Source organism: Acinetobacter sp. HA, from assembly GCF_000264725.1.
Taxonomy (GTDB): Bacteria; Pseudomonadota; Gammaproteobacteria; order Pseudomonadales; family Moraxellaceae; genus Acinetobacter; species Acinetobacter schindleri.
This window is the reverse complement of sequence record NZ_AJXD01000049.1, coordinates 1-57671: the sequence shown is the minus strand read 5'-3', so window position 1 is coordinate 57671 and position 57671 is coordinate 1. Positions and strand designations below refer to the sequence as shown.

The 57671-nt window shown below is 44.9% G+C and carries 48 protein-coding genes, 2 pseudogenes and 1 riboswitch; of the genes and pseudogenes, 30 read left to right on the top strand and 20 right to left on the bottom strand.

The genetic code is table 11. The features are described 5' to 3' along the window. Positions 1-17: 17 nt before the first annotated feature. On the bottom strand, positions 18-836 hold the full coding sequence (locus HADU_RS09845) for an exodeoxyribonuclease III (RefSeq protein WP_008305777.1): 819 nt from the start codon (positions 834-836) through the stop codon (positions 18-20). Positions 837-876: 40 nt separating this feature from the next. Here HADU_RS09845 and pyrE point away from each other — a divergent pair. After that, positions 877-1528 (top strand): annotated as a pseudogene (gene pyrE / locus HADU_RS09840) (orotate phosphoribosyltransferase). A gap of 464 nt (positions 1529-1992) precedes the next feature. Here pyrE and HADU_RS15320 read toward each other — a convergent pair. Then, entirely contained in the window at positions 1993-2202 is a 210-nt protein-coding gene (locus HADU_RS15320; protein ID WP_004281299.1) for a cold-shock protein, read from the bottom strand. A gap of 547 nt (positions 2203-2749) precedes the next feature. On the opposite strand from HADU_RS15320, the gene HADU_RS09835 reads away from it, so the two are divergent. Beyond that, positions 2750-3082, top strand: a complete 333-nt coding sequence (locus tag HADU_RS09835) for a hypothetical protein (RefSeq protein WP_008305775.1) — start codon at positions 2750-2752, stop codon at positions 3080-3082. Positions 3083-3253: 171 nt separating this feature from the next. Here HADU_RS09835 and HADU_RS09830 read toward each other — a convergent pair whose 3' ends face one another. The 4 genes from HADU_RS09830 to HADU_RS09815 all read right to left on the bottom strand — a co-directional run bounded on the left by HADU_RS09830 (position 3254) and on the right by HADU_RS09815 (position 6743). Then, on the bottom strand, positions 3254-4201 hold the full coding sequence (locus HADU_RS09830; RefSeq protein ID WP_008305774.1) for a copper resistance protein B: 948 nt from the start codon (positions 4199-4201) through the stop codon (positions 3254-3256). Further along, complete coding sequence (locus tag HADU_RS09825) at positions 4188-5954, bottom strand: copper resistance system multicopper oxidase (RefSeq protein WP_008305772.1); 1767 nt, start codon at positions 5952-5954, stop codon at positions 4188-4190. The genes HADU_RS09830 and HADU_RS09825 overlap by 14 nt, the downstream gene beginning before the upstream one ends. 41 nt (positions 5955-5995) lie before the next feature. Beyond that, positions 5996-6418 carry a hypothetical protein gene (locus tag HADU_RS09820; RefSeq protein ID WP_034592696.1) on the bottom strand — a complete coding sequence of 141 codons (423 nt, stop codon included), beginning with the start codon at positions 6416-6418 and terminating at the stop codon, positions 5996-5998. 124 nt (positions 6419-6542) lie between these two features. Then, on the bottom strand, positions 6543-6743 hold the full coding sequence (locus tag HADU_RS09815) for a DUF3565 domain-containing protein (RefSeq protein WP_004281307.1): 201 nt from the start codon (positions 6741-6743) through the stop codon (positions 6543-6545). A gap of 143 nt (positions 6744-6886) precedes the next feature. On the opposite strand from HADU_RS09815, the gene gshB reads away from it, so the two are divergent. Beyond that, positions 6887-7834, top strand: a complete 948-nt coding sequence (gene gshB / locus HADU_RS09810) for a glutathione synthase (RefSeq protein ID WP_008305766.1) — start codon at positions 6887-6889, stop codon at positions 7832-7834. Positions 7835-7877: 43 nt separating this feature from the next. On the opposite strand, the gene HADU_RS09805 is transcribed toward gshB, so the two are convergent. Together HADU_RS09805 and HADU_RS09800 are read right to left on the bottom strand one after the other, a co-directional pair. Further along, complete coding sequence (locus tag HADU_RS09805) at positions 7878-9077, bottom strand: CynX/NimT family MFS transporter (RefSeq protein WP_008305763.1); 1200 nt, start codon at positions 9075-9077, stop codon at positions 7878-7880. A 278-nt stretch (positions 9078-9355) separates the two neighbouring features. Beyond that, positions 9356-10225 (bottom strand): IS982 family transposase, encoded by an 870-nt coding sequence (locus HADU_RS09800; protein WP_008305761.1) that lies wholly within the window; start codon positions 10223-10225, stop codon positions 9356-9358. Between the two features lie 245 nt (positions 10226-10470). Between HADU_RS09800 and murG the strand changes: the two genes are divergently transcribed. The 7 genes from murG to lpxC all read left to right on the top strand — a co-directional run bounded on the left by murG (position 10471) and on the right by lpxC (position 18579). Continuing rightward, the gene (murG, locus tag HADU_RS09795; protein WP_008305759.1) at positions 10471-11568 is read left to right on the top strand and encodes an undecaprenyldiphospho-muramoylpentapeptide beta-N-acetylglucosaminyltransferase; all 1098 of its coding nucleotides are present in this window, start codon (positions 10471-10473) and stop codon (positions 11566-11568) included. 12 nt (positions 11569-11580) lie between these two features. Further along, a complete protein-coding gene (gene murC / locus HADU_RS09790) occupies positions 11581-13029 on the top strand; it encodes a UDP-N-acetylmuramate--L-alanine ligase (RefSeq protein ID WP_008305756.1) in 1449 nt (482 codons plus the stop codon). A gap of 56 nt (positions 13030-13085) precedes the next feature. Further along, complete coding sequence (locus tag HADU_RS09785; RefSeq protein ID WP_004813759.1) at positions 13086-14015, top strand: D-alanine--D-alanine ligase; 930 nt, start codon at positions 13086-13088, stop codon at positions 14013-14015. 3 nt (positions 14016-14018) lie between these two features. After that, positions 14019-14873 carry a cell division protein FtsQ/DivIB gene (locus HADU_RS09780; RefSeq protein WP_008305753.1) on the top strand — a complete coding sequence of 285 codons (855 nt, stop codon included), beginning with the start codon at positions 14019-14021 and terminating at the stop codon, positions 14871-14873. A 66-nt stretch (positions 14874-14939) separates the two neighbouring features. Beyond that, positions 14940-16202 carry a cell division protein FtsA gene (gene ftsA, locus HADU_RS09775; protein ID WP_008305751.1) on the top strand — a complete coding sequence of 421 codons (1263 nt, stop codon included), beginning with the start codon at positions 14940-14942 and terminating at the stop codon, positions 16200-16202. A 160-nt stretch (positions 16203-16362) separates the two neighbouring features. Further along, positions 16363-17550, top strand: a complete 1188-nt coding sequence (ftsZ, locus tag HADU_RS09770) for a cell division protein FtsZ (RefSeq protein WP_004813752.1) — start codon at positions 16363-16365, stop codon at positions 17548-17550. A 126-nt stretch (positions 17551-17676) separates the two neighbouring features. Beyond that, positions 17677-18579 carry a UDP-3-O-acyl-N-acetylglucosamine deacetylase gene (gene lpxC / locus HADU_RS09765; protein ID WP_004813751.1) on the top strand — a complete coding sequence of 301 codons (903 nt, stop codon included), beginning with the start codon at positions 17677-17679 and terminating at the stop codon, positions 18577-18579. 98 nt (positions 18580-18677) lie between these two features. On the opposite strand, the gene HADU_RS09760 is transcribed toward lpxC, so the two are convergent. Then, positions 18678-19118: a DciA family protein gene (locus HADU_RS09760; RefSeq protein ID WP_008305747.1), complete on the bottom strand. Its 441-nt coding sequence runs from the start codon at positions 19116-19118 to the stop codon at positions 18678-18680. Between the two features lie 108 nt (positions 19119-19226). Here HADU_RS09760 and HADU_RS09755 point away from each other — a divergent pair, with 108 nt between their 5' ends. From HADU_RS09755 to recJ, 10 genes are all read left to right on the top strand, one after another. Beyond that, positions 19227-19925 (top strand): M23 family metallopeptidase, encoded by a 699-nt coding sequence (locus HADU_RS09755; RefSeq protein ID WP_004813747.1) that lies wholly within the window; start codon positions 19227-19229, stop codon positions 19923-19925. 331 nt (positions 19926-20256) lie between these two features. Further along, positions 20257-22959: a pyruvate dehydrogenase (acetyl-transferring), homodimeric type gene (gene aceE, locus HADU_RS09750; RefSeq protein ID WP_004890761.1), complete on the top strand. Its 2703-nt coding sequence runs from the start codon at positions 20257-20259 to the stop codon at positions 22957-22959. Between the two features lie 2 nt (positions 22960-22961). Further along, entirely contained in the window at positions 22962-24992 is a 2031-nt protein-coding gene (locus HADU_RS09745; RefSeq protein ID WP_008305745.1) for a 2-oxo acid dehydrogenase subunit E2, read from the top strand. A gap of 88 nt (positions 24993-25080) precedes the next feature. Next, a riboswitch (yybP-ykoY riboswitch) is annotated at positions 25081-25223 on the top strand. A gap of 72 nt (positions 25224-25295) precedes the next feature. After that, positions 25296-25871 (top strand): TMEM165/GDT1 family protein, encoded by a 576-nt coding sequence (locus tag HADU_RS09735; RefSeq protein WP_008305743.1) that lies wholly within the window; start codon positions 25296-25298, stop codon positions 25869-25871. Positions 25872-26054: 183 nt separating this feature from the next. After that, positions 26055-26852: an MBL fold metallo-hydrolase gene (locus HADU_RS09730; protein ID WP_004813740.1), complete on the top strand. Its 798-nt coding sequence runs from the start codon at positions 26055-26057 to the stop codon at positions 26850-26852. A 94-nt stretch (positions 26853-26946) separates the two neighbouring features. Next, complete coding sequence (locus tag HADU_RS09725; RefSeq protein WP_008305741.1) at positions 26947-27312, top strand: YkgJ family cysteine cluster protein; 366 nt, start codon at positions 26947-26949, stop codon at positions 27310-27312. Positions 27313-27662: 350 nt separating this feature from the next. After that, on the top strand, positions 27663-29129 hold the full coding sequence (gene guaB, locus HADU_RS09720) for an IMP dehydrogenase (protein ID WP_004813737.1): 1467 nt from the start codon (positions 27663-27665) through the stop codon (positions 29127-29129). A 123-nt stretch (positions 29130-29252) separates the two neighbouring features. Continuing rightward, positions 29253-30584 carry a phosphoglucosamine mutase gene (gene glmM / locus HADU_RS09715; RefSeq protein WP_005220577.1) on the top strand — a complete coding sequence of 444 codons (1332 nt, stop codon included), beginning with the start codon at positions 29253-29255 and terminating at the stop codon, positions 30582-30584. A gap of 28 nt (positions 30585-30612) precedes the next feature. Continuing rightward, positions 30613-31269, top strand: coding sequence for a pyridoxamine 5'-phosphate oxidase (gene pdxH, locus HADU_RS09710; RefSeq protein WP_005220579.1), 657 nt, complete (start codon positions 30613-30615; stop codon positions 31267-31269). Then, positions 31270-32973 (top strand): single-stranded-DNA-specific exonuclease RecJ, encoded by a 1704-nt coding sequence (gene recJ / locus HADU_RS09705; protein WP_008305735.1) that lies wholly within the window; start codon positions 31270-31272, stop codon positions 32971-32973. A 48-nt stretch (positions 32974-33021) separates the two neighbouring features. On the opposite strand, the gene HADU_RS09700 is transcribed toward recJ, so the two are convergent. Both HADU_RS09700 and HADU_RS09695 read right to left on the bottom strand, forming a co-directional pair. Further along, positions 33022-33780, bottom strand: a complete 759-nt coding sequence (locus tag HADU_RS09700; RefSeq protein ID WP_034592709.1) for a putative porin — start codon at positions 33778-33780, stop codon at positions 33022-33024. A gap of 159 nt (positions 33781-33939) precedes the next feature. After that, positions 33940-34719, bottom strand: a complete 780-nt coding sequence (locus HADU_RS09695) for a putative porin (RefSeq protein ID WP_004813724.1) — start codon at positions 34717-34719, stop codon at positions 33940-33942. 488 nt (positions 34720-35207) lie between these two features. Here HADU_RS09695 and prfB point away from each other — a divergent pair. From prfB to HADU_RS09670, 5 genes are all read left to right on the top strand, one after another. After that, a protein-coding gene (gene prfB, locus HADU_RS09690; RefSeq protein ID WP_108675737.1) for a peptide chain release factor 2 occupies positions 35208-36303 on the top strand; the annotation gives its coding sequence in 2 pieces (ribosomal slippage) (positions 35208-35279 and positions 35281-36303; 1095 coding nt in all). A 146-nt stretch (positions 36304-36449) separates the two neighbouring features. After that, entirely contained in the window at positions 36450-36749 is a 300-nt protein-coding gene (locus HADU_RS09685) for an ArsR/SmtB family transcription factor (protein ID WP_005180779.1), read from the top strand. A 25-nt stretch (positions 36750-36774) separates the two neighbouring features. Continuing rightward, positions 36775-37860 (top strand): alkene reductase, encoded by a 1086-nt coding sequence (locus HADU_RS09680; protein WP_008305724.1) that lies wholly within the window; start codon positions 36775-36777, stop codon positions 37858-37860. 80 nt (positions 37861-37940) lie between these two features. Beyond that, the gene (locus tag HADU_RS09675; protein WP_008305722.1) at positions 37941-39221 is read left to right on the top strand and encodes a 3-deoxy-D-manno-octulosonic acid transferase; all 1281 of its coding nucleotides are present in this window, start codon (positions 37941-37943) and stop codon (positions 39219-39221) included. A gap of 280 nt (positions 39222-39501) precedes the next feature. Beyond that, positions 39502-40215, top strand: a complete 714-nt coding sequence (locus HADU_RS09670) for a 16S rRNA (uracil(1498)-N(3))-methyltransferase (RefSeq protein ID WP_005220593.1) — start codon at positions 39502-39504, stop codon at positions 40213-40215. On the opposite strand, the gene HADU_RS09665 is transcribed toward HADU_RS09670, so the two are convergent. The 3 genes from HADU_RS09665 to HADU_RS15910 all read right to left on the bottom strand — a co-directional run bounded on the left by HADU_RS09665 (position 40189) and on the right by HADU_RS15910 (position 41898). Beyond that, a complete protein-coding gene (locus HADU_RS09665; protein WP_005220594.1) occupies positions 40189-41169 on the bottom strand; it encodes a mechanosensitive ion channel family protein in 981 nt (326 codons plus the stop codon). The genes HADU_RS09670 and HADU_RS09665 overlap by 27 nt on opposite strands. 106 nt (positions 41170-41275) lie before the next feature. After that, positions 41276-41704 (bottom strand): DUF805 domain-containing protein, encoded by a 429-nt coding sequence (locus tag HADU_RS09660; RefSeq protein ID WP_413540695.1) that lies wholly within the window; start codon positions 41702-41704, stop codon positions 41276-41278. After that, complete coding sequence (locus HADU_RS15910; RefSeq protein ID WP_227499353.1) at positions 41680-41898, bottom strand: hypothetical protein; 219 nt, start codon at positions 41896-41898, stop codon at positions 41680-41682. Before HADU_RS15910 ends, HADU_RS09660 begins: the two co-directional genes overlap by 25 nt. A 252-nt stretch (positions 41899-42150) precedes the next feature. On the opposite strand from HADU_RS15910, the gene acs reads away from it, so the two are divergent. Together acs and HADU_RS09650 are read left to right on the top strand one after the other, a co-directional pair. Continuing rightward, positions 42151-44094 (top strand): acetate--CoA ligase, encoded by a 1944-nt coding sequence (gene acs / locus HADU_RS09655; protein WP_005220600.1) that lies wholly within the window; start codon positions 42151-42153, stop codon positions 44092-44094. Positions 44095-44240: 146 nt separating this feature from the next. Then, a pseudogene (locus tag HADU_RS09650) lies at positions 44241-45423 on the top strand (acyl-CoA dehydrogenase family protein). A 54-nt stretch (positions 45424-45477) separates the two neighbouring features. On the opposite strand, the gene phrB reads toward HADU_RS09650, so the two are convergent. The 4 genes from phrB to msuE form a co-directional block, all read right to left on the bottom strand. Then, positions 45478-46893 carry a deoxyribodipyrimidine photo-lyase gene (gene phrB, locus HADU_RS09645; RefSeq protein ID WP_008305715.1) on the bottom strand — a complete coding sequence of 472 codons (1416 nt, stop codon included), beginning with the start codon at positions 46891-46893 and terminating at the stop codon, positions 45478-45480. A gap of 117 nt (positions 46894-47010) precedes the next feature. Next, the gene (locus tag HADU_RS09640) at positions 47011-47631 is read right to left on the bottom strand and encodes a riboflavin synthase (RefSeq protein WP_008305713.1); all 621 of its coding nucleotides are present in this window, start codon (positions 47629-47631) and stop codon (positions 47011-47013) included. A gap of 160 nt (positions 47632-47791) precedes the next feature. Beyond that, the gene (sfnG, locus tag HADU_RS09635; protein WP_008305711.1) at positions 47792-48904 is read right to left on the bottom strand and encodes a dimethylsulfone monooxygenase SfnG; all 1113 of its coding nucleotides are present in this window, start codon (positions 48902-48904) and stop codon (positions 47792-47794) included. Between the two features lie 28 nt (positions 48905-48932). Beyond that, entirely contained in the window at positions 48933-49667 is a 735-nt protein-coding gene (msuE, locus tag HADU_RS09630; protein ID WP_004813699.1) for an FMN reductase, read from the bottom strand. Positions 49668-50041: 374 nt separating this feature from the next. On the opposite strand from msuE, the gene HADU_RS09625 reads away from it, so the two are divergent. After that, the gene (locus HADU_RS09625) at positions 50042-50692 is read left to right on the top strand and encodes a response regulator (RefSeq protein ID WP_004813697.1); all 651 of its coding nucleotides are present in this window, start codon (positions 50042-50044) and stop codon (positions 50690-50692) included. 64 nt (positions 50693-50756) lie between these two features. Here HADU_RS09625 and HADU_RS09620 read toward each other — a convergent pair whose 3' ends face one another. Further along, complete coding sequence (locus tag HADU_RS09620) at positions 50757-51518, bottom strand: hypothetical protein (protein WP_004813695.1); 762 nt, start codon at positions 51516-51518, stop codon at positions 50757-50759. A gap of 413 nt (positions 51519-51931) precedes the next feature. Then, entirely contained in the window at positions 51932-55423 is a 3492-nt protein-coding gene (locus HADU_RS09615; RefSeq protein ID WP_008305709.1) for a PAS domain-containing hybrid sensor histidine kinase/response regulator, read from the bottom strand. Positions 55424-55605: 182 nt separating this feature from the next. On the opposite strand from HADU_RS09615, the gene HADU_RS09610 reads away from it, so the two are divergent. Both HADU_RS09610 and HADU_RS09605 read left to right on the top strand, forming a co-directional pair. Then, positions 55606-55938, top strand: coding sequence for a DUF485 domain-containing protein (locus HADU_RS09610; RefSeq protein WP_008305708.1), 333 nt, complete (start codon positions 55606-55608; stop codon positions 55936-55938). 1 nt (position 55939) lies between these two features. After that, positions 55940-57646, top strand: coding sequence for a cation acetate symporter (locus tag HADU_RS09605; RefSeq protein WP_008305707.1), 1707 nt, complete (start codon positions 55940-55942; stop codon positions 57644-57646). Positions 57647-57671: the final 25 nt, after the last annotated feature.

Below are 57671 nucleotides of genomic sequence, written 5' to 3'. Positions count from 1 at the left end.
TGAATTTATCTATTGGATTAAAGTTTGTAGTCAATAATTACTGGAGCATGGTCACTAAACCATTCATCCTTATACACCCAGGCATTTACGGTACGCTCTTTCCAGTCGGGTGAACAGGCTTGATAATCAATTCGCCAGCCTACGTTTTTGGCACGGGCCTGGCCGCGATTCGACCACCATGAGTATAGCTCAGCTTCTTTGCGTACTTCACGGAAAGTGTCGACATAGCCCAGATCATCATAGATGTGATCCAGCCAGGCGCGTTCATGTGGCAAGCAACCCGAGGCTTTCTGGTTACCTGACCAATTTTTAATGTCGATGCGTTTATGCACGATATTGTAGTCACCGCAGACAATCACCGATTTATTTTCATCGCGCCATTGTTTCAGGATCTTTTTATATTCATCCAAGAAATGATCTTTACGTGCCTGTGCTTCATCACCCGATGAACCGGATGGCAGATACAGCGAACAGATATGTGCAGTTTTATCTAAACCTAAGTCAAATTCGGCAGCAATAAAACGGCCTTGTGAATCGGCCAGTTCAAAACCCAGGCCATCAGTTAAAGATACAAAAGGCAGACGGCTATAAATGGCCGTACCGGCATAACCCGGACGCTCGGCAGGAAACAGGTGCGTGTACCAGCCTTCAGGCTTGAATTTGTCCGTCCACTGCGCATGCGTGATCCGGCTTTCCTGCATGCAAATCACGTCGGCATCAGACTGTTCTATCCATTCCAATAGACCTTTGGTGACAGATGAACGTAAGCCGTTGACATTAATTGAAACGACACGAAGAATTTTTTGATCACCTGGATAGCTACTCTTTGGTATCATGCGCAAGTCTTACCTTAATTAATGGATTTAGGAGCACCTCATGTCAACGCCAGCTCAGTTTAACTCGCAAGCTTTTATCGAACTCGCATTATCACGCGGTGTGCTTAAATTTGGTGAGTTTACTTTAAAATCAGGTCGTGTGAGTCCTTATTTTTTCAACGCAGGTTTGCTGAATGATGGCGAAGCGTTGACTGGCCTGGCATCTGGCTATGCAGCAAAACTGACTGAATGTGACAATGTTGAATTGATCTTTGGTCCTGCCTATAAAGGCATTCCTTTTGTGGCGGCAACCGCAGTTGCATTGTCGCAAAATCATGGCGTCGAGTGTGCCTTGGGGCTTTAACCGCAAAGAAGCCAAAGATCATGGCGAAGGTGGTGTACTTGTTGGTGCTGCTGTAGAAGGTAAAAAAGTCTGGATCATTGATGATGTGATTACAGCAGGTACTGCAATTCGTGAAGTGGTCACTATTCTGAAAAATGCCGGTGCGCAAATCGCGGGTGTGCTGGTCGCATTAGATCGTCAGGAAAAAGGTCAGGGTGAACTTTCTGCGATTCAGGAAGTACAAAAAGAACTGGAAATTCCGGTGCATGCACTGATTACCATGAAAGACTTGATGGATTACCTCGATACTAAAGGCGACAAAGATGCGTTAGCAAAAATGGAAGATTACCGTGTTAAATACGGAATCTAAGCCTAGATTGGCATAGAAGAGGAAGCTTGTGCTTCCTTTTTTTATAGATACTCGATTTTCTAAGTATTTGAAATTTATTATCTCTGTCTATTTTTGTAAGCATTGGCTTACATTAATTCCAGCATTTTGCAGCTGTTTTGAATGGTGGAAATTTCCTATGATAGCTTTAACAGGAACAGGACGTTCCGCACAAGAATAACAATAGATAAATACAAGGAAAGTAAGGTACGACAGGAGTTATACCAAGCGAATCCATACGGAAAACCCCTAGCAGGATACCAGGGGTTTTTCATTTCTATTTCTTTATAGAGCAACGCTTAGAACAGCAATGATTTAGAAACATGATTCTTAAAAATTCACTGTTGATGAGCTAAACAGAGAAGCAGAAAATCTTTCACCAAAATTATAAATCTTCAGTGCTAAAAAAAGCACCTAAAGGTACTTTTTTTTATTGCTGGGCTAAATTATAGCGCAACGATATTGATCGCATTTGGACCTTTTTGACCATCAACCACGCTAAAAGAAACGCGTTGACCTTCAAACAAAGTTTTGAAACCAGAACTGCTGATTTCTTTAAAGTGTGCAAAAACGTCAGGACCTGATTCTTGTTGAATAAAACCAAAACCTTTAGTTTCGTTAAACCATTTTACTGTACCGGTAACTGTAGTAGATATAATATAACCTGTTAAATTTTAATAATTTTAGTCATAGAAATGACTATGGATAACTTGGAAAAACAACAAGAATTGAAATAAAGATCTGAAAAAACTGAGGATTATAAATAATACTGCGGCACTTAAAGAAGCTTAACTAAACAACGCTTTTTTTCTAGTTAAAGACAGCATAGCCTAAATCAGAAAATATTCAATTTTTTTATATTTATTATTTATTTTTCTTATAAAAGTGGCTCAATTCTTCTTTTTTAAAGAATTTCAAGCTGGTTTGCTTGAACTTTATCAGTTGTATTTGAGCTTTAACGAAGCTAAACAATAAATACACGTTGTGTTTACGTTACTTTATGTTAATCAGAATCGTTCAGTACTCAGCAAGATTTTACTAAGTCAGTGTATTTTATAACTTTGGGTAAATTAACATTTGTAGCTTTAAGATAGTTATCGTCATTGCTCATGTATAAAAATCCACCTATATTAAAATTCAATTGGAAAAATTAACTATAAGAATTTCTTAATTTTAATTTAAAACCAAATACGAGTGAGTCTCATGGATTACTGGAACAGTGTGTTACTTATATCCATCATCACCATGGTTGGACTGGCCATGATCATCCTGTTCGTCGGATGTAAAATGTGGAAGAACTTGGTGGTCACTTTACTGATTGCCACCTTGATTGGATTTCTGATTGTATGTGTGATCAATTTTATTTTTGGCGATCGTCTTCAATTTCTATGGGGTGCCTCTGAGACTGGCGATAGTAATTTTATGTTGGAAATGGGGCTGATGAGCCTGTTAATTGGCGGCGTGAGTACCTTCATCATTATGTTAGGCACTTTGGTGGCTAAAAGTAACAGTAGAAATCAAGGCGATGAAGACTAGTTTTTCGCAAAATAACAAGTGTCTTAATGAGCGGGAAAGTGCAGAAAAGCATTGCATGTACAGTTCATAGGATTAAAAAATCTTCCTCAGCCAAATATATAGTGTCATAGCGCTACGGGACATGAATGGAGCTTCATATCCCGTAGCTGCATAATTTTCTGTATCAAAAATTTAGAACATTATTCTTAGACCTGCACCATAGATCCAGCCTTTTTCTGAATCTGAACTTTGCTGCCAGGCTGTCTGTTGGTTGCCTTTACTATATTCATAACCGACTTCCAGATAAGGCATGAGCTTTTTGCTCAGTTCATAGCGTGTTTCCAGGCCCAAGGTCGCATGACTAAGACCGGTTTTTTTCGCATTAGCTGCCTGATCATTCAGGATGACATCCAGTTCGACAAAGGGTTGCATAATCAGTTTCTGAGTCAGTAACAGGTCACGCTCTGTTTCCAGTTTTAATCCGACAAAGTCATCTTCACCGATATAGACATGAGCATCCGTTTCGAAAAAGTAGGGGGCCAGGCCATGCAGGCCAAATACTGCATCGAAGCGCTCGTTCTGCTGGTTTATAGAAGGCTCGGCTAAATTTTCCTGTCGATAGCGCACCCCGGTCTGCACATCCCAGAAATCAGAAATATTTCGGCTATACAACACTTTGGCATCATATTCGGCCTGACGGGATTCATGTTTGTCGGCTTCTAGCTTGAGGAAAATTTTATTTTCATCCGTGCCGACTCTGGCCTGGTTCTTGGACTTGAATGCTCCATTTCCCTCTGAACTATGCTGCCATTTCTGGTCCAGAATAATCTGGCTATAAATCTGTGCGCCATGTTCTTTACGATGATCATGTTCGCTGGCAGAACTGACTGAATTTTGTGGTGTGTTCAGCGCCTGCTGTTGATGCAATAACTTTGGTGGCGGTTGATGAGAAACGGCATCTGCTGTTTCAGTATGCTGTGCGTGGTCATCAGCCATGTTTTGCATGGCATGATATCCGCTATGATGCTGATGTTCATTATGACCCGTATGCTCGCTAGAAGCTGCCGCAAAAATACTCAGACTGCTTAGGGTAAGCGCACTGCTGAGCACTGACTTTACCAAAAGATTAGTGATGTGCATGGCTTTCTCCTTGAGCAGCTGCTGGCTTTGACGGCATTTTTTGTGAAGAAGGGTGAGATGCTTGATCTTCATCAACCTGTGCCACAATCAGCTTGTTCATCATGCCGGCACTCATGTGATAGAGCAGATGGCAGTGAATCGCCCATTCTCCCAGTTCGTCTGCTGTGAGCAAGGTCGTGACCGTTTTCCCGGGCGGCACAATCACGGTATGTTTATTTGGCATATTTGCAGCAGACTGACCATTTTCCAGCTGCATAAACATGCCATGCAAATGCATCGGATGGGCCATCATGCTGTCATTGATAAATTTCAGCCGGATCCGCTCGCCATATTTCACCTGAAGTGGCTCGGCATCACTGAATTTTTTACCATTCATGGTCCAGATGTAGCGCTCCATGGTTCCACCCAGACGAATCACCAGTTCACGTTCTGCTGCGCGGGTATCAGGTTGTGGTGTCAGGGCTTTGAGGTCTTGATATTGCAAGGCTTTGTGCCCTGCAGGCGTAGACATATTGGCCCAGCCCTCAACCGGCTGATGAGGCTGATTGGTTCCGGACATGGCATTATGACTTGCATGCATGTCGTGCTGGGCATGTTGATCATGTTCACTTGTGGCAGTCTGCATGGTCTGACTGCTGTGTGTGTCATGTGACATGTCATGTTGTTCGCCATGTCCCATATCTTCCATGGTCAATAAGGCACGAGGGCGCGGTGTTGGTAATTGAACCGGAGCCGGGGCTTTACTTGAATCAGTTGCCTGATGCAGACTGCCAATGGCAAAGCCTGAGCGGTCGATCGATTCCGCTTCAATCTGGTAATGCGCTGCAGTGGGTTCCACAATCACATCATAGGTTTCAGCGGTTCCGATACGGAATTCATCTACATTGACCGGCTGCACCGGTTGTCCATCGGCACTGACCACGGTCATTTTCAGCTGGGGAATACGCACATCGAAAAACGACATGGCTGAGGCATTGATGAAACGCAGGCGGACTTTTTCATTGGGCTGGAAATGGCCACTCCAGTTTTGTTGCGGCGTTTTTCCATTGACCAGAAAGGTATAACCGGTAACATCAGACAGGTCGGTTTTCAGCATACGCATCTGATTCCACATCTTGCGATCTGACCAGGTGGCCTTGAGGCCGTCACGTTTTACCTGCTTAAATACATCGCCAACGGTTTCGCGCTGGTTCTGATAATATTCGGCCGATTTTTTTAAATTGTTCTGAATCTGCTGGCTGCCCTGTTCGTGAAAATCCGACAGCATCACCACATAATCCCGCTCGGTTTGTTCATGTGGAGGTAGTAATGTCTGTGCTTTGGGGCGAATCACCAATGCGCCATAGAGGCCGTCCTGTTCCTGACCTTTGGAATGTGCGTGATACCAATAGGTGCCGTTTTGACGAACCTTGAAGCGATAAGTAAAAGACTGTTTCGGTTTGATCCCCTGAAAACCGTTAAATCCGGGGACACCATCCATCAGCCCGGGCAGGAGGAGGCCATGCCAGTGCAGCGAGGTATCCTGATTGTTCAGGTTGTTTTGTACATGAATGACTGCATCATCACCTTCTTCAAATTCCAGCAAGGGTGCAGGGAATTTTCCGTTTACAGTGATACGCTTGACCGTCTTTCCGGTGAGATTGATCGGGCTTTCATCAATGACCAGATGATATTCTTTTACGGCTGCAAACAAGGCAGACGACGAGATGAGACCGAAGCCCAGACACAGGCTTTGACTGATTTTAAGCAACATAACTTAATCCTTAATGAATAAAAAAATTTAAAAATTCAGGATCAAGCTTTGGGTGGGCGCAGGATTTCTTGCCAGTAACCGGCAAGGTGCTGGGCATGGTAAGCAGGGAGGAGGGTTTTTTCCGGATAACCTTGATCAGGCACGCTTAACTCGGGCGTTGTAATGGGCAGGCTGGTGACCAGGTTCTGGCAGGCCATAGTGCCACAATCCAGACAATCTGATGACTGCTGGGTGCTGTCACTGACACAGTCCGGCTGAATCAGTTCCTGATCTTGATGATGATCAGTCTTATGCAGCGAGTGAGAAGCAGAGGGTTTTGTCATTTCCAGACAATGAGGATTCGTTTTTTCAGACGGCATAACCAGATGCATGGTATTTGCAGATGCGACAGACACACTGCTCCAGCCTATGGCAAAAACCACAAGCATCACCAACCAGATCTGTTTGACGAGCCGTATGAGCAAAAGTACACCCTGAAAAAATGCGCTGCATGTTTGAGTAATAAAAGCATAAATGCAGTAACTCAAATTAGCAAATTCTGGACAAGATTATTTTTTAGGTCACCTACATACTACTTTTTTCATAGGTTCAGGTTTCAGTTTCGCACTTTTCACATTTTTTACAGTCCAGCAGCATCCCGAGTTTTTCTTTGCGCCCTTGCTCGGTCATCACCCATGGGCGATTTTGCCATGGCGGGGTATGCCGCACATGCTGGCCATGTCCGCAGGCCAGTTCTGCAACCCAATGCTGTTCTTCATCCAGATGAAAACCGATAATGGCCTGTTGCATGGCAAACCTCCTATGAGTTCAATCTGCCTCAGTACTTATCTAAAAACCTATATAAAATAAGTCATGCAAAATCACCATAAACAAAAGAATCGACACAAGCTATACTCCTTGCCAAGTCATTTTTTGAAAAAGAGCAGAGACACATGCGCGTACTTGTTGTGATGGATCCCATTGAAAATGTAAACCTGAAGAAAGACTCGACCATGGCCATGCTGTGGGCAGCAGCACGTCGCGGGCATGAACTCGGTTATGCATTGCAGCAAGATTTATATATCGATCAGGGCAAGGCCTTTGGTCTGATCGCGCCGTTACAGGTATTTGAAGACTACGACCATTATTATGAACTCGGCGAAAAACGCAAAGAGTCGATCGCTGCTTATGACGTTGTCTTGATGCGTAAAGATCCGCCTTTTGATATGAACTTTGTCTATACCACTTATATTCTGGAACAGGCAGAGCGCGAAGGGGCATGGATTATCAATAAGCCACAAAGCCTGCGTGACTGTAATGAAAAGCTGTTTGCTACCCAGTTCCCGGAACTGCAAGTACCAACTTTAGTGACTTCACAACAAAGCCTGATACGTGAATTCATTAAAGATCATGGTGATGTCATTGTTAAACCCTTAGATGGCATGGGGGGAATGGGGATTTTTCGTCTGTATCAGGACGGAGTAAATATCGGTTCGACTATCGAAATCCTGACCAATAATGGGACTCAGCCCATCATGGCACAGCGTTATATTCCAGAAATTGTTGAAGGCGATAAACGTATTTTGATGGTGAATGGTGAACCAATACCTTACTGTCTGGCACGTATTCCCCAAAATGGTGAAGTGCGTGGCAACCTGGCAGCAGGTGGTCTGGGGGAAGCGCGTCCTTTAACTGAAAATGATAAAGCCATTGCTGCAAAAGTTGGCCCATTTTTACGTGAAAAAGGTCTGGTCTTCGTGGGCCTGGATGTGATTGGTAACTATGTCACTGAAATTAACGTAACCAGCCCAACCTGTATCCGTGAAATTGATACCCAGTTTGGGACTTCGATTGCGGATGACCTGTTTGATGTGCTGGAAGCAGGGGTCAAGCAGGCCTAAGCTTTGCAGTCATAAATAAAAAGAGCCTCTATTGAGGCTCTTTTTATTTACCATGCCGTCGGAACAGATAGCTGCTCATCATCAGACCGAGTACCGAAAGGCAGACAGTAACCAGTGCAATATTGGCCCATTGTCCAGTCGCAGAAACCAGTGATGCACTCAGTGGCGGGACAAAAAACTGTGCAAATGCCGAAACTTGAAGAACAAGACCGACACTGGCTGCCGCGACATTGGCCTGAGGTGCGTATTTCAGGGTAATCGCAAAAACAGTCGTCGGAATAATTCCGCCAATCAGTGAAAACAATACAGCACTCAGTACCTGTAATTCCAGCATCAACCAGGAACGAGCAGCAAAGGCCAGAAAGCTGGTCAGCATCATACTGATAAAACCACTCCAGAGCAGGGTTTTCGGCTGCCAGCCACGTTGCAACAGCATACCGGCACCAAAGGTACCGCCCAGATTGGAAACCACGACCAGTGAAGTCAACATACCTGCAGTTTTTAAATCAATCTGATTCGCGACATACATACTCGGTAAAAAGCCGATTACAGTCAGCCACTGACTGGTATAACAGGCAAAAATTACCGCCAGACATAAAATTGGTGGATGAGTAAGGGTGACCCGAACAATTTCCCAGAAAGAAGAACTTGTAGCCGATGATGATGCTGTTTCAGAGGTAGGTACTTGCGGTTCAAGATGCAGATAACGATGTACCATTAAGGCAATCAACAGACACAATCCACCGAGTAAAACCCAGATAGTCTGCCATTGCAGCCATTCCAGCAATATCGGAATACACAGAACGGCTAGACTCACCCCTACACCCATATAGGAACTCCACAATCCCATCTTGAAATTCAGATGTTCTGGCCGGCTGATCCTTTTCAGAATGGCTGGTGCACACAGGGAGATGGTCAGGAAGCCAATGCCCTCAGTAAAACGAAAAAAATATAATGCAGCGACATGTTGAATCCAGAGTCCGGCAATACTGCTGAACCCTAGAATCGTTAGCGCCAGAATCAGGCAACGTTTTAGACCAAATTTTTCAGAGAATGCACCAATACTGAGTGCAAACAGCGTGCCTGCGCCCTGAACTAGAGACAGGGAAAAACCTGCTTGGGTAAAACTGAGTCCTAAGTCCTGCTGCAAAATTGGAATTACCGCAGAGAGTTTGCCGACATGAATGGCGGCCAGATAACCTGCCAGGATCACCCAGCTGTCATGCACTGAAATTTTTGACATCTGTCATCGCTTTATCTATTAAATCAATTCATTAAAGAATTGATGGTATTTATTCAGAATATAAATAACATAGAAAAAGAATAAATTTCATGCTGTTTAGACCTAAGTTTAGGTCTGAAAAATAGTGATCAGTGCAATAATGTTTTCGCTTCATCCTGCGATAAAATCTGTTTTATATCTATAAAAAAGAAATCATTGAAATCAATTAATAAAATCCGTTTTTTTTCTGAAAAATTGAATAAAAATGCAGACCTGATTATAAATAACCCGAATCCTGCTTAAGCCGATGACTTCATAATTTGAATTGTTGGCTTATTTTTATGGATCAGTTGATATGCACACAAGGACGCGTAAATCCCTCCTAGAAATCCATGAACACTACGTGCTTTGCTTGTCACTAAATTGTACTGACCTTTCAATAAACTGAATAAAGTCTCTATCTTATTGCGCTGTTTTAAGTGATATTTATCTGACTCAGAAAGTTGTATAGCCTGCATATTTTTTCGATGATAGGTAATTAAATCAATACCTTGCTCTTTCAACCTACTCTTCAGTTCTTGACTAATATAGCCACGATCTCCATACAACTTTGCTTCCATCTCTTTAAAGAGTCTCTCAACCATTTTGATATCAGCCAAATGTCCATTGGATAAAGCAGAACAAGCAATTTCACCAAATTGATTCATCACAATATGTAATTTACAGCCATAAAACCAGCCCATTGAGCTTCTACCACGTGATGCAATTTGGACTAATGATTTATGGCGTTGAATACGTTGATTTTTACAAACTGGCAGAGTTGTTGAATCAATCCATAAATATTGTGTACCTTGGCCTTTCATTAGCGCCACATGTAAAGCGTGTAGAGCTAATTGATGTCTATTAATCAGATGAATCATCCGTTGGTAACAGGGTAAGCTTTTAAATAAATGATTTTTATCCTGTTTCAACCATGTGAAAAATGCTTTGAAATTAGTGAAATGAGAACATTTATACCAGATCGCGATAAAAGTGATTTCTGAGATACTCAAGTGAGCGGTTCGGACTCTGGAGAAACGACGACTTTGTTTAAGGAAATTCCAGTAGGTTGCTTCAAATTTAAGAAAGAAATCATCAATTACGCAAAATAATTCGGTACTATTAAACATCGGGACTAGAGTTTTAAGTTTTGTGTGGTAACTCAACTGATGGCTCTAGTCCTCTTATTTTTCAAGTCAATTTTTTATCCGCGATTCGGGTTAAATACAGTTTAAACTTTAAAATCGTGTGAAAAAAAACAATGAAACGCTCGTTGAAATAAAGTAAATAAACTTTCATGGCTTAGCGATTGTGATTACAATTGACGACTTAAATTACACCTCCTGTTTATATTTTAGAATTGAAGAATTAGACCGTGACCGATGCTCAGCAAAAACAGCCTAAACATGTCATGATGATGGCCGCAGGTACCGGTGGACATGTATTTCCAGCGTTAGCCGTTGCAAAAGACTTAGAACAGCAGGGGATCAAAGTGTCTTGGTTGGCAACGCCGGCAGGCATGGAAAACCGACTTTTAAAAAACCATAATATTCCAATTTATCAGATTGATATTCAAGGCGTGCGCGGCAATGGCGTCGTGCGTAAATTGGCGGCACCGTTTAAAATTCTAAAAGCCACTCTTAGCGCCATGAAGTATATGAGGCAGCTGAAGGTGGATGCTGTCGCCGGTTTTGGTGGCTATGTCGCCGGTCCAGGTGGTCTAGCAGCGCGAATGCTGGGCATTCCCGTGATTATTCATGAGCAAAATGCTGTAGCCGGTTTTACCAATACCCAGTTGTCCCGTATTGCCAAAAAAGTCTGTCAGGCATTTCCGAATACTTTTCCGGCCCAGGATAAAATTGTCACTACAGGCAATCCGGTACGTAAAGAAATTACTGAAATTTTCAATCCATCCTGGCGTTATCAGGAACGGGAAAAAGCTGGCCAGCCACTGCGTATTTTAATTGTCGGTGGTTCACTGGGCGCACAGGCACTCAATGAACGTGTGCCTGAAGCCTTAAAACAGCTGAATGTCCCATTGAATGTTTATCATCAGTGTGGTCAAAATCATGCAGATGCGACGCGTGCCCGTTATGCTGATGCACCTGCAACTTTAAATGTTGAAGTACAGCCATTTATTGAAGATATGGCACAGGCCTATAGCGATGCGGACTTAATTATCTGCCGTGCCGGTGCGTTGACCGTAACTGAAATTGCCACAGCAGGCGTGGCCGCAATCTTTGTGCCATTACCAAGTGCGGTAGATGATCACCAGACCGCCAATGCCCGATTCCTGGCAAATCTTGGCGCAGCAAAAATCTGCCCGCAAGCCACAATGACCCCAGACAGTTTAAAAGCGTTGCTGGAACCGATGCTGAATCGCCAGCTTCTTATGGAAATGGCTGTAAAAGCACGCCAGCAGGCTCAACCAGATGCAACCCAACACGTGGTTCGTTTAATTCAAGAATTGTAAACCGAGTAAATTATGTCTCCATCAACTCCAGCTGACCAAGCGAAAAAATTAATCAAAGTGCCAGAAATGCGCCGTATCAAACACATTCATTTTGTGGGGATCGGCGGTGCTGGCATGTGTGGTATTGCTGAAGTATTAAAAAACCAGGGTTACAAAGTCTCTGGTTCAGATATTAAAGCGTCCAAAACCACGGCTCAGCTGGAAGAAAACGGAATTAAGGTTTACATCGGTCATGCCGCTGAAAATATTCAGGGTGCCAATGTCATTGTGGTTTCAACCGCCATTGATCCTGAAAATCCGGAAATTAAGACTGCGATTGAAAAGCGTATTCCAGTGGTTCGCCGTGCTGAAATGCTGGGTGAATTGATGCGCTACCGTCACGGTATTGCAGTAGCAGGTACTCACGGTAAAACGACAACCACCAGTCTGGTGACTTGTATGTTGGCCGAAGAAAATCTTGATCCAACCTATGTGATCGGTGGCTTGCTGAATCGTACGGGTGTGAATGCTGCATTGGGTGCTAGTCGTTATATCGTGGCAGAAGCAGATGAATCAGATGCCTCTTTCCTGCACCTGCAGCCAATGGCGACCATTGTCACCAATATCGATGCTGATCATATGGATACTTATGGCGGCAGCTTTGATGTGCTGAAAGATACTTTTGTTCAGTTCCTGCAAAAACTTCCGTTCTACGGCCTAGCCGTGGTATGTGGTGATGATGCCAATATACGCGAAATTATGCCGCGGATCGGTCGCCCACTCCTTACCTATGGTTTCAATGAAGACAATGACATTCGTGCAGTTGATATTAAACAGGATGGCATGCAGTCGCACTTTACGGTATTACGTAAAGATCGTGAGCCACTACGTGTTACGATCAATATGCCGGGTGCACATAATATTCTGAATTCACTGGCAGCAATTGGTATTGCGACTGATGAAGGCGTTTCTGATGCTGCGATTTGCCGTGCCTTGGAAAGCTTTAGCGGTGTTGGTCGTCGCTTCCAAGTGCAAGGTCAGTTCGAGCTTGAAGGCGGTGATGTGAAGCTGGTGGATGACTATGGTCACCATCCTAAAGAAGTTGAAGCAACCATCAAGGCGGCACGTGCCAGTCATCCAGACCGTCGTCTGGTAATGATGTTCCAGCCGCACCGTTTTAGCCGTACCCGTGACTGTTTTGAAGACTTTGTCGATGTATTGTCCACGGTAGATCAGTTGTTATTGCTGGAAGTTTATTCAGCAGGGGAGAAACCAATCGTTGGTGCAGATAGCCGTGCTCTGGCGCGCAGTATTCGTCTGCGTGGTGAGGTAGAGCCGATTCTGGTTGATCCGGTTGAAGGAAACCTCAGCAATGTCATGAAAAATGTGCTACAAGCAAATGACCTGCTGCTGACTCAGGGTGCCGGTAATGTAGGTGCAATTTCAATTGAACTTGCTCAGAATCATCTATATGTAAAGTAGTCGCCGTGTGTGGCTCAGATAGAATTGACCAGATTTAAAAGTTTAAGGATATAAACGTGTCAAATGCTTCAAAATTCGGAAAAGTTGCCGTATTGCTTGGTGGTAAATCTGCAGAGCGTGAGGTTTCGCTAGACAGTGGTACGGCAGTGCTTGAGGCATTGCTGCGTTCTGGGGTGAACGCCGAAGGCTTCGATCCTCAGGAGCGTAGCATCACGGAGCTGACGGCTTATGATCGTGCTTTCATTGTGCTGCATGGTCGTGGTGGTGAAGATGGTCAGATTCAAGGTGCACTGGAGTGGCTGAATATTCCTTATACCGGTACAGGCGTACAGGGTTCAGCGATTGGTATGGACAAGGTTAAAACCAAGCAGGTTTGGCAAGGTTCAGAACTGCCAACAGCACCTTACCGTATTGTGACCAAAGATTCGAATGCTGAAGAAATCGTTGCAGCACTCGGCTTGCCACTGATTATCAAGCCAGTGCATGAAGGCTCAAGCATTGGTATGAGCAAGGTTGAGAAAATCGAAGACTTCGCTACTGCCATTGCGAAAGCGACTGAACATGATGCCATTGTGATGGCAGAGAAATGGATTACCGGTCGTGAATTCACTATTGTTTTGTTAAATGGTCAGGCACTTCCGGTAATTCGTTTGCAACCACCAGAAGATGTGGCTTTTTACGACTATGAAGCCAAATATAACCGTAATGATGTACAGTACGGCATTCCATGCGGTCTAAGCGAAACAGAAGAAAAAGAACTGCAAGCCTTGGCTTTACGGGCTTTCCAGGCAGTAGGTGCTAGCGGTTGGGGTCGTATTGATGCCATGCAGGATCAGGACGGTAAGTTCTGGCTACTGGAAGTGAACACGGTGCCAGGCATGACCAGTCATTCTTTGGTGCCAAAAGCGGCAGCAGCAGTAGGCTATAGTTTTGAAGCGCTATGTGTGGCGATTCTGGAACAAACTCTGAACGGTGTGGCTCACTAAGATATGGCTCAACTTCCTGCATCCATGCGCCGCAAACGTGCTGCGATTACATCAATTCACGACAAGCCGCCCACACGAAAAGAAAAAATGGCCAATCTAGGTGGTTGGTTACTGCTGTGTGTGGCGTTTGTAGTACTTGCTGCAGGAATACTGGGATTCTATCGTGTGATGACCGATGCCCAGGTAGCAGAGCTTGAGGTGATTGGTTCTCGTTCGGTGGCAGAAGAACGTCAGATCCTGCAACATGTATCGCCAATTATTACCGAAAATTATTTTACCTCGGATTTAAGATCAGTCCGTGATAAAACTCTAGAATTATCTTGGGTAGATCGTGTTGTGGTATCACGTGCCTGGCCGAATGCAATTCGGGTAAGGGTAATGCCGCACCATGCAATTGCACGTTGGGGCACTGGACGTCTGCTCAGTGATAGCGGGAAAATTTTTACTGAAGTACTTCCTCGCAGTTATCCTGAATTACCGTTACTGCATGGTCCTGCCAGCCAGGCCAAAACCATGATGCGTCGCTATAACGAAATTAATCAGCTGTTCGCACCGCATGGCATTCGTTTAAAAGAATTATATCTAACAGAGCGCATGACATGGTTTATGCAGTTTGATTCGGGATTACGCGTGATTGTGGATCAGGATCAAACCATGAGCAAGCTGCAACGTCTTAGCCATCTTTCCTATAGCGATTTGAAGCCAGTTTGGTCTAGAATTTCTTCAATTGATCTGCGCTATAGAAATGGGCTTGCGATTCAGTGGAAGAATGCAGTTCCACCAAAGATACAAAATGGTCATTTTATTGTAACGAATAATGACACCGGCGTTGAGAACGGCGTTACAGTAAAGCCATAATGTTCGGCTTTGAAAAATAGAGGCTTAGAGCCATAAATTAAACACAGGTAATGGTAGTAACGAATAATGAATGAAGCTGTTCCCTCAGTTGTTGCGATTGACATTGGGACGCACAAAGTTTCAGTTTTGATTGGTAAGGTACATGCGCCAGACAATATCCAGGTCATTGGGATGGCGACTGCTCGTAACCGAGGCATGAATAAAGGGAAAATTGTAAGTCTCGATAAAGTCATTACCGCAATAAAAAATGCCGTTCAAGAAGCGGAAGACATGGCGGAATGCCGTGTACATTCAGCTTGGATTTCAATTCCAAGTGCGGAGCTGAAAAGCTTTTATGCTTCAGGCCGTACTTCAGTTGACAATGCAGAACATACAATTACCACCAGTGAGGTGGTGCGCGCGCTTGAACTGGCTAAAGCCAGTCATCAGATCTCAGATCATTACCTGGTCAGCGCAGTTCCACTAGGTTTTGAGCTGGATGATGCACCGGAATGGGTATTGAATCCGATCCGTATGTCGGCGCACAGCATGACTGGGCATTATCATTTAATGATGTTGCCAATTAGCACCATGCAGAATATTGACCGTGCCCTGAAAGGTGCCAATATTGGTGTAGAGCGCATGGTGGTATCATGTCTGGCCACTGCTGAAGCCAGCTTGCTGAAAGATGAAAAAGAGTATGGGGTATGTCTGGTCGACATCGGTGCCGGAACCACAAATCTTGCAGTTTATCTGGATGGTCGTCTGGCACTTACCCATACCATTCAGCGTGGTGGAGAACATGTAACACGTGATATCGCAGCGGTGTTACAGACTACCACTGAAGAAGCTGAACGTATCAAGCTGTTATATGGTTGTGTCGATCTGAAAGTGGTAAAACCGGACCATATGATTCAGTTCCAGGGTATTGATGGTCCGCAGACTATTAGCCGGATTGAACTGACCGAGATTATTATTGCGCGTTATAGTGAAATTCTGGGCTTGGTGCGTGATGAACTGGAAAACAGTGGTGCAATGCAGGGGCTGTACCATGGTGTGGTATTAACGGGTGATGCCAGCCATATTGAAGGTATGGTCAGCTATGTACGCCGCACTTTAGGTATATCGGCGCATTTGGGTAATCCGCCAGCGCCAGTACATGCAGATGAAGCACATCAGGCAGCGCTGCGTCGTTCGCAGTACGCTACAGCTGCAGGTCTGCTGATGTTCAGCCAGAGTGACGCGCAGGAAACCATCGTAGAATCGGAAGAAAATGAAAGACTGTCAGTGACTCAGCGCGTTAAACGTGCCTGGTCAGGCTTTAATGAAACATTGAAGTCAATTTTTTAGTCGACATTTATTGTGAATATTGTTGAGAAGTTGTAGTAAAAAATGCCTGCACTTGACAACTGAGTTGTGGAGCAGCATTCTTAAAAACAATTTTTTATTAAGATCAGGGCAGTATACGGGCTTAGTGACTGCCAGTACTAAATTAGGAATTTTATAGGTCATGGCCTCATTTGAATTTTTTGAAGACGATCAAGACGATAGCATTGGTCAAGCCCGTTTCACTGTGTTTGGTGTAGGGGGTGCGGGTGGTAATGCTGTACAGCATATGCTGCAATCAGACATCCAGGGTGTAAAATTTGTCTGTGCCAATACTGACAAACAGGCACTGGATCGCATGGAAGCTGAATTTAAAATTCAGCTGGGCGAACAAAGTACCCGTGGTCTAGGTGCAGGTGCAAACCCACAAGTCGGTCAAGCGGCAGCAGAAGAAAGCCGTGAACTGATCCGCCAGCATCTTGAAGGCACAGATATGGTATTCGTGACTGCTGGTATGGGCGGCGGTACAGGTACCGGTGCGGCACCAGTGGTTGCAGAAATTGCTAAAGAAATGGGTATCCTGACAGTTGGTGTCGTTACTACGCCATTCAACTTTGAAGGTAAACGCCGTTTACAGTCCGCTGAGAAAGGTATTCAAGCCCTGGAACAGCACGTGGATTCCCTGATCATCATTCCAAACCAGCGCCTGCTAAAAGTATTCCGTGACATCTCGATGAAAGATGCTTACAAGAAGGCAGATGACGTTCTGTTAAATGCAGTACGCAGTATCTTTGATCTTGTGGTACGTCCAGGTCATATCAACCTTGACTTCGCCGATCTGAAAACAGCGATGAGCACACGTGGTTATGCCATGATGGGTGTTGGTCTTGGTCGTGGTGAAAACCGTGCACGTCAGGCAGCTGAACAGGCAATTCGTAGCCCATTACTGGATAACGTTACTATCATGAATGCCAAAGGCATCCTGATTAACGTGACTGGTGGTGATGATGTAACCTTCGGTGAAATTGAAGAAATTACCGATGTTGTGAACCAGATCGTGGATCTGGACGAAGGTCAAGTCTTCTATGGTACCGTATTCGATCCAGATGCGCGTGATGAAATTAGCGTAACTGTAATCGCAACAGGTCTAACCCGTAACTCGGCAGATGCTGCTGAGCCTGCGAAACGTACCAATGTACAGCAGTCACGTCCTGCAACAGCCCCGGCTGCAGTAGATGAAGATGATGTGCCAGCGATTCAGCGTCAACAAACTGGTGCAGGTGCGGCAGCGACGCCGGCAGCCTCTGTTTCAAGCCCACGTCCAACGCCAATGAGTATTCAGGATTATCTTAAAAATCAACAACGTAAGTAATATGTAACAATATGTGTTTACGATGATTCAACAGAAAAGGTGGCTTTAGGGCCACCTTTTTGTTTTTTATCAATGGCTAAATATGCTAACGTATAGCGGTTTTGTTGATGAACAGATGATAAAAGCATGTTGAAACAGCGTACCCTGAAACGTGTCGTGAAAGCGAGCGGCATCGGTCTTCATAGTGGGCAGAAAGTCATGATTAACTTCGTGCCACACCATGCCGATGGGGGAATTGTATTTCGACGCATCGATCTGAATCCACCAGTTGACATTCCTGCCAATGCCATGCTGATCCAGGAAGCTTTCATGTGCTCGAATCTGGTTCAGGAAAATGCCAAAGTGGGTACCATTGAGCATGTCATGAGTGCTATTGCCGGTCTGGGCATCGATAACCTGATTATTGAAGTATCAGCTTCTGAAGTGCCCATCATGGACGGCAGTGCCGGTCCATTTATCTATCTGCTGATGCAGGGTGGACTTCAGGAACTGCAGGCACCAAAGAAATTTATTAAAATCATCAAACCTGTAGAAGCGCTTATTGATGATAAGCGTGCGGCTTTTAGCCCACATGAAGGCTTTCAGCTTAACTTCACCATCGACTTTGATCATCCTGCTTTCAAGAAAGAATATCAGTCTGCCACCATCGACTTCTCTACTGAAACCTTTGTATATGAAGTCAGTGAAGCACGTACCTTTGGTTTTATGAAAGATTTGGACTATCTCAAAGCCAATAATCTGGCACTTGGTGCAAGTCTGGAAAACGCGATTGGCGTGGATGAAACTGGGGTAGTCAATGAAGAAGGGCTACGTTTTTCAGATGAATTTGTGCGTCACAAGATTTTGGACGCTGTCGGTGACTTATATCTGATGGGTCACCAGATTATCGCTAAATTCGACGGTTACAAGTCAGGCCATGCCTTAAATAACCAGCTTTTGCGTAATGTCAGCAGTGATCCGGATAGCTATGAAATTGTAACATTTGATGACATTGAAACTTGTCCAATTCCTTATGTGAATGTGACATAAGTCATTGTCTTTTAGTGTGTATGTTATATTATAACAATGTAGAATGAGAACTGGTTCTCGCAATTTACATTGTAAATCAACATGATTTGATTTGTATATTATTTTTTATTGCTTGCCAAACGTAGTAAAGCTTGGCTAAGCTTAGGGTCGCTTATAAAGTCAGCAGCACTACGGAGCATATCCTGTGTTTCTGGGCTTAAGGTTCTTTCGGATTTTTCTGTAATCAAAGGTGTTTTGGATGGATTTCGTAAACACACTTGCAGTTTGGTTAAGTCCTTTAATTCGCTAATTTGAGAGAGTTGTGAAACGTATTGCTTCTGTAAGTAGGCCAATTGGGAAATCATGGCCTGGTTTTCACCAGTAAGCGTTAACACACCATTTTGATAGCAGGCAACCTGCCACTGTTCCGGTTGGGGCAACAAAGGTTGAATGAGTTTTGTAAGTTTCTGCCATGCAGCAACTTGTGACGAGAGAAACGAGAAGTTTCCTGTTTTTATGTGTTTTCTTGTTTGTTGAAAAACGTTGACAGGTTCAGACATACATCATTCCTACATGATTATGCCTTAATCTTATGCGCTCTTTTCGGTAGATATCAAGGAAGAGATCACCCAAGGAACTCGATTAAAACAGTTTTAGAGAGGTTTTTTATGCATTTGCGACGTATTTTGTTGGCATTTTCCCTGGCGAGTTCAGCTGCTTCTGTAGCATTCGCAGATTTAGTGGATCTAAATCAGGAAAGTGGATCCGTCGATCGTCTTGAGCAGCTTACACGGACTTTAGCACAGGGCGCTTATACACAATCAGATGATGTTTATATCCCTGCTGAAACCAAATTAAGCGTTCAGCTCCGTGAGAAGCCAGTTGAGCTCAACAATGCAACGATTGAGAAAAAATACGGCGCTTCTAAGTCTACATCTAAATCTTCTTCAAGTTTTTCATCTTCTCCATATTCCTGGTTAGTTGCACATCCTCTGCCAAACCTGAAACGTGTCAGCTCTGACTTTGGTGGGCGTACCATGAATGGTCGCGCTGAAAACCATTCTGGTCTGGATATGTCTGCACCAAGCGGTACACCGATCTATGCGACGGGGCCTGGTATTGTGACCAAGTCAGGTTGGGGTACAGGTTATGGCCAATACGTGGAAATTAACCACGGTAATGGTTACCTGACTCGTTATGCACATGCTTCACGTCTGATTGCACGTGTGGGTGATCGCGTAGAAGCAGGTGAGCACATTGCCAACGTAGGATGTACAGGTCGCTGTACAGGCCCGCATTTACACTATGAAGTAGTAAAAGACGGTCAGCGTAAGAATCCTTCAACTTATCTTGCCATGCTGCCATAAGGCCTGTCAGATCATTTAAGCTACCCTGTACATAATACCTACAGAAAAAGCACATCCATATTTAAAAGTAATAAATCTCTGGTCTCTTTCTAAAATGAGAGAAACTGGAGATTTATTGCTTTCAGGTCTTAATTTATCACTAAAAAATATGAGCAATGTATAATTTTGATTCTTTAATGACTCAGATTTGTATCTTTGTGTAATAAATGATCAATAGGTATTTAGCTGCTAAATACCCCAGCATTCGCGCATTCAGCGTGGGCGATACCTGTCACTGCCCTAAATATGATACATATAAACGATTAATGTAGATCTTTAGGAACAGTAGATTATGGCGTTTTATGGCGATACAGACGCGCAAGAAACTCAAGAATGGCAAGACGCTTTTGACTCTGTTTTGCAACACATGGGCACTGAGCGTGCAGCTTTCTTATTAGAGAAACTTTATCAGCGCGCGATTGCTAAGCATGTTCCCATTCAGCGTTTAAATACTCCTTACTTAAACACGATTTCTGTTGAAGAACAACCACCTATGCCGGGTGACCAGGACATGGAGCGCCGTATTCGTGCGCTGATCCGCTGGAATGCACTGGCGATGGTTCTTCGCGCAAATAAAACTGGCGATGATCTAGGTGGCCACTTGGCCAGTTTTGCATCATCCGCAACGTTATATGATGTAGGCTTTAACCACTTCTTCCGTGCCAATAGCGACAGCTTCGGCGGTGACATGATCTATTATCAAGGTCACTGTGCTCCGGGTATCTATGCACGTTCATTTCTGGAAGGCCGTTTAACGGAAGACCATTTAAATAACTTCCGTCGTGAAGTAGATGGCGTTGGCTTACCTTCTTATCCACATCCATATTTGATGCCGGATTACTGGCAGTTCCCGACTGTATCGATGGGTCTGGGTCCAATTATGTCGATCTACCAGGCACACATTCAAAAGTATTTGATGAACCGTGGCTTGATCAAGGAAGAAGATCGTAAAGTCTGGGCTTACCTGGGCGATGGTGAGATGGATGAACCAGAAAGTACCGGTGCAATCTCTCTGGCTGGCCGTGAAAAGTTAGATAACTTGATTTGGGTGGTCAACTGTAACCTGCAGCGTCTTGATGGCCCGGTACGTGGTAACGGCAAGATCATCCAGGAACTTGAGTCGCTATTCCGTGGTGCAGGCTGGCGCGTCATTAAAGTCGTTTGGGGCCGTCATTGGGATCCATTGCTTGCCAAAGATGAAACTGGCGCTCTAAAAGCGATTATGGAAGAAGCGGTAGACGGCGATTACCAACGTTATCAAGTAAAAGGTGGTGCTTATACACGTGCGCACTTCTTTGGTAAATACCCAGAAGCTGAAGAGCTGGTTAAAGGTTTAAGTGATGAAGACATCGACAACTTGAACCGCGGTGGTCACGATCCATTCAAAGTATATGCAGCCTATGCAGAAGCAATGAAATCCACAGGTCAGCCAACTGTTATCTTGGCGAAAACAGTGAAAGGCTATGGCCTGTCTGAAGAAATTGAAGCGGTGAATAAGACTCACCAAATCAAGAAAATGCAGCTTGAGTCGTTGAAATATGTACGTAACCGTTTCAACTTGCCATTTACTGATGAGCAGTTAGAAGAAGTTCCATTCTACCGTCCAAGCGAAAACTCGCCTGAGTTGAAATATATGAAGGCACGTCGTGAGGCGCTCGGTGGTTACCTGCCTGCACGTCGTAAGGAAAGCGAACAGCTTGCGATTCCAGAACTGTCGGTATTTGACGCAGTACTTGCAGGTTCTAACGGTAAGCAACAATCAACCACCATGGTGATGGTTCGTTTAATTTCTTCATTATTGAAAGAAAAAGCCATCAAAGACCGCGTGGTTCCAATCGTTCCAGATGAAGCACGTACATTTGGTCTGGAAGGTATGTTCCGTCAGCTGGGCATTTATGCTGCACATGGTCAAAAATACACGCCTGAAGACCAGGAACAATTGATGCATTACCGTGAAGCAAAAGACGGTCACATGCTTCAAGAAGGGATTAATGAAGCGGGTGCGATGAGTGCCTGGGCTGCGTTGGCAACCAGTTATTCAACCAATAACCTGCCAATGATTCCAATGTACATGTACTACTCTATGTTTGGTTTCCAGCGTATTGGTGACATTGCATGGGCAGCAGGTGATGCGCAAGCACAAGGCTTCTTGCTCGGTGCCACAGCAGGTCGTACTACATTGAATGGTGAAGGCTTACAGCACCAGGATGGCCACTCGCATATTCTTGCGAATACGATTCCAAACTGTATTTCTTATGATCCTTGCTTTGGTTATGAGCTTGCCGTGATTGTTCACGATGGCTTGAAGCGTATGTACGTGAATCAAGAGCGTGTGTTCTACTACTTAACCGTAATGAACGAAAACTACGAGCATCCTGCAATGCCACAAGGTGTTGAAGAAGGCATCAAACGTGGTATGTATCTGCTGGAAGAAGACGAGAAAGCGACTGTCCAGTTGCTTGGTTCAGGTGTGATTCTGCGTGAAGTGATCAAAGCTGCGAAGATCCTGCGTGAAGAATATCAAATCCATTCAAACGTATACAGCGTAACCAGTTTCAACGAGCTGGCACGTGATGGTATGGCGTGTGAAGAGTACAACCGTTTACATCCATTAGCTGAAGAAGTGAAAGAGTCTTGGGTTGCTCAGCAACTACGTGGCACAAACGGTATCGTTGTTTCTGCAACAGACCATATGCGTGCGTATAGTGAGCAAATCCGTGCCTACCTTCCAGACAACCGCCCATTCGTTGCATTGGGTACTGATGGTTATGGCCGTTCCGATACACGTGCCAAACTTCGTAGCTACTTCGGTGTAGATGCTGCTCATATTGTGGTTGCTACATTGAAGAAACTGGCTGACGAAGGTGAAGTAGATGCTCGTCTAGTGAAAGATGCGATTTCTAGCTTCGAGCTGGATACTGATCGTCCAGTTGCATGGGCGCCACAAGCAACGCCTGAACTACACGCTGTTGCTGACTACAAGGAGGAGAACTAATCATGCAAATTACGACTCCTGATATTGGTGTAGATAAGGCAACAGTTGCTGAAATTCTGGTGAAAGTGGGTGATACCATTACCATCGATGAAAGTATTGTGCTGCTGGAATCTGACAAAGCCTCTGTTGAAGTGCCTAGCACTTCAGCAGGCGTGGTAAAAAGCATTCTGGTTAACCAGGGTGATGAAGTATCTGAAGGTGCAGTACTCATTGAATTAGAGGCTGAAGACGATGCCAATGCTGTAGAAACCCAGCAAGCTGATGTGTCTGATAAAACTTCGGAAAATACCGCGACTTCATTACCTGATGATGAAATCCTTCAGGAAGTGGCTTCACATCAGCCGGGCACTGCGGCTAAACAAAGCCAGGCACCTGCTGCTAATAGCGCTGCATCTGCGACTGTTGAAGTGAAAGTGCCAGATATCGGTGTAGAAAAAGCACTGGTGGGTGAAATTCTGGTACAGGTCGGTGATGAAATCACGGTTGATCAAAGCATCGTGGTCGTAGAGTCTGATAAAGCGACTGTTGAAGTTCCAAGCACCGTCGATGGTACAGTAGACGCTATACAAATTAAGGAAGGTGACACCGTTAAAGAAGGTGTGGTTATCCTAACAGTGAAAACTGCGGCTTCAGTATCGGTTAAGCAAGCAGCTCCTGAGTCGGCTGAACAGGTTTCTGCACCAGCAGCACCTGAAGCCAAAGCTGAAACAGTTACACAAGCACCCGCAGCGCCTGCGGGTGATGTGGAAGTGAAAGTACCTGACTTGGGTGTCGACAAAGCTGCTGTAGCAGAAATTCTGGTACAGGTCGGTGACAAGGTTGAGAAAGACCAAAGCATCATCGTGGTGGAATCGGATAAGGCGACTGTCGAAGTGCCAAGCACGACTGCAGGTGTGATCAAGTCAATTCATGTTGAGCTCGGCCAGAACGTTTCTGAAGGCATTGCACTGATTACGATTGAAGCTGCAGGGCAGGCAGCACCTGCGACAGCCCCGGCTCCAAAAGCAGAAGTGCCAGCAGTTAAAGCTGCACCTGCACCAGCTGCAGCGTCAAAAGCTGAGACTGCTGCTGCACCTGAAACACAAAATGCCGACAAGCTCACCAAAGAGCAGAACGCTGCCAATGCCAAAGTCTACGCCGGTCCCGCAGTTCGTAAACTTGCACGTGAGCTGGGTGTGGTACTTGCTGAAGTCAAAGCATCTGGTCCGCATGCACGCCTGATGAAAGAAGATCTGTTTGCATATGTGAAAACACGTCTGACTGCACCGGCACCTGCTGCAGTTGCGCCAGCCGCGGCTGCACCCGCAGGCTTACCAAAACTACCAAGCTTCGATGCATTTGGTGGCGTGGAAGAGAAAGCCTTGACGCGTTTGCAGCAGGTTTCTATTCCGCAGTTGTCTCTCAATAATTACATCCCGCAAGTGACACAGTTCGACTTGGCCGATATTACTGAACTTGAAGCATGGCGTAATGAACTTAAAGGCAACTTTAAGAAAGAAGGCCTAAGCCTGACTATTATGTCATTCATCATCAAGGCAGTAGCACACCTGCTAAAAGAAGAGCGTGAATTTGCAGGTCATTTGGCAGATGACGGTAAGTCAGTCCTGTTGCGTAACGAAATCCATATGGGGATTGCAGTCGCAACACCAGATGGTTTGACGGTTCCTGTACTGCGTAATCCAGATCAAAAATCCATTAAGCAAATTTCGAAAGAATTGGGTGAACTGGGTCAAAAAGCACGTGATAAGAAACTTTCACCGAAAGATCTGCAAGGTGCGAATTTCACGATTTCAAGTCTTGGAGCAATTGGTGGTACAGCGTTTACCCCACTTGTGAACTGGCCACAAGTTGCAATCCTGGGTATTTCACCTGCGACCATGCAACCGGTTTGGAATGGTGAGGGCTTTGATCCACGCTTAATGCTTCCATTGTCATTGTCATACGATCATCGTGTGATTAATGGTGCAGATGCGGCACGCTTCACCAATAAATTAACCAAATTGTTAAAAGATATTCGTAGCCTATTGATCTAATTCATTAATGCTTTAATAGAAAGACCCTGCTCCGGCAGGGTTTTTTTATATTACGATTTGTAAATATGGATGCTCTTGATTATAATGAGCTTACTTCATTGGGGAGTAGCCGCCTTTTGCGCAAAGCGAAAGGGTGATGGTCAACATATTTGTCCTGAACCGGACATGGTCATCATAGCAAAGAACCAAATGAGCTTCTCGAAGCTTTCTTTTGTTGGCAAGACCTTTGATTTACCATTCTGCAGATTTTGGCTGGCGGGAAGGGTAAGTCATCGGTAGCACATGCCAGCCAGAGAAAGACACATGTACGAATTCCTTCTTTCAACTGCCATTGTAGCGCTGGCCGAAATGGGCGATAAGACCCAATTGCTTGCCTTGCTGCTTGCCGCGCGATTCAGAAAGCCTGTTCCTATTCTTGTTGCGATCTTGCTAGCGACCTTGATCAACCACGGTTTGTCTGCGGTATTAGGTCAGTGGATTACCACGGTAATGAGTCCAGATGTGTTGTTATGGGTTGTTTCAATTGGTTTTATTGCAATGGCGATCTGGATGCTGATTCCGGATGAACTTGGTGATGAATCTTCTAGCATCAATAAATGGCAAAAATTGGGGGTATTTGGTGCGACCTTTATCCTATTCTTCCTGGCAGAAATTGGTGACAAAACCCAAGTTGCAACTGTAGCCTTGGCAGCACGTTTTGACAGTGTGCTTTGGGTGATGCTGGGAACCACAATAGGTATGATGATTGCCAATGCACCGGCAGTTTTTATTGGGGATAAGCTGGCAAACCGCCTGCCAATCGCCTTGATTCATAAAATTGGTGCGTTGATCTTCTTGTTGATTGGTATTGGTACCTTGCTCAAACATTATTATTTCTAATTCATAAGAATAATATATTAAATCCTGAGCTAAAAACTCGGGATTTTTTATTGTGAAATAGCTCTCAAAATGCTGATAAATAAGGCTATATATACATTTTTATTTATTGTAAGTTTCTCCGAATACTTATATGTTAACAACAACACAAAAATCATTTTTAAATGTATAAAATTGGGGAAAGTTATGGCTTTTGAACGTACCACATCACAGGTTTTATTTGATGATGGCATCCACAAGTGCATTAGTTTTACCAGCCTGGTAAAAGGTGAAGGCGTTCAGGCCAACCAGTTTTTAATTATTGATAATAACCGTGCGGCAGTACTGGATCCGGGTGGTGACCTGACTTATGTGCCACTCACCATGGAACTGAACAAATATACCCGTTTGGCCAATCTGGACTATGTCATGGCCTCGCATCAAGATCCGGACATTATCACTTCGATGCCGCGCTGGTTAGTCTATACCGATGCCAAAGTGGTTGCATCCAAGCTTTGGGCACGTTTCTTGCCGCACCTGAACTCGGCCTTTATGAGTGACCGCATGAAAGGTAACTGGTTAGATCGTCTGGTGGAGCTGCCGGATCATGGCCAGATTATCAAACTGGGCAATTCCAATATTGTGGCAATTCCTGCTCATTTTCTGCATTCAGTCGGTAATTTCCAATTCTATGACCCGATTGCAAAAATTCTGTTTTCAGGCGATATGGGCGCGTCTATGGTCGAAGACGCTTCGCGTCCACTAGAAAACTTTGCGGCGCATATCCCGAAAATGAAAGGCTTTCACCAGCGCTATATGTGTAATAACAAGGTGATCCGTCTCTGGGTACAAATGGTACGTACCATGGATGTAGAAATGATCGTGCCACAGCACGGTACACCGTTTGTGGGCAAAGAGCAGATCAATCAGTTCCTGGACTGGATTGAAACCCTGGAATGTGGCACTGACTTAATGGATGAAACGGTATTTACCTGTCCGGAATAACAGGAAAAATTAAAAAAATACTTGAGTGAAAAAACAACATTTTTTATATTTTTGAATTCCAAAAAATCTTTTTGATGACGAGAATTTATAAAAAATGTTGTCTCAAGTTCCAACACAGGATGCATGTTTAAGTTGTGGCGCATGTTGCGCCCATTTCAGGGTGTCGTTTTATTGGGCAGAGGGTATTCCGATGCCGGAGCACTATACGGAACCTGTTACATCGGTGTATTCGTGTATGGCAGGGACCAATCAGAAAAATCCGCGCTGTATTGCATTACAAGGTACGATTGGTGAGCAGGTCAGTTGTGGTATGTATGAGCTACGCAGTACTTCATGTAAGGAAGTACAGGTTGCAGATGCGCAGTGTAATAAAGCCCGCATTGCCCATAATATGATTCCATTCATCCAGATCGATCGGGATGAAGCCGAGAATGACGATAACTTTGAACGCGTCAGTTAAATCTTGAATTTAAGATTTTAAAAAACAGAGCTTCGGCTCTGTTTTTTATTGGAGATAAATATTGGCATGCTTGAGCTTCAAATTTACAGGCAAAGTATTATCGCTGAATGATTGGTTTTTTATTTCACTATCTGTGGAAAATAACAAGTGCATAAATGATTTTGTAAGCTTAATTATTCTTCTTGCCAAGCTGGAATATTTAAACTGTTGATTGAATAGTCGAATTTATAAATTTAGCCAGTTAAATTAAATCTAAGTCCAGATTTCGACAAAATAAATTTTGCAATTGCAATGAAATTTAGAGCTAAATTTGTTTATAATGGCGCACGGAAATTACCAGTGAGACTGTTATGTTGACCATCGTTCAAGACGCGTTAACCTTCGATGATGTCCTATTACTCCCTGCCTACTCTACTGTTCTCCCAAAAGATGTCTCTCTAAAGACACGCCTGACTCGTGGCATTAACCTGAATATTCCTCTTGTGTCTGCAGCTATGGATACGGTGACTGAATCCCGTATGGCGATTGCAATGGCGCAAAATGGTGGTATCGGTATTCTGCACAAGAACATGGATATTGCTGCACAGGCTGCTGAAGTACGTCGTGTGAAGAAATTCGAAGCGGGTATGGTGAAAGATCCAATCATTGTTACCCCAGAAACTACCGTTCGTGAGTTGATTGCCTTGACTCAGGCAAACAATATTAGCGGTGTACCTGTTGTTAAAGATGGCAAAGTGGTTGGTATCGTGACAGGTCGTGATACACGCTTTGAAACCAATCTTGAACAGCCAGTCAGTAACATCATGACAGGTCAGGATCGTCTGGTCACAGTTCGTGAAGGTGAGTCGAAAGAAAACATCCAGGCCTTACTGCAAAAACACCGTATCGAAAAAGTTCTGGTGGTAAATGAACAGCAAGAACTGAAAGGTTTGATCACGGTTACAGATTTCCGCAAAGCTGAAAGCTATCCAAACAGCTGTAAAGATGACTTAGGTCGCCTACGCGTGGGTGCTGCAGTTGGTACGGGTGCAGAAACACCAAGCCGTGTTGAAGCATTGGTTGAAGCTGGTGTAGACGTGATTGTCGTCGATACTGCACATGGTCACTCTGCTGGTGTGATTGAACGTGTACGTTGGGTAAAACAGAACTTCCCACAAGTTCAGGTGATTGGCGGTAACATTGCAACGGGTGATGCTGCACTTGCACTTCTGGATGCTGGTGCAGATGCTGTTAAAGTGGGTATCGGTCCTGGTTCAATCTGTACGACGCGTATTGTTGCCGGTATTGGTATGCCGCAAATCTCTGCAATCGATTCAGTTGCGAATGCATTGAAAGAACAGATTCCATTGATTGCTGATGGTGGTATCCGTTTCTCTGGCGATATGGCAAAAGCGATTGGCGCTGGTGCAAGCACCATCATGGTGGGTTCACTGTTGGCTGGTACCGAAGAAGCACCAGGTGAAGTTGAGTTCTTCCAGGGCCGCTACTATAAAGCTTACCGTGGTATGGGCTCATTAGGTGCGATGGCTGGAGCAACAGGTTCTGCAGATCGTTATTTCCAGGATTCTAAAGCGGGTGCCGAGAAACTGGTTCCAGAAGGCATTGAAGGGCGTGTACCTTATAAAGGCCCAATGGGTAACATCGTGCATCAGATGATGGGTGGTCTGCGTTCATCTATGGGTTATACCGGTTCTGCAGTGATTGAAGATCTTCGCCAAAATGCGAAGTTTGTGAAAATCACTTCTGCAGGTATGTCTGAATCTCACGTACATGACGTGACGATTACCAAGGAAGCGCCGAATTATCGCGTTGGCTAATTTCCTTTCTGCACTCGTTCGAAAAAAGCCGTCATACAAATGACGGCTTTTTTGTTTTGGTGTAAAGTGTCACACATTGTAAAAATGGATGATGGAAATCACCCAATAAGAAGTGAGACAACGATGAGTTATTTTGGCACCGATGGTATCCGTGGCAAGTTTGGCGAATTGCCAATTACGCCTGAGTTTGCGCTTAAATTAGGCTTTGCTGCAGGAAAGGTACTCAAGCGATATAGCAAGAAAAATAAACCGCTGGTGGTGATGGGGAAAGATACGCGTTTATCAGGCTATATTTTGGAATCTGCCTTGCAGGCGGGCCTGAACGCAGCAGGTGTTTATGTACATTTACTGGGTCCATTACCGACTCCTGCAATTGCCCATTTGACCCGTGCACTGCATGCCAGTCTGGGTATTGTTATTTCAGCTTCTCATAATCCGTATTTTGATAACGGGATTAAATTCTTCTCAGGTGAGGGCAAAAAACTGCCAGATACTTTGCAGGATGAAATTAATCAGGAACTCGAAAAAGAACTGGTGATTGAAGATACGGCGAATCTGGGTAAAAGTTTCCGTGTCAAAGATGCCAATGGCCGTTATATCGAATTCTGTAAATCGACATTCCCTTATCATTTAGATCTGAATGATTTAACGATTGTAGTGGATTGTGCCAATGGGGCAGCCTATAACGTGGGTCCTGCAGTGTTCCGTGAATTGGGCGCAAAAGTTATTGCAATGTTTGATGATCCTGATGGCCTTAATATCAATAAAGACTGTGGCTCAACTCATCCTGAGAATCTGCAAAAAGCAGTCATTGAATATCAGGCTGATCTTGGGATTGCCTTTGATGGAGATGCTGACCGTGTCATTATGGTCGACAAAAACGGTGAGCAGATTACTGGTGACCATATTCTGTATATCCTTGCGACTCAGGCCAAAAATAAGCCAGCAGGAATTGTGGGCACACTCATGAGTAATATGGCGCTGGAATTGGCTCTAGAAAAAGCCCAAGTCCCATTCTTGCGTGCCAAGGTGGGTGACCGTTATGTATTACAAGGTCTGGAGCAAAAGGGCTGGGTCACTGGCGGTGAGCCATCCGGTCATATCCTGACACTAGACAAGAGCACCACGGGTGATGCCATTATTGCTGCGCTACAAGTATTGACAGTGATGGTTGAGCAGAAGAAAGCTCTGCATGAACTGGTAGCGGATTTCCGCTTGTTACCGAACGTATTGGTCAATGTGCGTCTGGACGCCATGTTTGATCCGTACGCCGTCCCTGCGCTTGCTGCTGAATTTGAAAAAGCAGAACAACAGCTGAAAGGCCATGGCCGCTTGCTGATTCGTAAGTCAGGTACTGAGCCGGTTATTCGTGTTATGGTGGAAGGCGAAGACCTGGATGAAGTCACTACACTGGCCCATTCATTGGCAGATGCTGTACGTGCCAATGCTGCCTAAACTTGCTGACTGATTATAGAGAGATGGAATGACTGATTTAATTAAAGATCTGAGTGAACTACGTCTGAATTATCAGAAAGGCGAGCTGCTTGAGGATCAGGTTAAACTGGATCCACATGAACAGTTTTTGTTCTGGTTTAACCATGCCCTGGCAGCGCAACTGCATGAGCCTTATGCCATGTCACTGGCTACGGCAAATGCGCAAGGTCGTCCGCATGTACGCACAGTCTTACTGCGTGGGGCGACTCCAGATGGTTATGCTTTCTATACCAATTATGATAGCCAGAAAGGGATGGACCTTGAGGTAAATCCTTATGCTGAGCTGCTATTTTACTGGCAGGAGCAGGAACGACAAATCCGTGTTTCTGGGCGTGTAGTTAAAATCTCCAAAGAAGAATCCACAGATTATTATCATAAGCGTCCACGTGACAGTCAGATTGCTGCGCATGTCAGTACGCCCCAGAGTGGCGTGATTGCCAGTCGTGATGAGCTGCAGCAGCGTTTCTGGGACTACCATGATACGATGGCGAACCAGGAACAGCTTGATAAGCCAGAATTCTGGGGTGGTTACCGTTTAGTACCTGATTATTATGAATTCTGGCAAGGACGTCCAAATCGTTTGCATGATCGTCTGAGTTATACCAAGAATGACGATGCCTGGACATTGCAGCGACTGATGCCATAAATGCCAAAACTTGAAATCAAGCAGCGCCCTTTACTGACCCGTCCTGAATCTTTTCAGGACGTACCGTCTTTTATTGCAGAGATTCTGGCACGCCGTGGAGTGGAATCGCAGCAGGAGCTTGAGCTGAAACTCAAGTATCTGTTGGCACCGAGCATGAAAGGCTTGCCGGAAGCCATTCAGCTGATCGATGCAGCGATTGATGCAGGTCAGAAAATCGTGATTGTCGGTGATTATGATGCCGATGGTGCCACCAGTACGGCATTAATGCTGCTGGCACTGCGTGATATGGGAGCGGATGTTAATTATCTGGTCCCAGACCGTTTTAAATATGGCTATGGCTTAACGCCGGCAATTGCTGATCTGGCATTTGCCAGTTTTACCCCTGATCTACTCATTACTGTGGATAATGGTATTTCCAGTCATGACGGGGTAAAACAGGCACAAGATCATGGTATGCAGGTGATTATCACTGATCACCATCTTACCACCAAACCGACACCTGCTGCTGAAGCGGTGGTCAATCCAAATCAGCTCGGTTGTGAATTTCCAAGCAAGGCACTGGCTGGGGTAGGCGTGGCTTTCTATGTATTAGCCAATCTGTCTACCCATCGTAAGAAGCTTGGTAAGTCTTCTACAGTAATCACCAATTATCTGGATCTGGTGGCACTGGGAACCTATGCAGATGTAGCTAGCCTGGACTATAACAACCGTATTTTGGTTGATGCTGGGCTGAAGCGGATTCAGCAGCACTTATGCCGTCCAGGGATTAGTGCACTGCTGGAAATCGCAGGGCGGGATGCAGCAACGTTAAAAGCCCAAGATCTCGGTTTTGTACTCGGTCCGCGCATTAATGCGGCTGGACGTATGGAAACCATGGATATCGGGATTGAATGTCTACTCGCTAAAGATCTGGCAACTGCTTATCCACTCGCAGAACAGCTGAATCAGCTCAATGTCGAGCGCCGTCAGGTCGAAGGCAAGATCAAGCAGGAGGCGCTGGCTGAACTGGAAAAAATCCAGCTGGATGAAATGGAGCTGCCGGCTGCCCTGATCATGTTTGAACAGCATTGGCATCAAGGCGTGATTGGAATTGTCGCTGGACGTTTAAAAGAACAGTTCCATCGTCCAAGTATTGTTTTTGCTGCAGATGAAGATGGCATTCATATCAAGGGTTCTGCCCGTTCAATTGAGGGGATTCATATCCGTGATGCGATTGAGCGGGTCGCTGAACAAAATCCACATATTGTCAGTCACTTTGGTGGGCATGCAGCTGCGGCAGGCCTGACCATTAAAAAAGCACATTTTGCTGAATTTAAGCAGACCTTTGAACAGTTAATAGGCAGTATGGATGAAAGTCTGTTTACTGCAACGTTATGGACTGATGGTGAGCTGCCAGCCTCTGCATTTCAGATTGATACAGTAGATCTTCTGCATAATCTGAGCCCATGGGGACAAAAGTTTCCACAACCTATATTTGAAGGCATATTTAAAGTATTGGATTATCGCTGGCTTAAAGAGGTACATCTGAAGCTGCGAGTGGCGCTGGAAAATGGACAGGTGGTGGATGCGATTGCCTTTAATGCAGCCAGTAAATATCAGTTTGATCCAATGCGGGACAGTGTACGTCTGGTCTATGAACTGGACAAAAATATCTTTAATGGCAATGTCAGTTTGCAGATGCGGATTGCACATCTGGAACAGTAAATAAAAAACCGCTCAAAAGAGCGGTTTTTTATACTCTGTAATATTTAATTAGAAGCGATATGCTGCACGAACAGAGAAAGAATCTTCATCATCACCTAAGCCTATACGTCCTTCAAGGCTCATTTGAGGACTGAAGAATTTTTTTGCATTGATGCCAAACTCGTCATAGACATCATTGTCATAATAGTCGACGCCTACGCTAAAGGTTTTATCAAAGTAGTAGTCGCCACGTAATGAGAATTCATCTAAATCGCCAAGACCGAAATAAGCTTCCAAGTTGATGTCATTGCCTGCCAATGGTGCAACATATTTAGCGCGTAAAGTTGGATCAACACCATCATCATTGTCATTGTCCCAACCACGCAGGCCAGCGGCAAGTAGTAGACCTGGTACTGGTAAATAACCTACTTCAGCACCATACGTGGTTAGATCTGATTCGGCTGTGACAGGGCCAAGCTCAACTTCTGTTTCATTATGGCTAATGTCAGCACTGATATAGAAATCAGAGTTAGGTACAAATAATTCTACGCCTGCTCCTAAACTCGTAGTATCGATGTCATCATTACTAATATAGGCAAACCCACCATTCACATTGCTGGCACGATTTAAAAAAGCAGCTTCATTGAATGGGGCGTTTTTCACTTGTACAGGATTAAAGTAGTAGGTTCCATCTAGGCCAAATCCGATTGCAGAATCTCCTTGATCGGGATCAATATAAATCAGATTACCACCTACTTCAGTCTGATAAGCATGGCTCAAACCAAATGTACCCAGCAGGGCAGTTACAAGTACAATTTTTTTTAACATGTATAAGTCTCGGTTGTTATTGATAAAACTTGAAATTTTATACTTGTAACAAATTGTATGTTTTTTATTCTTATGGTCAAGACCATTGGTCTTATTTTGGTGCATTAAAAAAGCCCCTCCGAAGAAGGGCTCTTTTATTAAAGCTATGTCTAACTTAGATTAGAAGCGATATTTTGCAGCTACACCAAATTTATTGTAGTCATTATTACCTGCTTCACCAAAGCCTACACGGCCTTCAAGACTAACTTGCTGGTTGATGAATTTACGTGCACTCACACCAAATTCACTACGGTCGATAAGGTCATTGTTCTGATAGTCAGCACCAACGCTTAAAGTTTTATCGATAAAGTAGTCAGCTTTCAGGTTGTACTCATCGAGATCACCAAAAGCGGCACCAGCTTCAAGGTTAATGTCTTTACCGTTGCTTAAGGTAGTCACATATTTTGCACGAAGTGTTGGATCTACACCGTCATCACGGTCGTTATCCCATCCTTTCACACCAGCAGCAATCAATAAGCCTGGTGCTGGAAGGTAACCCACTTCTGCAGCATAAGTCGTCAGGTCATTATCGAAGTCATCATTGTCTTGTAAATCATGACCACTCACCTTACCACCTAAATAGAAGTCTGAATTCGGTACAAAGTATTCTGCACCGACACCGTAGCGATGTGCTTCAGCATCACCAATTTCATCATATTGGTATTCAGCTTTCACATTGCTTGCACGATCAAGGAAAGCAGCTTCGGCTAATGGTGAATTACGCGTTTGTACAGGATTAAAGTAGTAAGTGCCATCTACACCGAAAGAGCCGCTTGAACTACCGTTGTCCGGATCTGTTAAGCCTGCTGATGCACCAATTTCTGCTTGATAAGCATGTGCTGCGGTACCCGTAAAAGCTACGGCTGAAATTAGTGCTGAAGCGATTGCTAATTTTTTCATGCGGATACTCCCCTCTGAAATTTTGGCTGGGATTTAATACATTTTTTGTTACAGTTTCAGTCTAGCCCAAATCGGCAGATCGTCAATCAAGGGAAAGTTACATTAATGTCAATACAGTAATTTTGTGTAATTTTATGATTTTAATTCATTGAAATATAAATAAAAAAAACAATGTTTTGTTTTATTAAAACTATGTAAAGATTGTGAATTTTAGAGATTTTGATTAATAAATAATCAGAAAATTTATGATGAAATAGACTGGTTGAGTTTTAAAAAATTAGAAATTTTTCGTTAATAAAATTCATTTTGAATGCATTTTCTCTCTATATGAAGATGAATCAACACTGCTAAATTGATTGAGTTGAATTATTGAAATAAATATTTATGGCAGGCAGAAATCATACAGATGTCCTGTTCAAACTGCGGGAAAGGACTGTGATATAATTGCCTGCTAAAAATTTATGCCTTATTGATTGAGAGAAATTCACGTGGAAATTAATCCTTATCTACTCCAGCTAAAAGACTTGAACGAACGTGGTCAAACACTACGGGGGTATCTTTGACTACGATCTGAAAAAAGAGCGTTTGGAAGAGGTTCTCCGTGAATTAGAAGATCCAGCCATCTGGAATGATCAGAACCGTGCGCAGGCTATGGCCAAAGAAAAAGGCGAGCTTGAGAATGTACTGAATGTACTGGATGGTCTGGCGAGTCAGCTTGAAGATGCACAAGCCATGCTTGATCTGGCTGTAGAAGCCGATGAAGAAGCCATGCTTGAAGATGTTCAGGCAGAATTGACAACAGCAGAAGAAGAGCTGGCAAAGCTTGAATTCCGTCGTATGTTCAGTAATCCGATGGATCCGAATCCATGCTATGTGGAAATTCAGGCAGGTTCAGGTGGTACGGAAGCACAAGACTGGGCATCGATGCTGCTGCGTATGTACATGCGCTGGATTGAACGTCATGGTTTTAAAGCAGAAGTGATGGAAGAGTCTGACGGTGATGTAGCCGGGATCAAGTCTGCTACGATCCGGGTAGAAGGTGAGTATGCCTATGGCTGGTTACGTACCGAATCAGGTGTACACCGTCTAGTACGTAAATCACCATTCGACTCGGGTAACCGCCGTCATACTTCATTCTCTGCAGTATTTGTATCGCCTGAAGTAGATGACAATATTGAGATTGAAATCAATCCTTCAGATGTCCGTACCGATACTTACCGTGCCTCGGGTGCCGGTGGTCAGCACATTAACAAAACTGACTCTGCGGTACGTCTGACCCATATTCCAACCGGTATTGTGGTGGCCTGTCAGAACCAGCGTTCACAACATGCCAACCGTGACCATGCCTGGAAACAGTTACGTGCAAAACTCTATGAACTGGAAATGAGCAAACGTAATGAAGCGGCTCAAGCATTAGAAGACTCGAAGTCTGACATTGGTTGGGGTAGCCAGATCCGTTCTTATGTACTGGATGACTCACGTATCAAAGACTTACGTACTGGTGTTGAAAATTCAAATACAGGTGCAGTTCTGGATGGTGATCTGGATAAATTTATTGAAGCAAGCTTGAAACAAGGCCTGTAAGCAGACCTTTTAACTCTCTGCGTAGCAAAGCAGATACAGTTTGTGACTCTTATATCTAAAATATTCGATATATAAATCGAAAAAATACGATATAATGGGATAAATGCTGCAATCAGCTTTGTTGCGCACGACTATGTGATGTGACTATGGACTTTGATCTGATCTTTAAAGCACTGGCAAATCCCACACGCCGGCAAATTCTGGAATGGTTAAAAACACCAGAGCAGTTTCTGTCTGCCGAAGAATGTGGCGGCTTTCAGCGTGGTGTTTGTGCGGGCCAGATTGAAAAATTAGGGCAAGTTTCGCAGTCCACCATGTCCAATCATTTGTCCGTGTTACAGCAGGCGGGATTAATTACCGCCACCAAACATGGGCAATGGTCATATTTCTCCCGCAACGAAGCTTTGATTCAGCAGTACATCGAACATCTACAACAACACCTCTAAAATAGATCTGGAGGTCGGAGTCAGTATGGCTGAATTAAATACCCCCCTGAAACTGGGTGCGCTTGAATTAAAAAACCGTGTCATCATGGCGCCTTTAACCCGTAGTCGTGCAACCGATGAGCGTGTCCCAACCGCGATGATGGCTGAGTACTATGCCCAACGTGCAAGTGCAGGCCTGATCATTTCTGAAGCGACAGTTATTTCTGAAGAAGCCAATGGTTACCGCAATACACCTGGGCTATTTACAGATGCACAGGTCGAAGGCTGGAAACTGGTAACCAATGCTGTACATGAGAAGGGTGGTTTAATCGTTGCCCAACTATGGCATGTGGGGCGTGTTTCTGATCCAGAGCTGTTAAATGGTGAAACACCGGTATCGGCGAGTTCAGTACAACAGGCCGGTCACGTCAGCCTGTTACGTCCTAAGCGCCCTTATGTTCTTCCACGTCCGCTGGAAATCTCAGAAATTCATGCCATTACCGAGCAATATAAGCAGGCTGCAATTCGTGCCAAAGACGCCGGTTTTGATGGGGTAGAGTTGCATGGCGCCAATGGTTATCTGATTGACCAGTTCCTGCAAACCAAGACCAACAAGCGTGAAGATGAATACGGTGGTTCTGTTGAAAACCGGACTCGTTTCCTGCTGGAAGTGGTGGATGCCTTGATCGAAGTCTGGGGCGCGGATCGTGTTGGTGTGCATCTGGCACCACGTGGTGATGAGCATGACATGGGTGATGATGATCCACGTGAAACATTTGGTTATGCAATGGAGCAGCTGGGCAAACGTCAAATCGCGTTTTTCTTTACTCGTGAATATCTGGCTGAAGACAGCATTTCTGAATATATGAAACAGCGTTCAGGTGGCGTGCCGTATATTGCTAATATGCGCTTGAGCCGTGAGGATGCTATTGAACTTTTAGCCTCAGGTAAAGCAGATGCGGTCTCTTTTGGTAAGGCCTATATTGCCAATCCGGACCTATACGAGCGTCTGTTACAAGATGCACCGCTGAACGAGCTAAAACTGGAAAATATGATCGGCAGTCAGGCGGCTGAGGGTTATATTGATTACCCGACTTTGGCAGAAGTAAAAGTTTTAAGCACAATAGAATAATCTGAAAATAAGCCACATCGGTTAACATGTCGATGTGGCTCTGTTATATTTTGCCGATTCACTCAATTTCGGGGCAACATTTGGCTACTCCTTTTTGGTACAACGCGGCACTGACACTGATCAAGCCTTTATATCAGTCACGTATTCGCAAGCGTGCGGAAAGTCCTGAACAACTACAACAGGAATTGCTTGAGCGTTTTGGTCCGTTTCAGACCCCAAAAAACAAACATGCCATCTGGTTTCATGTGGTTTCGGTTGGAGAGACTAATGCGGCACAGCCACTGATTGAATATTATTTAAAATCAGGCCATCCGGTGCTGGTAACCAATACCACTAAAACAGGTCAGGCACGCGCCAAATCTCTTTTTCTTAAAGAACCCTATTTAAATTTATTTCAGGCCGTTTATTTACCTGCCGATCAAAAACATCTGATTCAGGATTTTTATCAGAAATATCAGCCGAAATTATTGCTATTAATGGAAACTGAGCTCTGGCCAAATCTCATTGATCAGGCAAGGAATTATAAGGTGCCCTGTCTGTTGCTGAATGCCCGTCTTTCAGAAAAATCAGCTCAAGGTTATGGCAAGGTCAAAGGGCTAACCCGTAGCATGCTGAACGCAATGCAGCAGCTATTGGCTCAAGATCTTGCAACCCAACAACGTTATATTGATTTAGGCATCGAAACTAAAAAAACCCAGATTTTAGGTAATATCAAGTTTGATATCACGGCACCACAGCAGTTTATTGAGCGTGCGAGTGAGTTAAAACGGGAATGGACTTTACAAGGCCGTAAGATCATTACCTTGGCCAGTACCCATGCACCGGAAGAACAGCAGCTGATGGCCGAATTAAAAGCAGCTCTAGATACTGATCCAAACTTACTGTGTATTGTGGTGCCACGTCATCCGGAACGTTTTGATGAAGTGTTTCAGGCCGCGCAGGCTCTTAACTTAACCACCCAACGCCGTAGTTTGGAACAGAAAATTGAAGCGGATACCCAGATTTATCTGGCAGATTCAATGGGTGAGATGTGGCTGTGGTATGCACTTAGCCAAGTCTGCTATGTCGGTGGTTCTTTAAATGAGCCTGGTGGTGGACATAATATTCTGGAGCCGATCGCACTAAATGTGCCTACGATTCTGGGTAAGAATTATTTTAACTTCCAGACTATTGTGGATGAGTTTATTGAAGCTCAAGCTGTAGAAGTGGTAGAGAATGTTCAGCAGGCAGCTACAACTTTGCTGAAGATTCTAAATGATTCATCCAAGGCAGAAAGTTTAAATACCGCAGCACAAAAGATTATGCAGCAGAATCAGGGTTCGCTTGCCAAGCATATTGCAGTAATAGATCAGTATTTGTAAAACTGCACCACACTCGCATATATCGGTTTACTACTAAAAGTTTAATTGTAGAGATGACCTACTTTTCAGAGATGAAAAGTAGCAAAAATCTTTTGTTTGATTGAGAATACATCCATGTACCCCAATCAAACGGGTGACATCCATGTCACCTGTCACGAATGCCAATGGCGAGTTGTTATTCCTATATTGAGTTGTGATTCCTATATGACTCATTGTTGTGCTGATGATTGTCGTGCAGACAATGCGTTACTGAATTAAATCTTTTGATTGGTTTTTAGTTATGAACATCGTCCTGCTTGATCCTCGTCAAACCCAATCTGAGATTTGGGCGATCAGTGCCAAACGTCAATTGGAACATTTGCAACAGCATCTGGATATTCAAGTCGGTGATACGCTTAAAGTGGGTATCCGTGAAGGCAAACGGTATCTTACGGAAATTATCGAAATTACAGAAAAAACAGTTCGTCTCAAACCCTTAAAAGAAGAAGCTGTGCCTGCGAAGTTGCCAGTGACGCTGATTGTGGCTTTACCACGTCCGAAAGTGTTGCGTCGTTTAATTATGGATGCGGCGACACTTGGGGTAGAGAAGATCATTTTGCTGCATAGCTATCGAGTGGATAAAAGCTATTGGCAAACTCCATTTTTACAACAGTTAGATCATTATATAGAGCTGGGACTGGAACAGGCCGGGGATACGATTGCGCCGAAAATCGAATTCTATAAACGTTTTAAACCCTTTGTAGAAGATGTACTACCGACCTTGATTAGTACAGATTGCCCGGCTTATGTGGCGCATCCTTATGCTGAAAGCAAAATGCCTTTTGCAATTGAGCATCCGTGTACGGTGGTAATTGGACCAGAAGGTGGTTTTATTCCTTATGAAATAGATTTGCTTATAAAAAATGGCTGCCAGGCTGTGAGCCTTGGCAACCGTATTATCCGTACTGAAACAGTAATCCCTTATGTCTTAGGTCGACTGTTTAGCACGGCCTGAAGCATCTTCAGTATTTTCACCACGGTACACTTTTACTTCCTGTACAGGGTAAGGAATTGAAATGCCATGTTCCGCGAAGGCTTCAATCACATGTTCCTGAACGGTACTGATTGAATTACCTGTAGAATTTTCCTGGGTGTCGACCCACCAGGTTACCGTCAGATTAATCGAGAAGTCAGCCAGTTGAGTCACATTGACATTAAAAGCAGGCTGGCTGAGGATCAACTGATCCTTGTCCAGAATTGCCATAATGATACTCTTGGCTTTCTGCACATCATCTTCATAGCCAATACCAACCACAAACTGACAGCGGCGGCGTGGATAAGCCGTATTTACCGTCACGGCACTGGTATAAACCGTTGCATTTGGAATCACAATGCGGCGGCCATCGGGTGAGCGCAGGAAAGTTGCACGGATCTGGATATCTTCTACCGTGCCTTCCATGCCTGAGACAATAATGTCATCGCCAATTTTAAACGGTTCACCGAGCAGAATCAGCACGCCGGACAACAGGTTCTGGAAAATATCCTTGAAAGCGAAACCGATCGCCACCGAACCAATCCCCAAGGCACTCATCAGCTGCCCGGGTGTAAAGCCTGGAATAGCAATGACCATGGCAATCAGGAAGCCAATAAAAATAATTGCAGATGTACCGACACGGTTAAGTACCAATACCAGGTTCTGTTTACTGTAACTCCGTTCACCAATCGCTTTACGCACAAAAAACTTGAACAGCTTCGAAAGCAGATAAAAGATACTGAAAACTACCAGTGCGATACAGATATAAGGCAGGCGCTCCCAAAACGCCTCAATAAATTTATCGACGGTTGAATACGCATCATTATATTTAGCCGTGTGCTCAATGACGGTCTGAGCAGTTTTTTCAGTTGCTTGATGCAACAGCTCAGTTGTCCCTTCAGTCACTTGGCTTAGAGCATTGTCTTTTTCAGCCACGAGTATCCCGATTATAAAAAAATCGCATTATTTTGCCTGATTTTTACATTGAACTTAATAGAAAGTTGCATAGCCCTTGCGGGTGGTAGCAAAATTTAACATAAGCTTAAAAATATTCTGTCCCTTGCTGGATCACTTCCTGTGGACTTTCCAGCTCACCACTTCCCATCATGAAGGATACCATGCTGCTAGCAGCAAATAGACTTAACACGGTCAATAGTATTATCAGCCAGGCCAGAATTTTTTCCCAGACTGCAGTTGGTCGCGGTGCACCAAAGCGGTTATGTCCTGCTGTGCCTCTTGCCAGCAGCAGATAGAAAATAAATAAAATATTAACCACCGGCACTAGCATCAGCAGCATCAGCCAGCCAGATTTATTCAGGTCATGCAGGCGGCGTGCCACTACCACAATATAGAAATACAGATAGAACACAACCAACAGCAGATAGCCCAAGCCAGCCAAACCAGTCAGTGCATCAACAAACTGCCGATTATCCAGAGACAAGGTGGTCAGGCTGAAAATACCGCTGACCAGACTGAGGGCAATCGAAGCAAAGAAAAAATGATATGCAGGAAAGCGTACCAGCCAATAAAGCTGAGCCGGCCAAAGCGCCCTTCAAGAGATAGCGGATTATCATTGGAAGGTGCCGGAGAGCGGGAGAAAAATGGCGAAGTATCTTTAGAGTTCATGGGCTGAGCCAGTTCAAGTAATTGAAAACAGGCAAACATGTTTGCCTGTAAGGAAGTATAAAAATTCAACACCATTATAAGATTAAACGGAATGGTGAGATACGAAAACTAGACAGGAATGTATTGGATTCACCTGTAAACCTATGTTTTAAATGGATTGATCAGAATACGACCAAAGCATGATTGTCCAATTTGAGATAAGCCGTTCATACTGAGCTATGCATAAAAAACAATCAATAACGTGGCATGAACCTTTCGTGATGAGAGGGAATAAGATCAAGGAAGTAAATAATGAAAGAGATCTATCCTGTACCAGCAGAATTTAAAAAAACCGCACGGACCACCGAGGCTGAATATTTCGAACGCTATCAGCGCTCTATTGAAGAACCGGATGAGTTTTGGGCCGAGCAAGCCCAGCGCCTTGACTGGATCAAGCCATTTACCAAAGTTAAAGACACCAGCTTCGACAAAGATAATTTCAAGATCGAATGGTTTGCTGATGGCCAGCTGAATGTCAGTGCCAACTGTCTGGACCGCCATCTAAAAGAGCATCCTTATAAGCCGGCAATTATCTGGGAAGGGGATCATCCATCCCGTCACAAAATTATCTCTTTTCATGAGCTGTATGATGAAACCTGCCGCTTTGCCAATGTCCTGAAAAAGAACGGCATCAAGAAAGGTGACCGTGTGGTGCTGTACATGCCAATGGTCTCTGAAGCTGCGATTGCCATGCTGGCCTGCGCCCGTATTGGCGCAGTACATTGCGTGGTATTTGGCGGTTTCTCGCCAGATTCGCTGGCTAGCCGTATTGAGGACAGCCAGGCGAAAATGGTCATCACAGCTGACTCCGGTATGCGTGGCGGCAAGCCTATTCCACTGAAAGCCAATGTGGATGAAGCCCTGAAAATTGCTGGTACTGAATCAGTAGAGCACGTCATGGTGGTGCATCGCACGGGTAATCCGATCGAAATGAAGGAAGGTCGGGACCTGTGGTATCACATGGAAATCATGACGGTCAATGAGATCTGTCCACCTGAACCCATGAATGCAGAAGATCCTCTGTTTATTCTGTATACATCAGGCTCAACAGGCAAGCCAAAAGGGGTACTGCATACCACCGGTGGTTATCTGACGTATGTGAACTCCAGCTTTCGTGAAGTTTTCGACATCAAGCAGGATGATGTGTTCTGGTGTACCGCTGATGTGGGCTGGATCACCGGACACTCTTACGTGCTCTATGGCCCATTATCGAATGGTACCACCACCGTCATGTTTGAAGGGGTTCCGCAATATCCAAGCTGGGCACGCACCGGGCATATCGTAGACAAACACAATGTCACTATTCTCTATACCGCACCCACTGCGATTCGCGCCATGATGCGTGAAGGGGATGCCTTTGTGCGTGAAAGTGACCGCAGCAGCCTGCGCCTGCTCGGTTCAGTCGGGGAACCGATTAATCCGGAAGCTTGGAACTGGTACTACAGCGTAGTCGGTGAAAGCCGCTGTCCGATTGTGGATACCTGGTGGCAAACCGAAACTGGTGGTTTCATGATTACCCCATTGCCAGGTGCAACCGATCTGAAACCAGGCTCTGCAACCCGACCATTCTTTGGTGTGCAGCCAGCGATTGTTGATGCTGAAGGCAAAGAGATGGAAGGTGCAGTGGAAGGTAATCTGGTGATCAAGGATTCCTGGCCAGGTCAGATGCGCACCATCTGGGGTGATCCGGAACGCTTTATCGAGGCTTATTTCTCGACTTATCCGGGGACCTATTTCACGGGTGATGGTGCGCGTCGGGATGAAGATGGCTATTACTGGATTACCGGTCGTGTCGATGACGTGCTGAATGTATCCGGTCATCGTCTGGGAACAGCTGAAATTGAAAGTGCACTGGTAGCACATGAGTCTGTAGCTGAAGCTGCAGTCGTGGGTATGCCACATGATATTAAGGGTCAGGGTATCTGTGCTTTCGTGACTCTGCAGGCAGGAACCGAGAGTACGGAAGAACTGCGTGCTGAACTGGTGGCCTGGGTGCGCAAGATTCTTGGACCAGTCGCGACGCCAGATGCACTGCACTGGGCGCCAGCATTACCGAAAACCCGCTCTGGTAAAATCATGCGCCGGATCTTGAGAAAAATTGCAGCGAATGAACTGGATAGCTTAGGTGATACTTCAACTTTAGCTGAACCACAGGTGGTGGATAACCTGATTGCCGAAGTGCAAAGAACCGCTTAAATTTTTATAAAATCAAGAGAATACCGGCTTTCTTTAGCCGGTATTTTTATATCACTGATAAGCTCTGCATGCTTTCGGATATGGGCTCCGAACTTGATCTGTTAAGCTTCTGGCATGCTGTAGATAGCTAAAATGAGTACAAAAGAATGAATGTGCGACAACAATACCTGAATCAATCTCCGCTTGATATTGCTCAGTCTCTGGCAGATCAATTTGCCTTGAGCGCAGCTGAACGTGATAAACAGGGTGGCAATCCCAAGCAGCAACGCGACCTGATTCGTGACAGTGGCTTGCTGGGGTTGTCTATTCCAAAGCAATATGGCGGGCAGGGTGCAGACTGGCAGACAATTTTTCAGACCATTCAGGCAATTGCACGCGTAGACAGTTCACTGGCACATGTTTATGGCTTTCATCATTTACTGATTGCGACGGTACAGCTGTTCTCACAGCCGGAACAATATGGCTTATGGTTTGAACAGACTGCACGTAAAAACCTATTCTGGGGCAATACCTTAAACCCGCTGGATCGCCGTACGAAAGTTAGTAAAAACTTCTGACCAAGAATATATTTTCCATGGAGACAAGAGCTTCTGTTCCGGTTCAATCGACTCAGACATCCTGCTCTGTTCAGGTTATAACGAAGAGGGCCAACTACTGATTGGCGTAATTCCAACCCAGCGTGAAGGCGTCAGCTTCCTGGGTGACTGGAACAATATGGGCCAGCGTCAAACCGACAGTGGGACCAGTCATTTTGAACAGGTGAAAATTCATAAAGATGAGCTGTTATTGAATCCAGGGCCATTGAGTACACCATATTCCAGCCTGCGTCCATTGATTGCCCAGCTGATTTTTGTGCATATGTTCCTCGGTGTAGCGGAAGGGACCTTTGAAGTAGCCAAGCAGACTGTACAAAGTCAGAAAGCCTGGTCGAAATCACTGGTTGAAAACGCAGTCAATGATCCCTTTACCCAGAAGCATTTTGCCGATTTTTATGTACAGCTAGAAGGTGTACGTCTATTGGCAAATAAAGCCATTCAGACTTTGCAAAAGGCTTGGAATGTTGGCCCTGATCTAACAGTTGAAGAGCGTGGTGAAGTATCTATTGCCATTGCCACCGCAAAAATTGCCGCAACCAATACTTCACTGTATATTACCCAGAATATTTTCCAGGTCATGGGCGCACGAGCAACGACAGCCAAGCTAAATCTGGACCGTTTCTGGCGCAATGTACGCACTCAGACCCTGCATGATCCGGTGGATTATAAATATCAGGAAGTAGGTGAATGGGTACTGACGGGTAAAGTGCCTGATCCAAGTTTTTATTCTTGATTCATCTTTTAAAAAGCCTCCATTTGGAGGCTTTTTATTGGTTAGTATTTTGACTTAAATTTGTTTAAATACTTCAATTGCCCGGACGCGGGACTGTTTTAAATCGACAATCGGTTTTGGATAATCCAGCCCTAAATCTGGATTTTTGGCATAAGGTTCATGAATGGTTTTAGCATCCAGATGTGCCAGTTCTGGAACCCATTCACGGATATAGTCGCCGTTGGGATCGAAACGCTGTGACTGATTCACCGGATTAAAAATCCGGAAATAAGGTGCTGCATCCATGCCGGTCGAGGCACACCATTGCCAGCCGCCATTGTTAGCAGCCAGGTCACCATCAATCAGATGTTGAATAAACCAGGCTTCGCCCAGCCGCCAGTCGATCAACAGGTTTTTGCTCAGGAACATCGCGGTAATCATACGTACCCGGTTATGCATCCAGCCCGTTGCCAGCAGCTGGCGCATACCAGCATCAACAATCGGAATCCCCGTCCGGCCTTGCTGCCAGGCAGCTAAATCTTCTGGAGCATCACGCCATTCTATCGCCTTGGTATTTTCCTTAAATGGCTGATGTCTGGACACTTTAGGAAAATCGTGCAGGGTATGCTGGTAAAATTCACGCCAGAGCAGTTCATCCAGCCAGGTCTGCTGACCGACATCTTCAAGCTGGAAATAACCTTGAGAAGAGGTGAATAAAGCCTGCACACACTCCCGGATTGAAAGAATACCGATATTTAAATACGGCGATAACTGGCTGGTACCATCGATCGCTGGAAAATCCCGATCGGTTTTATAATCCTTTAGCCGGTCTGCGATAAATTCATTCAGTAATTCAAAGGCGTGTTTATCTTCAACTGGCCAATACGGGTTGGCTGTCTCTGGCCGATAAGCCTCAGAAAATTTATCCAAATTAAAATTAAACTGAGAAAGATCGAGTTGTAACTTAGGCTGTGCTTCAATATCTGGATAACAGGAAGGCACATCGATAAGCAGCCGTTCATAGCATTTCTTTTTAAATGCACTAAACACCTGATAAGGCTGTTGGCTCTGATTGCGGATCGAACCTAAAGGAAACAGGGTACGATCTTCATAGTATTCACAACTAATCTGATGCTGTTGCAATAATTGCTCGACAGCCTGATCACGCTGCTGCTCATTAAGCCCGGTTTCGATATTGCAGTGCACGGTGCTGATCTGAAATTGCTGGCACAGTGCCAAAAGCTGCTCTGAAATATCTTTCCAGAGTGGAATATTTAAAATTAGAAGAGGGATATTCAATGCTTCTAGCTGCTGTTTCAGGATTTTTAGCCGGCGCAGATAGAAGTCGATCTTGATCGGTGCATCCTGATGCAGTTGCCATTGTTCAGGTGACAGGATGACCAGCGCCAGACATTGCCTGCTTTGTGCTGCATGCCATAAGGCAGCATGGTCATGAAGGCGTAAGTCGTTCCGGAACCAGATCAGATGCATGACAGTTTTCTAAATCAATAAGATGCCATGCATTCTAGATAATCTGATCAAACAGAAATAGTAGAGAAATATTAACGTGATAGGAGCTGAAGTTTGTCACTATCAGCTCTGAAGGTATTAGCCTTTGGCGAGATGGATATTTTCCAGCGTATCTACCAGAGTTCGGGTCATCTGGTCAATTTCATAATTCACTTCATCACCAACCTGAACAGATTTCCAGGTCGTTAGACGTAGGGTTTCTGGAATCAGGTCAATCGAAATCTCACTTTTGACACGATCGACATGGTTTACTGTCAGGCTGCAGCCATTCAGTCCGATAAAACCTTTCAGGAAAAAGTATTTGATATTGCCAGCTGGAATCTGCAGGTTAATATGCAGGGTTTCACCGCGACGCTCGATCTGGGTGACTTGAGCTGTGCCTTCAATGTGTCCGTACAGGTTATGACCGCCATTTTCCGCCCCCACTTTTGCTGAACGTTCAATATTTACTTCATCACCGACTTTAAGTGATTTTAAAGTGGTGAGTTCAAGCGTGACATTAGAAATATCAAAATGAATCTGTTGCTGTTCATGGTCAATCGTGGTCACGGTCAGGCATACACCATTTAGTGCGACACTGGCACCAATAAATACATCTGCAAAGAAACCTTGCTGATCACTGACAATGATCGTAATAAAGCCATTGCCTTTGCGAATTTCAACGACCTTTTCCAGGCCTTGGACAATACCGGTATACATAGTTAAAACATCTATTCTTGCAATTGCATCACATTGTAGGGAGGAATACAGAATCCGGCTAGCGTTGTACTGTACTGCCTGGTTTTCTGCCCAGATAAAAAAATCCCCTAAGCCGAGCCTTAGGGGAGTGAATGGAAAGCGCTGAGATTTATTGGAATACTTATACGAGCTCAGCGTCTTCTTGTTGCACAGCCGTTGCCTGTTGTGCTTCAAGTTCACGGACCAAAGGCAATACCTTTTGGCCAAAATATTCAACTTCTTCAATAAAGTGCAGGAAGCCAGACAGAATTAGATCCACACCGACTTTTTTCAGTTCGATGATGCGTTCAGCAATTTGCTGCGGTGTACCAATCAGGTTAGTGCGGAAGCCGTCATTGTATTGAACCAGATCTTCAAAAGTAGACTTGGCCCAGTTACCTTCACCTTCTGCGGTTGCTGCACCTGCTTCCCGCGTTGCATCACTAAAAGATCTCACGGCCTGGACATTGGCCTTGGCAACGATTTCCTGCAGTACTGCTTGTGCTTCTTCCTCAGTATCGCGTGCAATAACGAAGGCATTCACACCGATTTTTACCTGGTGATTGTTGGCTTTGGCCTTTTCACGGATATCATCAATCTGTTTTTTCAATTCTTCAGGTGTGTTGCCATTGGTGAAGTACCAGTCGGATACACGTGAAGCCATATCGCGTGCAGCGCGGGAGCTGCCCCCCTGGAAAATTTCAATATGCGGTTTCTGTACCGGCTTTGGACTCAAGCTATAGTCATTAAACTGGTAATACTTGCCATCAAAACTGAAATGATCTTGAGTCCAGACACCTTTCAGACTACGGATAAACTCTTCTGAACGGGCATAGCGCTGGTCATGCTCTGGCCATTCTTCACCAATTGCATCAAACTCGCCGCGGAACCAGCCACTGACCACATTAATTGCAATACGGCCATTGGTCAGGTGATCGATGGTTGCCAGCTGTTTAGCAGCCAGCGCAGGTTTCCATGGACCTGGCAGAATCGCAGCGATGACTTTCAAACGTTCAGTCTTTGCCAGAATACCGTGGCTAAAACTGACTGATTCATGCTGATTTTCTGCATTATAGCCTGCAGTAAAACGGATCTGGGTCAGGGCATAGTCAAAGCCAGCCTTTTCCGCTGTCTGTGCCAGACGTACATTATAGTCATAGCTCCAGTCGGTGCGCTGCTCGATGTTACTCACCACCAGACCACCGCTCACATTTGGAACCCAATATGCAAAAGTAATATGTTTTTTATTTGACATTCTTCTCACCCTCTGAAGAAGTTTTTCGTTAAGCAACTTGAGTTTTTGGTGCTTTTTTGCTGTGTAAGCGGGACTCTGCTGCATCCAGGCTAGGCACTGCTGCTGAAGGCAGCACTTCTTCCTGTTCAATCTGTTTATTGATGCCCAGGTTCTGATTGGCTTGTTGAGACTTTTCTTTAATCACTTCAGCACGTTGACCTTTGGCTGGTGCCCATTCCAGGATTGGTAATGCACGTGCGACAGCCAGTGTGATACGTGCGCGAAGCAGTTCGCTGTGAATGGTATATTCAGGTGTGAAGTCACGATCCGTTGCGTACACACCAATTGGTAATGTTTGTGCCTGAAAGAAGCTGAATAATGGACGTAATTGATGTTCAAGCACCAGTGCATGACGGTCACTGCCACCGGATGCTGCTAACAGGACAGGAACATCCACCAGCGCCGTTTGCTCTACAAAGTCGAAGAAGTGTTTGAACAGGCCAGTGAAAGAGGCACGGTAAACTGGAGTGCCGACGATCAGTGCATCCGCTGCTTCTACAACTGCCAAATCATCCTGAATGCGTTGCGGTAACTGGTTACGGTAGATTGCGCCACCCAGTAACTGACCAATTTCACTGAATTTAATGAAATGTACATTGATAGGTGTGGCTTCACCCAGCTCATCAATAATCGCTTGTACCAACGCTTCAGTTTTAGAAGGATGATTTAAACCACCAGAAACGGCAACGATATTGAGCGGCTTTTGTAGATCTTGATTTGACATTTTGGAACCTAAAAACGGGTTAGTCTCGGAATGAACCTATTAATCCAAAATGCACTCATGGGTGTAAAATAAGGAAAAGCTGAAAAGTTATCTACATTTGAGATATAACTAAAATATTTGCTTTTTGGAAAGCCAATCGCAACTAATACATTGATATTTTGACTTATATTGAATAAGAATAAGCATTCTAGTCAGCTAATAACACATATACAAAAAAATGATGAGAATTAAATAATTAGTGAAATACCCATATTCTAGAGTTTATGTAACGAAACTGGATATTATTTTTAAAAATTGTACAGTCTTGCATATCGCTGACCTACCGACTACAGGTAGAATATAAGCTACCGTGCACAAGATCTCTCTCACGTCCTATGAATATTTTAATCGTTGATGATCATCCACTGTTTCGTCATGCTTTAATTCAAGCCGTTCGTTATAGCTTACCGCAAGCACAAATTCATGAAACTGCAGCAGTCAATGAATTTTATGAACGCCTGGAAAATGGTCCTGAACCTGATCTTGTGCTGCTGGATCTGAATTTACCGGGTGCTTCCGGCTTTTCTGCATTGGTGCATGTCCGTGCTCAATATCCTTCGCTTCCAATTATTGTGGTATCGGCTCACGAAGAAGTCAGCATCATTCAACGCGCAATTGCACATGGTGCGATGGGTTATATTCCAAAATCAGCACATCCAAGCCATATTGGTGAAGCGATTCGGGAAGTACTGGAAGGCGAAATCTGGTTACCGCCAAATCTGCCAGCTAATATGAACTTTGATCCGCGTGCGGCTGATGAAACTGCACTGGCTGAACGTATTCAGTCTTTGACCCCACAACAGTTCCGCGTATTGATGATGGTGGCAGAAGGTTTGCTGAACAAGCAGATTGCTTATGAACTGGATGTATCGGAAGCAACCATTAAAGCCCACGTGACTGCGATCTTCCGTAAGCTTGGCGTACAGAACCGTACCCAGGCTGTCTTGGCGATCAATGCGCTGAATATTGAAGAAAAGAAAATCTAAGCTTTTCGAAGCGCCAAAAAAAGACCTCCGCAGAGGTCTTTTTTTATGGTCTGAATATCTGCTTTTAGGCAATACAGTCCTGTTTTGGCGTAAGGTCAGCACAGAACAGCGGGTTCAAGGCACATTGCAGTTCATCAATCTGTTCTTGAGTCACATAGCCTTTTGACATCAGGTATTCAGCAACACGGTCGTCACGCAGACTTAAAAAAGCTGCATCATACACACCCAGATCGACAAACAGCGCAGCCGTTTCCAGGCTGTTAAACCGATCCAGGTAAACATCATTGCCATACATCAGGAAAATATGATCCTGTTCTGACTTTGGATCGACGCGTAGGCGCTCTGCCAGCTCGATTGGTGAGGTTTTAATAAAGAGCAGCTCAGAAAGTTCATCAAACTGTGAGGTGTCCAGCTGGTCATCACCAGTTTTAACCTTGGCCAGCCATGCTTTAAATACCAGTACCGCACCACCGCGCAATAACATGCTCCAGATCTGATGACGGGTATCTTCACTTAAATCTGCAGCTTCGGTTTCCAGAGACTGAATCAGCTTCGATTCCTGCTCTGCCAGACGCTCGAACAGCCCCAGACCTTGCGGCTTATAGGCAAAAGGCTCAAACACATCAAAGTGCAGCTCATCAAATACCTGTAGGGCGAGAGGAACTGCAGATTGATACAGGGTTTCTAGCGCTTCAATTTGAGCAGGATCAAGTTTGCTGTACTTAAACAGATTATTCCAGTCGATTGCCGGCAGCATGGCATTGGCACCGTATTGACGATGAAACTGTCGGTTCTGATTGATCTCAGTATTAGTGTCTAGGCTCATGATTAGTCATCCTTTATGCAGTAATAAATGATCAGCTGACATGCGGATGAGGAATATAGGCATGAATAGATACTGATCGTTTCTAAGTCATATTTTTAGAGCGAAATAGGGGCATGAAAAAATACGACTAAAGTTCAAGCAATCAAGTTAATCCTATATTAGTTTATATAAAATAATAGCTTACAATATTGTAACCAAGTACACACAGGTTCACGTCAGGAATGGTGAAGTTTTGCCATAGCGATTTTTAAAATGATGTTTTTGGTCAATTGATGTAAGGATTTTTAGCCTGATTCTGATATTTTTGGCACATACGCTTAAAAATCATGCAAATATTGAAATTTTTGTGACATTTAACATAAAAAGTGCCTGCTTTACACGGTAAAACAGGCACTTATCGAAACCATAACCACTTAACTGTCTGAGATTTTTAAACCCGATAGCCATGAACGTAATGAAGCAGGTTTCAGCGGTTTTTTCAGCAGCACAATATTCAGTTCCTTAAGCTGCTGTGGCAGTTCAGGATCAGAATCCGCAGTGATCAAGGCAACCGGTACATTTGGCTTACGATTATCTACGATAAAGTCCAGGCCGCGTTGGTCATGATTCAAATGCTGATCCACCAGCCAGACCTGAATATTTTCCTGTTCAATCATTTCCTGTGCCTGTTCAGGCTCTGTAGCTTTAAATACCTGATATCCCCATTTGGTCAGCAAGGTCGACATACCTTCCAGAATGGTTTCATCATTGTCCAGACATAGCACTTTAAAGGCTTTGGATTTCAGCGGTACCGCCTGCACTGGAGCTGCCACAACTTTTGGTGCCTCAGTGAGCGGTACTTCAATCATGAAGCAGGAGCCTTTGCCATATTCAGAGTAGACGTGTACCGGATAGTCCAGCATGCTGGTCATACGCTGCACAATCGCCAGACCCAGCCCCAAACCTTGTTCACCCCATGGAGAGGTATGACCACAGCGCTCAAATTCCTGGAACAGTTTGATCCGCTGTTCTTCGGCAATACCCGGTCCGGTATCCCATACGCCAATACGGATATGATTCGGTTTGCTGCTGGAACGCAGTACACCCACAATCACTTTGCCGCTGGCGGTATAACGGAGCGCATTGCTGACAAAGTTCTGGATAATCCGGCGAATCCATTGTGGATCAGTATCAATCCAGAACTGCGCATCATGCACACTGAACTTGATGCCACGCTGTGCTGCGATGGATTTAAACTGTAATTCCAGATCGCTGAGCAGATCATGCAATGGATAGGCTTGACGCTTCGGCTGAATCGTTCCACCTTCCAGACGGGCAATATCCAGCAGGGCAGAAAGCATGCTTTCTGCACCATACAAGGCACGGTCCAGCTGCTGTAAGGTCTTGCGATCTTCTTCGCTTTGCACACTTTGTTCCAGTGCCGTACTGAACAGACGTGCTGCATGCATCGGCTGTAACAGGTCATGACTGGCTGCTGCAATAAAGCGGCTTTTGGACATATTCGCCTTGTCTGCCTGTTCACGAGCCAGTTGCTGTTCGGACAAGGCATCCGCAAGCTGCTGGGTACGATCACGCACACGTGCTTCCAGTACGGCTTCATTTTCACGGAAGGCGGTAATATCCGCAAAGGTCGTAACAAAACCACCGCCTTCAATCGGATTGCCACGCATCTGAATCACGCGGCCATCTTTACGGATCCGCTCGAATTCATGTGCACTACCGACCTGCATCCAGTGAATCCGTTTACGTACATGTTCTTCAACCGAACCCGGCCCACATTCACCGCGCTCGGCGTTATAACGAATCAGGTCGGCGATCGGGCAACCAACATAAACAATATCTTTTGGATAATCAAATAGCTTCAGATACTGGTTGTTCCATGCTACCAGGCACATGTTTTCATCGACGACACTGACACCTTGGGTCATATGGTCGATCATGGTCATGATCAGGTTCTGGTTAAAGCGTTGCCACTGGGAAGCTTGGTCAAGAATATTGGCAACCTGACCAAGAGCCAGACCGTTATTTACCATCGCAGTGGTCAATAAGGTACGCGCTGAGGCAGCACCGATCGTGCCAGCCAGATATTGCTCGGTAAAGCGCCACCACATGCCATTGGCACTGCTATTTTCATTCAGCTCGACATTATTCTGGGTACAGAACTGCTTGAATGCACGCGTGGTGGGTTCTTCACCGGTAATGCGTTTGGCCAGCGTAATCAGGTCACCGACTTTTAAACGGGCCACATCCTGATGGGAATAGCTCACTTCAGTAGTTGGGCTCTGTGAAGGCAGGGGTTTGGTTTCATAGTAGAAGAAACTTTCCGCCTGAATCTGCTCTGCCACACTTGGACGGAAGATGCGTGACACCCAAATGTAAAGCAGTAAATTGAGACCGAGTGACCACACCACACCATGAGTCAGGGAATCAAAGGATTCAAAACCCAGTAATGCTTCAGGACGAAGCCAGTTGAGCGCCAGTGGGCCATAATTGAGAAAGTCGTGGCTAAACTGCTGATATGTTTCGGGCAGGCTACGCAGAATGGTCGGGAACAGTAAGGTATAAGCCCACAAAGCAAAACCGGTCAGCAAGCCGGCATAGACACCCTGTTTACTGCCACCCCGCCAGTACAGACCACCAATCAGGGCAGGGGCAAACTGTGCCACCGCACTAAAGGCCAGCAGACCGAAGATAGAAAGCTGATCAATATCATTAAAGAAATTGAAGAACAGGAAGCCCATCAGCATTACAGCTAAGATAGAGATGCGTCGGGTAAATTTCAGTACCAGTGGCAGACGTTTGTCATGGCGTGAAATCAGATTAGAACGCCACAGCGCCGGCATGATCAAGTCATTACTCAGCATGATCGATAAGGCAACGGAAGACACCAATAACATCCCGGTGGATGCCGAGAATCCTCCGAGGAAGGCTAATAGGGTCAGCCAGTCCTGGTTATAGCTCAGAGGCAAAGACAGTACTGCTACATCTGGAATCGCCAGATAATGTGGTGCCGCATGTAGTGCCCAACTGGCAATTGGAATGATCGCGATGGTAGTCAGAATCAGATAAACTGCAAACCAGCGGCGGGCGCCACGGATATGCTTTTCATCACGCAGTTCAACCACGGCCACGTGGAACTGACGCGGCAAACAGATAATCGCCAATGCCGCGAGTAAAGTTTGTACCCAGAAACTTTCTGGCACGCCAAACAGTTGCACTTCATGGAAGGTGGTTTTGATATCGCCCGTAATCTGCGACAAATTTTCTGGTGCAGCAAACATGAAGAAACCAGCAACTGCCAGTAATGCAAACAGCTTAACGAAAGATTCAAAGGCGACTGCCAGCATCAGGCCGCCATGCTGTTCAGTATTGGCAATCTGCCGGGTACCAAACATCATCGCCAGAATCGCCAGAATACCGGTCAGGAACAGCACGCCATTGGTCGTGCCTGTTACCCCTGCGGAAGGTTCCAGAATCACGGATGCACTTAGGGCAATCGCACGCAATTGCAAGGCCAGATAGGGAATAATCGCAATGACTGCCAGAATGGTGACCAGTGAAGCCAGTGGTCCACTTTTACCATAACGTGCCGCGACAAAATCTGCGATCGAGGAAATGGCATGGTGCTGACGTACTCGTCCCAACCGGCGCCAGATGTCATAACCAATCGCGACAAAAAGCAGTGGGCCGAGGTAGATAGGTAGGAAAATAATCCCTTCACGTACTGCAGCACCTGTTGCTCCATAAAAGGTCCAGGAAGAACAGTAGACACCTAAAGTTAAGCTAAACAATAGCATGCGTCCACGAGTGCTGAGCCGACTGGCGTGTTTCTCCCCGAAAAATGCACAAACAAAGAGTAATGCGATATAGAGGGTGAGTACCCCTATGATGAGCCAACTGTTCATATTGCCTGAAGTGTACTGAGCATGCGGCTATGATACAGCATCATGAACGCAGGCGTTCAAATTGCTTATTTTTTAACGACCAAAGTCTAAATTACAAGCACCTGCGATTATTGTTAATTTGTAACAGTGATAATTCGAATTAAAAAATAGTCGGCCCAAGGTTGGGCTACAGGAGTGTAATTATGGATGAGGTACAAGTAGATCGTATTCTACAGAATCCAAAATTTAAGGAAATGGTCCGCAGGAAAAGTATGCTGAGCTGGACGTTGACTGGCATCATGCTATTTGTCTATGTGGGTTTCATGTTGCTTGTTGGCTACAACAAAGAATTTCTATTGTCTTCAATTTCAGGTGGTGTAACGACTTGGGGTATTCCGCTAGGTTTGGGAATTATTGTGCTGTCATTTATTTTATGCGGCGTCTATTCCTATATCGCGAATAACCGTCTTGATCAACTTACTGAAGAAGCAATTCGTGAAGTAGAAGCGATTGCTCATGAAAAAGGACACCACTAAGATGAAATGGAATTCTCTTATTGCCTTTGCTGCGACCACAATAGCTTCAGGTATGGCACTGGCCGGTCCTGATCTGGGTGCAGCTGAACAGCAGGCAACCAATTGGCCTGCAATTATCATGTTCCTGATTTTTGTGGGAGCAACCCTGTTTATTACTAAATGGGCGGCAAAACAAACCACCAATACCAAAGATTTCTATACAGCCGGTGGCGGGATCTCTGGTTTCCAGAATGGTCTGGCAATTGCCGGTGACTATATGTCAGCAGCATCCTTCCTGGGTATTTCCGCAATGGTATTCCTATCTGGTTTCGATGGCTTGCTGTATTCCCTGGGCTTCATGGTGGGTTGGCCGATCGTATTGTTTCTGGTAGCAGAACGTCTGCGTAACCTGGGTAAATATAATCTGTCAGATGTCGTCTCTTTCCGCTTACAGGAAAAACCAGTACGTACTTTGGCTGCATTAAGCTCCTTGGTTGTAGTAGCGTTCTACCTGATTGCACAGATGGTGGGTGCAGGCCAGCTGATCAAGCTTCTATTCGGTCTGAACTATAATATTGCAGTTGTTATTGTCGGTTTACTGATGATGGCTTACGTGATGTTCGGTGGCATGCTGGCAACGACTTGGGTACAGATCATCAAGGCCGTAATGCTGTTATCTGGTGCGACCTTCATGGCTTTCATGGTGATGAAAGGCGTGGGCTTCAGTTTTACCAATATGTTTGAACAGGCGATTGGTGTCTATTCAAAAGTGCATGATCTGAGCTTGGCTGATGCAACCAAAATCATGGGTCCTGGTAGCTTGGCGTCTAACCCGGTTGATGCAATCTCTCTTGGTCTTGCCTTGATGTTTGGTACAGCAGGTCTGCCACATATCCTGATGCGTTTCTTCACAGTAAAAGATGCCAAAGAAGCACGTAAATCGGTGGTCGTGGCGACAGGCTTTATTGGTTATTTTTACCTGTTAACCTTCATCATCGGTTTCGGTGCGATTCTATATGTATCGAATAACCCGCAATTCTTGGATATTGCAAAAATGGCCATCACTGGCAAGCTTGAGCTTGTGGGTGGTAACAACATGGCAGCAGTTCACTTGTCTGATGCATTGGGCGGTGACTTGTTCATGGGCTTCATTTCAGCAGTTGCATTTGCCACCATCCTTGCGGTTGTTGCAGGTCTGACCTTGTCAGGTGCATCAGCAATTTCACATGATTTGTATGCCAACGTATTGAAGAAAGGTCAAACCACGCCTGAATCTGAACTGCGTATGTCTAAAATTGCGACTTTAGGTCTTGCAATCTTTGCCATGATTTTGGGTATCCTGTTCGAGAAGCAAAACGTTGCCTTCATGGTTGGTCTAGCATTCTCTGTGGCTGCATGTGCCAACTTCCCGGTACTTGTACTTTCCATGTTCTGGAAAGGTTTAACAACTCGTGGCGCAGTAGCAGGTGGTCTTGTAGGTTTAGTATTAGCAGTGGTACTTATCGTACTGTCTAAAGCAGTTTGGGTAGATACATTGGGTATTTCTGATACACCAATTAATCCATACAATGGTCCTGCATTATTTGCGATGCCTTTAGCATTCTTCTTCTGCTGGCTGTTCTCTGTGACAGATAACTCTGCACAAGCACAAGCGGAACGCAAAGCATTCGATGCACAGTTTGTACGTTCACAAACAGGTATTGGTATCTCAGGTGCCTCTGATCACTAAGATGATTTGATCACCTATAAAAAAA

Bases quoted from the DNA above. Each gene is read 5' to 3' on its own strand.
- recJ (WP_008305735.1), top strand. From the start codon at position 31,270: ATGCCAAAACTTGAAATCAAGCAGCGCCCTTTACTGACCCGTCCTGAA.
- HADU_RS09760 (WP_008305747.1), bottom strand. From the start codon at position 19,118: ATGTCTGAACCTGTCAACGTTTTTCAACAAACAAGAAAACACATAAAA.
- HADU_RS09680 (WP_008305724.1), top strand. From the start codon at position 36,775: ATGGCTGAATTAAATACCCCCCTGAAACTGGGTGCGCTTGAATTAAAA.
- HADU_RS09830 (WP_008305774.1), bottom strand. From the start codon at position 4,201: ATGCACATCACTAATCTTTTGGTAAAGTCAGTGCTCAGCAGTGCGCTT.
- HADU_RS09615 (WP_008305709.1), bottom strand. From the start codon at position 55,423: ATGAACAGTTGGCTCATCATAGGGGTACTCACCCTCTATATCGCATTA.
- HADU_RS09695 (WP_004813724.1), bottom strand. From the start codon at position 34,719: ATGAAAAAATTAGCAATCGCTTCAGCACTAATTTCAGCCGTAGCTTTT.
- lpxC (WP_004813751.1), top strand. From the start codon at position 17,677: ATGTTGAAACAGCGTACCCTGAAACGTGTCGTGAAAGCGAGCGGCATC.
- HADU_RS09755 (WP_004813747.1), top strand. From the start codon at position 19,227: ATGCATTTGCGACGTATTTTGTTGGCATTTTCCCTGGCGAGTTCAGCT.
- msuE (WP_004813699.1), bottom strand. From the start codon at position 49,667: ATGTCAAATCAAGATCTACAAAAGCCGCTCAATATCGTTGCCGTTTCT.
- aceE (WP_004890761.1), top strand. From the start codon at position 20,257: ATGGCGTTTTATGGCGATACAGACGCGCAAGAAACTCAAGAATGGCAA.
- phrB (WP_008305715.1), bottom strand. From the start codon at position 46,893: ATGCATCTGATCTGGTTCCGGAACGACTTACGCCTTCATGACCATGCT.
- guaB (WP_004813737.1), top strand. From the start codon at position 27,663: ATGTTGACCATCGTTCAAGACGCGTTAACCTTCGATGATGTCCTATTA.
- HADU_RS09745 (WP_008305745.1), top strand. From the start codon at position 22,962: ATGCAAATTACGACTCCTGATATTGGTGTAGATAAGGCAACAGTTGCT.
- HADU_RS09835 (WP_008305775.1), top strand. From the start codon at position 2,750: ATGGATTACTGGAACAGTGTGTTACTTATATCCATCATCACCATGGTT.
- HADU_RS09625 (WP_004813697.1), top strand. From the start codon at position 50,042: ATGAATATTTTAATCGTTGATGATCATCCACTGTTTCGTCATGCTTTA.
- HADU_RS09610 (WP_008305708.1), top strand. From the start codon at position 55,606: ATGGATGAGGTACAAGTAGATCGTATTCTACAGAATCCAAAATTTAAG.
- ftsZ (WP_004813752.1), top strand. From the start codon at position 16,363: ATGGCCTCATTTGAATTTTTTGAAGACGATCAAGACGATAGCATTGGT.
- HADU_RS09640 (WP_008305713.1), bottom strand. From the start codon at position 47,631: ATGTATACCGGTATTGTCCAAGGCCTGGAAAAGGTCGTTGAAATTCGC.
- pdxH (WP_005220579.1), top strand. From the start codon at position 30,613: ATGACTGATTTAATTAAAGATCTGAGTGAACTACGTCTGAATTATCAG.
- HADU_RS09605 (WP_008305707.1), top strand. From the start codon at position 55,940: ATGAAATGGAATTCTCTTATTGCCTTTGCTGCGACCACAATAGCTTCA.
- HADU_RS09825 (WP_008305772.1), bottom strand. From the start codon at position 5,954: ATGTTGCTTAAAATCAGTCAAAGCCTGTGTCTGGGCTTCGGTCTCATC.
- glmM (WP_005220577.1), top strand. From the start codon at position 29,253: ATGAGTTATTTTGGCACCGATGGTATCCGTGGCAAGTTTGGCGAATTG.
- HADU_RS09780 (WP_008305753.1), top strand. From the start codon at position 14,019: ATGGCTCAACTTCCTGCATCCATGCGCCGCAAACGTGCTGCGATTACA.
- HADU_RS09815 (WP_004281307.1), bottom strand. From the start codon at position 6,743: ATGCAACAGGCCATTATCGGTTTTCATCTGGATGAAGAACAGCATTGG.
- HADU_RS09845 (WP_008305777.1), bottom strand. From the start codon at position 836: ATGATACCAAAGAGTAGCTATCCAGGTGATCAAAAAATTCTTCGTGTC.
- sfnG (WP_008305711.1), bottom strand. From the start codon at position 48,904: ATGTCAAATAAAAAACATATTACTTTTGCATATTGGGTTCCAAATGTG.
- HADU_RS09685 (WP_005180779.1), top strand. From the start codon at position 36,450: ATGGACTTTGATCTGATCTTTAAAGCACTGGCAAATCCCACACGCCGG.
- ftsA (WP_008305751.1), top strand. From the start codon at position 14,940: ATGAATGAAGCTGTTCCCTCAGTTGTTGCGATTGACATTGGGACGCAC.
- HADU_RS09620 (WP_004813695.1), bottom strand. From the start codon at position 51,518: ATGAGCCTAGACACTAATACTGAGATCAATCAGAACCGACAGTTTCAT.
- HADU_RS15910 (WP_227499353.1), bottom strand. From the start codon at position 41,898: ATGTTTGCCTGTTTTCAATTACTTGAACTGGCTCAGCCCATGAACTCT.
- HADU_RS09700 (WP_034592709.1), bottom strand. From the start codon at position 33,780: ATGTTAAAAAAAATTGTACTTGTAACTGCCCTGCTGGGTACATTTGGT.
- HADU_RS09725 (WP_008305741.1), top strand. From the start codon at position 26,947: ATGTTGTCTCAAGTTCCAACACAGGATGCATGTTTAAGTTGTGGCGCA.
- gshB (WP_008305766.1), top strand. From the start codon at position 6,887: ATGCGCGTACTTGTTGTGATGGATCCCATTGAAAATGTAAACCTGAAG.
- HADU_RS09735 (WP_008305743.1), top strand. From the start codon at position 25,296: ATGTACGAATTCCTTCTTTCAACTGCCATTGTAGCGCTGGCCGAAATG.
- murC (WP_008305756.1), top strand. From the start codon at position 11,581: ATGTCTCCATCAACTCCAGCTGACCAAGCGAAAAAATTAATCAAAGTG.
- HADU_RS09730 (WP_004813740.1), top strand. From the start codon at position 26,055: ATGGCTTTTGAACGTACCACATCACAGGTTTTATTTGATGATGGCATC.
- HADU_RS09800 (WP_008305761.1), bottom strand. From the start codon at position 10,225: ATGTTTAATAGTACCGAATTATTTTGCGTAATTGATGATTTCTTTCTT.
- HADU_RS09805 (WP_008305763.1), bottom strand. From the start codon at position 9,077: ATGTCAAAAATTTCAGTGCATGACAGCTGGGTGATCCTGGCAGGTTAT.
- HADU_RS09670 (WP_005220593.1), top strand. From the start codon at position 39,502: ATGAACATCGTCCTGCTTGATCCTCGTCAAACCCAATCTGAGATTTGG.
- acs (WP_005220600.1), top strand. From the start codon at position 42,151: ATGAAAGAGATCTATCCTGTACCAGCAGAATTTAAAAAAACCGCACGG.